This window comes from Peribacillus sp. Hz7, from assembly GCF_042136355.1.
GTDB lineage: Bacteria > Bacillota > Bacilli > Bacillales > DSM-1321 > Peribacillus > Peribacillus asahii_A.
In genome coordinates this window covers 57,672-115,342 of the sequence record NZ_JBHHJV010000006.1, presented here as the reverse complement: position 1 = coordinate 115,342, position 57,671 = coordinate 57,672, and the positions used below count along the sequence as shown (strand labels likewise).

General features: G+C 37.9%; 54 protein-coding genes and 1 riboswitch (2 of these 55 cut by a window edge). Of the genes, 12 read left to right on the top strand and 42 right to left on the bottom strand.

Annotated features, from left to right (window positions below):
• The 11 genes from ACE199_RS10825 to ACE199_RS10775 all read right to left on the bottom strand — a co-directional run.
• Positions 1 to 442: the 5' portion of a sulfite exporter TauE/SafE family protein gene (locus ACE199_RS10825; protein WP_375349753.1), read on the bottom strand. It extends 335 nt beyond the left edge of the window; only the first 442 of its 777 coding nucleotides appear in the window; the start codon lies at positions 440 to 442; its stop codon lies beyond the left edge, outside the window.
• 99 nt (positions 443 to 541) lie between these two features.
• Positions 542 to 1,669: an MBL fold metallo-hydrolase gene (locus tag ACE199_RS10820; RefSeq protein WP_375349752.1), complete on the bottom strand. Its 1,128-nt coding sequence runs from the start codon at positions 1,667 to 1,669 to the stop codon at positions 542 to 544.
• A gap of 124 nt (positions 1,670 to 1,793) precedes the next feature.
• Entirely contained in the window at positions 1,794 to 2,357 is a 564-nt protein-coding gene (locus ACE199_RS10815) for a sulfurtransferase TusA family protein (protein WP_375349751.1), read from the bottom strand.
• A gap of 98 nt (positions 2,358 to 2,455) precedes the next feature.
• Positions 2,456 to 2,752 (bottom strand): rhodanese-like domain-containing protein, encoded by a 297-nt coding sequence (locus ACE199_RS10810; RefSeq protein ID WP_375349750.1) that lies wholly within the window; start codon positions 2,750 to 2,752, stop codon positions 2,456 to 2,458.
• A gap of 15 nt (positions 2,753 to 2,767) precedes the next feature.
• Positions 2,768 to 3,247 (bottom strand): DsrE/DsrF/DrsH-like family protein, encoded by a 480-nt coding sequence (locus tag ACE199_RS10805; RefSeq protein WP_375349749.1) that lies wholly within the window; start codon positions 3,245 to 3,247, stop codon positions 2,768 to 2,770.
• A gap of 56 nt (positions 3,248 to 3,303) precedes the next feature.
• A complete protein-coding gene (locus tag ACE199_RS10800) occupies positions 3,304 to 3,531 on the bottom strand; it encodes a sulfurtransferase TusA family protein (RefSeq protein WP_119118670.1) in 228 nt (75 codons plus the stop codon).
• An 82-nt stretch (positions 3,532 to 3,613) separates the two neighbouring features.
• Entirely contained in the window at positions 3,614 to 3,877 is a 264-nt protein-coding gene (locus ACE199_RS10795) for a metal-sensitive transcriptional regulator (RefSeq protein ID WP_375349748.1), read from the bottom strand.
• Between the two features lie 270 nt (positions 3,878 to 4,147).
• On the bottom strand, positions 4,148 to 4,759 hold the full coding sequence (locus ACE199_RS10790; RefSeq protein WP_375349747.1) for a flavin reductase family protein: 612 nt from the start codon (positions 4,757 to 4,759) through the stop codon (positions 4,148 to 4,150).
• Positions 4,760 to 4,782: 23 nt separating this feature from the next.
• The gene (locus ACE199_RS10785) at positions 4,783 to 5,391 is read right to left on the bottom strand and encodes an alpha/beta hydrolase (RefSeq protein ID WP_375349862.1); all 609 of its coding nucleotides are present in this window, start codon (positions 5,389 to 5,391) and stop codon (positions 4,783 to 4,785) included.
• A gap of 2 nt (positions 5,392 to 5,393) precedes the next feature.
• Positions 5,394 to 6,344, bottom strand: a complete 951-nt coding sequence (locus tag ACE199_RS10780) for a ring-cleaving dioxygenase (RefSeq protein ID WP_375349746.1) — start codon at positions 6,342 to 6,344, stop codon at positions 5,394 to 5,396.
• A gap of 26 nt (positions 6,345 to 6,370) precedes the next feature.
• Positions 6,371 to 7,348, bottom strand: a complete 978-nt coding sequence (locus tag ACE199_RS10775) for a ring-cleaving dioxygenase (RefSeq protein ID WP_375349745.1) — start codon at positions 7,346 to 7,348, stop codon at positions 6,371 to 6,373.
• A gap of 161 nt (positions 7,349 to 7,509) precedes the next feature.
• Here ACE199_RS10775 and ACE199_RS10770 point away from each other — a divergent pair, with 161 nt between their 5' ends.
• Entirely contained in the window at positions 7,510 to 7,950 is a 441-nt protein-coding gene (locus tag ACE199_RS10770; protein WP_375349744.1) for an OsmC family protein, read from the top strand.
• 46 nt (positions 7,951 to 7,996) lie between these two features.
• On the opposite strand, the gene ACE199_RS10765 is transcribed toward ACE199_RS10770, so the two are convergent.
• The 4 genes from ACE199_RS10765 to ACE199_RS10750 form a co-directional block, all read right to left on the bottom strand.
• A complete protein-coding gene (locus tag ACE199_RS10765; RefSeq protein ID WP_252289886.1) occupies positions 7,997 to 8,242 on the bottom strand; it encodes a YkuS family protein in 246 nt (81 codons plus the stop codon).
• A gap of 101 nt (positions 8,243 to 8,343) precedes the next feature.
• Entirely contained in the window at positions 8,344 to 9,282 is a 939-nt protein-coding gene (locus ACE199_RS10760) for a magnesium transporter CorA family protein (protein WP_127760689.1), read from the bottom strand.
• A 263-nt stretch (positions 9,283 to 9,545) separates the two neighbouring features.
• A complete protein-coding gene (locus tag ACE199_RS10755; protein WP_375349743.1) occupies positions 9,546 to 11,648 on the bottom strand; it encodes a YhgE/Pip family protein in 2,103 nt (700 codons plus the stop codon).
• 123 nt (positions 11,649 to 11,771) lie between these two features.
• Positions 11,772 to 12,848: a nitric oxide synthase oxygenase gene (locus tag ACE199_RS10750; protein WP_375349742.1), complete on the bottom strand. Its 1,077-nt coding sequence runs from the start codon at positions 12,846 to 12,848 to the stop codon at positions 11,772 to 11,774.
• Positions 12,849 to 13,083: 235 nt separating this feature from the next.
• On the opposite strand from ACE199_RS10750, the gene ACE199_RS10745 reads away from it, so the two are divergent.
• The 3 genes from ACE199_RS10745 to ACE199_RS10735 all read left to right on the top strand — a co-directional run bounded on the left by ACE199_RS10745 (position 13,084) and on the right by ACE199_RS10735 (position 16,152).
• On the top strand, positions 13,084 to 13,410 hold the full coding sequence (locus tag ACE199_RS10745; protein ID WP_119118657.1) for a winged helix-turn-helix transcriptional regulator: 327 nt from the start codon (positions 13,084 to 13,086) through the stop codon (positions 13,408 to 13,410).
• A 296-nt stretch (positions 13,411 to 13,706) separates the two neighbouring features.
• Positions 13,707 to 14,033 (top strand): DUF2680 domain-containing protein, encoded by a 327-nt coding sequence (locus tag ACE199_RS10740; RefSeq protein WP_375349741.1) that lies wholly within the window; start codon positions 13,707 to 13,709, stop codon positions 14,031 to 14,033.
• Between the two features lie 139 nt (positions 14,034 to 14,172).
• The gene (locus tag ACE199_RS10735) at positions 14,173 to 16,152 is read left to right on the top strand and encodes a S9 family peptidase (protein ID WP_375349740.1); all 1,980 of its coding nucleotides are present in this window, start codon (positions 14,173 to 14,175) and stop codon (positions 16,150 to 16,152) included.
• Between the two features lie 25 nt (positions 16,153 to 16,177).
• On the opposite strand, the gene ACE199_RS10730 is transcribed toward ACE199_RS10735, so the two are convergent.
• From ACE199_RS10730 to ACE199_RS10705, 6 genes are all read right to left on the bottom strand, one after another.
• Positions 16,178 to 16,609, bottom strand: coding sequence for a CBS domain-containing protein (locus ACE199_RS10730; protein WP_375349739.1), 432 nt, complete (start codon positions 16,607 to 16,609; stop codon positions 16,178 to 16,180).
• Positions 16,610 to 16,854: 245 nt separating this feature from the next.
• The gene (gene tnpB / locus ACE199_RS10725) at positions 16,855 to 18,027 is read right to left on the bottom strand and encodes an IS200/IS605 family element RNA-guided endonuclease TnpB (protein WP_375349738.1); all 1,173 of its coding nucleotides are present in this window, start codon (positions 18,025 to 18,027) and stop codon (positions 16,855 to 16,857) included.
• A gap of 391 nt (positions 18,028 to 18,418) precedes the next feature.
• Positions 18,419 to 19,399, bottom strand: a complete 981-nt coding sequence (locus ACE199_RS10720; protein WP_375349737.1) for an ABC transporter permease — start codon at positions 19,397 to 19,399, stop codon at positions 18,419 to 18,421.
• On the bottom strand, positions 19,392 to 20,309 hold the full coding sequence (locus ACE199_RS10715) for an ABC transporter ATP-binding protein (RefSeq protein ID WP_375349736.1): 918 nt from the start codon (positions 20,307 to 20,309) through the stop codon (positions 19,392 to 19,394). The genes ACE199_RS10720 and ACE199_RS10715 overlap by 8 nt, the downstream gene beginning before the upstream one ends.
• On the bottom strand, positions 20,302 to 21,093 hold the full coding sequence (locus ACE199_RS10710) for an SGNH/GDSL hydrolase family protein (protein ID WP_375349735.1): 792 nt from the start codon (positions 21,091 to 21,093) through the stop codon (positions 20,302 to 20,304). The genes ACE199_RS10715 and ACE199_RS10710 overlap by 8 nt, the downstream gene beginning before the upstream one ends.
• 312 nt (positions 21,094 to 21,405) lie before the next feature.
• Complete coding sequence (locus ACE199_RS10705; RefSeq protein WP_375349734.1) at positions 21,406 to 23,565, bottom strand: PAS domain S-box protein; 2,160 nt, start codon at positions 23,563 to 23,565, stop codon at positions 21,406 to 21,408.
• Positions 23,566 to 23,805: 240 nt separating this feature from the next.
• Here ACE199_RS10705 and ACE199_RS10700 point away from each other — a divergent pair, with 240 nt between their 5' ends.
• Positions 23,806 to 24,714 (top strand): YitT family protein, encoded by a 909-nt coding sequence (locus tag ACE199_RS10700; protein WP_375349733.1) that lies wholly within the window; start codon positions 23,806 to 23,808, stop codon positions 24,712 to 24,714.
• A gap of 42 nt (positions 24,715 to 24,756) precedes the next feature.
• Here the strand turns inward: ACE199_RS10700 and ACE199_RS10695 are convergent, their stop codons facing one another.
• The 3 genes from ACE199_RS10695 to recQ form a co-directional block, all read right to left on the bottom strand.
• Positions 24,757 to 24,951, bottom strand: a complete 195-nt coding sequence (locus ACE199_RS10695) for a cold-shock protein (protein WP_375349732.1) — start codon at positions 24,949 to 24,951, stop codon at positions 24,757 to 24,759.
• A gap of 685 nt (positions 24,952 to 25,636) precedes the next feature.
• The gene (locus tag ACE199_RS10690; protein WP_252289911.1) at positions 25,637 to 25,843 is read right to left on the bottom strand and encodes a cold-inducible protein YdjO-related protein; all 207 of its coding nucleotides are present in this window, start codon (positions 25,841 to 25,843) and stop codon (positions 25,637 to 25,639) included.
• A 70-nt stretch (positions 25,844 to 25,913) separates the two neighbouring features.
• On the bottom strand, positions 25,914 to 28,034 hold the full coding sequence (recQ, locus tag ACE199_RS10685; RefSeq protein ID WP_375349731.1) for a DNA helicase RecQ: 2,121 nt from the start codon (positions 28,032 to 28,034) through the stop codon (positions 25,914 to 25,916).
• A gap of 153 nt (positions 28,035 to 28,187) precedes the next feature.
• On the opposite strand from recQ, the gene ACE199_RS10680 reads away from it, so the two are divergent.
• Genes ACE199_RS10680 through cotJC form a run of 3 tightly spaced genes read left to right on the top strand, consistent with a single transcriptional unit; the run spans position 28,188 to position 29,273 of the window.
• Complete coding sequence (locus ACE199_RS10680; RefSeq protein WP_375349730.1) at positions 28,188 to 28,427, top strand: spore coat associated protein CotJA; 240 nt, start codon at positions 28,188 to 28,190, stop codon at positions 28,425 to 28,427.
• Positions 28,428 to 28,691 (top strand): spore coat protein CotJB, encoded by a 264-nt coding sequence (cotJB, locus tag ACE199_RS10675; RefSeq protein WP_375349729.1) that lies wholly within the window; start codon positions 28,428 to 28,430, stop codon positions 28,689 to 28,691.
• Between the two features lie 12 nt (positions 28,692 to 28,703).
• Positions 28,704 to 29,273, top strand: a complete 570-nt coding sequence (gene cotJC, locus ACE199_RS10670; protein WP_252289918.1) for a spore coat protein CotJC — start codon at positions 28,704 to 28,706, stop codon at positions 29,271 to 29,273.
• Positions 29,274 to 29,660: 387 nt separating this feature from the next.
• Here the strand turns inward: cotJC and ACE199_RS10665 are convergent, their stop codons facing one another.
• The gene (locus ACE199_RS10665) at positions 29,661 to 30,533 is read right to left on the bottom strand and encodes a CvfB family protein (RefSeq protein WP_375349728.1); all 873 of its coding nucleotides are present in this window, start codon (positions 30,531 to 30,533) and stop codon (positions 29,661 to 29,663) included.
• 128 nt (positions 30,534 to 30,661) lie between these two features.
• Positions 30,662 to 31,090, bottom strand: coding sequence for a hypothetical protein (locus tag ACE199_RS10660; RefSeq protein WP_375349727.1), 429 nt, complete (start codon positions 31,088 to 31,090; stop codon positions 30,662 to 30,664).
• Positions 31,091 to 31,311: 221 nt separating this feature from the next.
• Between ACE199_RS10660 and ACE199_RS10655 the strand changes: the two genes are divergently transcribed.
• Positions 31,312 to 31,839 carry a GNAT family N-acetyltransferase gene (locus ACE199_RS10655; RefSeq protein ID WP_252289924.1) on the top strand — a complete coding sequence of 176 codons (528 nt, stop codon included), beginning with the start codon at positions 31,312 to 31,314 and terminating at the stop codon, positions 31,837 to 31,839.
• Between the two features lie 30 nt (positions 31,840 to 31,869).
• On the opposite strand, the gene ACE199_RS10650 is transcribed toward ACE199_RS10655, so the two are convergent.
• Positions 31,870 to 32,388 (bottom strand): hypothetical protein, encoded by a 519-nt coding sequence (locus tag ACE199_RS10650; protein WP_375349726.1) that lies wholly within the window; start codon positions 32,386 to 32,388, stop codon positions 31,870 to 31,872.
• A 768-nt stretch (positions 32,389 to 33,156) separates the two neighbouring features.
• Here ACE199_RS10650 and ACE199_RS10645 point away from each other — a divergent pair.
• Together ACE199_RS10645 and ACE199_RS10640 are read left to right on the top strand one after the other, a co-directional pair.
• Positions 33,157 to 34,776 (top strand): ABC-F family ATP-binding cassette domain-containing protein, encoded by a 1,620-nt coding sequence (locus tag ACE199_RS10645; protein ID WP_375349725.1) that lies wholly within the window; start codon positions 33,157 to 33,159, stop codon positions 34,774 to 34,776.
• A 109-nt stretch (positions 34,777 to 34,885) separates the two neighbouring features.
• On the top strand, positions 34,886 to 35,149 hold the full coding sequence (locus ACE199_RS10640; protein ID WP_375349724.1) for a hypothetical protein: 264 nt from the start codon (positions 34,886 to 34,888) through the stop codon (positions 35,147 to 35,149).
• 172 nt (positions 35,150 to 35,321) lie between these two features.
• On the opposite strand, the gene ACE199_RS10635 is transcribed toward ACE199_RS10640, so the two are convergent.
• Together ACE199_RS10635 and ACE199_RS10630 are read right to left on the bottom strand one after the other, a co-directional pair.
• Positions 35,322 to 36,839: a flotillin lipid rafts scaffold protein FloT gene (locus ACE199_RS10635; protein WP_375349723.1), complete on the bottom strand. Its 1,518-nt coding sequence runs from the start codon at positions 36,837 to 36,839 to the stop codon at positions 35,322 to 35,324.
• 20 nt (positions 36,840 to 36,859) lie between these two features.
• Positions 36,860 to 37,381 carry an NfeD family membrane protein gene (locus tag ACE199_RS10630; protein WP_375349722.1) on the bottom strand — a complete coding sequence of 174 codons (522 nt, stop codon included), beginning with the start codon at positions 37,379 to 37,381 and terminating at the stop codon, positions 36,860 to 36,862.
• A gap of 204 nt (positions 37,382 to 37,585) precedes the next feature.
• Here ACE199_RS10630 and ACE199_RS10625 point away from each other — a divergent pair, with 204 nt between their 5' ends.
• Positions 37,586 to 38,152, top strand: coding sequence for a biotin transporter BioY (locus ACE199_RS10625; RefSeq protein ID WP_375349721.1), 567 nt, complete (start codon positions 37,586 to 37,588; stop codon positions 38,150 to 38,152).
• A 200-nt stretch (positions 38,153 to 38,352) separates the two neighbouring features.
• Here the strand turns inward: ACE199_RS10625 and ACE199_RS10620 are convergent, their stop codons facing one another.
• The 13 genes from ACE199_RS10620 to ACE199_RS10560 form a co-directional block, all read right to left on the bottom strand.
• On the bottom strand, positions 38,353 to 38,814 hold the full coding sequence (locus ACE199_RS10620) for a YusW family protein (protein ID WP_375349720.1): 462 nt from the start codon (positions 38,812 to 38,814) through the stop codon (positions 38,353 to 38,355).
• A 118-nt stretch (positions 38,815 to 38,932) separates the two neighbouring features.
• Positions 38,933 to 39,577, bottom strand: coding sequence for a PAQR family membrane homeostasis protein TrhA (gene trhA, locus ACE199_RS10615; protein WP_127760903.1), 645 nt, complete (start codon positions 39,575 to 39,577; stop codon positions 38,933 to 38,935).
• Between the two features lie 111 nt (positions 39,578 to 39,688).
• Positions 39,689 to 40,204, bottom strand: coding sequence for a cell wall hydrolase (locus ACE199_RS10610; protein ID WP_375349719.1), 516 nt, complete (start codon positions 40,202 to 40,204; stop codon positions 39,689 to 39,691).
• Between the two features lie 182 nt (positions 40,205 to 40,386).
• Positions 40,387 to 42,207 (bottom strand): PTS fructose transporter subunit IIABC, encoded by a 1,821-nt coding sequence (locus tag ACE199_RS10605; protein WP_375349718.1) that lies wholly within the window; start codon positions 42,205 to 42,207, stop codon positions 40,387 to 40,389.
• 218 nt (positions 42,208 to 42,425) lie between these two features.
• Positions 42,426 to 43,697: a 2-oxoglutarate dehydrogenase complex dihydrolipoyllysine-residue succinyltransferase gene (gene odhB, locus ACE199_RS10600; protein WP_375349717.1), complete on the bottom strand. Its 1,272-nt coding sequence runs from the start codon at positions 43,695 to 43,697 to the stop codon at positions 42,426 to 42,428.
• A 1-nt stretch (position 43,698) separates the two neighbouring features.
• On the bottom strand, positions 43,699 to 46,551 hold the full coding sequence (locus tag ACE199_RS10595; protein ID WP_375349716.1) for a 2-oxoglutarate dehydrogenase E1 component: 2,853 nt from the start codon (positions 46,549 to 46,551) through the stop codon (positions 43,699 to 43,701).
• A gap of 349 nt (positions 46,552 to 46,900) precedes the next feature.
• The gene (locus ACE199_RS10590; protein WP_375349715.1) at positions 46,901 to 47,668 is read right to left on the bottom strand and encodes a dioxygenase family protein; all 768 of its coding nucleotides are present in this window, start codon (positions 47,666 to 47,668) and stop codon (positions 46,901 to 46,903) included.
• 63 nt (positions 47,669 to 47,731) lie between these two features.
• The gene (locus ACE199_RS10585) at positions 47,732 to 48,496 is read right to left on the bottom strand and encodes a polysaccharide deacetylase family protein (RefSeq protein WP_375349714.1); all 765 of its coding nucleotides are present in this window, start codon (positions 48,494 to 48,496) and stop codon (positions 47,732 to 47,734) included.
• 229 nt (positions 48,497 to 48,725) lie between these two features.
• Positions 48,726 to 52,175: a methionine synthase gene (gene metH / locus ACE199_RS10580; protein WP_375349713.1), complete on the bottom strand. Its 3,450-nt coding sequence runs from the start codon at positions 52,173 to 52,175 to the stop codon at positions 48,726 to 48,728.
• Positions 52,168 to 54,015, bottom strand: a complete 1,848-nt coding sequence (locus tag ACE199_RS10575) for a bifunctional homocysteine S-methyltransferase/methylenetetrahydrofolate reductase (RefSeq protein ID WP_375349712.1) — start codon at positions 54,013 to 54,015, stop codon at positions 52,168 to 52,170. The genes metH and ACE199_RS10575 overlap by 8 nt, the downstream gene beginning before the upstream one ends.
• 110 nt (positions 54,016 to 54,125) lie before the next feature.
• Positions 54,126 to 54,228, bottom strand: a riboswitch (SAM riboswitch).
• Between the two features lie 404 nt (positions 54,229 to 54,632).
• A complete protein-coding gene (locus ACE199_RS10570) occupies positions 54,633 to 55,544 on the bottom strand; it encodes a spermine/spermidine synthase domain-containing protein (protein ID WP_375349711.1) in 912 nt (303 codons plus the stop codon).
• Between the two features lie 421 nt (positions 55,545 to 55,965).
• A complete protein-coding gene (gene dapF, locus ACE199_RS10565; protein WP_375349710.1) occupies positions 55,966 to 56,949 on the bottom strand; it encodes a diaminopimelate epimerase in 984 nt (327 codons plus the stop codon).
• A gap of 300 nt (positions 56,950 to 57,249) precedes the next feature.
• A protein-coding gene (locus ACE199_RS10560) for a beta-class carbonic anhydrase (protein WP_375349709.1) crosses the window boundary here: on the bottom strand, positions 57,250 to 57,671 show its 3' portion. The gene runs 157 nt beyond the window's last position; only the last 422 of its 579 coding nucleotides appear in the window; the start codon falls outside the window, past its right edge — the gene reads right to left on this strand; its stop codon occupies positions 57,250 to 57,252.

Sequence of the window (57,671 nt, the reverse complement as noted above, 5' to 3'; positions counted from 1 at the left end):
ATCCTGTTGCTAGCCATTTATTAAATGTAACTTGATCAAATGATTGGTCGTCTATATTCTTCTTCGGTATAAACATCATGACAGCAGCAATCAAGGCAAGAATGCCATAAATGACGTTAATCCCCGATTCGGACATCCAGCGTGATCCATAACTGCCAATGAAGCTTCCTAATAAAATACTAATTCCCATATAGCCGATGAGTGTTTTATTTAAATAACCGCCTTTTCGATAAACCCAAACACCGCCAATCGTAGCAAACAATACTTGTACGGCACTGATACCGGATACTTCATGGGCGCTAAATGCTGCAATGCCAAATAGAGGTGGAATATAGAGCAGCATCGGATACTTAATGATGGACCCGCCGATTCCGACCATTCCTGAAAGATAGGAGCCGATAAATCCAATTAGAAAAATAACAATCATAAATCCTATATCCATTTTAAACTCTCCCTTTAAGAAAAGGGACCAAATAAGGGTCCCTTTTCAAATTGATTCTGTATAAACCGACAATAAGCTTTACAGAGTAAAGATTGTTTTTTATCTTACAGCACAGCGATTAGGGCCAATCTCCATTTCTCTTTGCTCTTCTTCATCCGGTGTGATTTTCCCCATATTGACTTCACGAATTTGTTGATACGCATTTGGTTGTGGTGGAAGATTCTCCGATACAACGTTTCGGAATATCGCTTCATCTTCAATATTTAATCCATGATTTTCAGCAAATAGTTTGCCTAATTTCTCAGAAACCGTACCATCTTCATTAAGCTCACTCACAATCATGAAATGAGCTGGCAGAACAAGTAACTCATCCGATAGTGCACGGTAACGTTTATATAATGTTTCACGTAAATCCCCCACCCAATCGTCTGCTAAGCCTGCTAAATCAGGACGACCAATCGAATCAATGAAAAGGATATCTCCTGATAATAAATATGTGTTATCGACTACAAAGGAAGTAGAACCAATTGTATGCCCTGGAGAGTATAGCGCTTCAATTGAAATGGCTGTACTTCCAATCATTACTTCATGGCCGCCTTCCAGCTTGTTATAGTCAAACGTTACCTCAGCTGCATCTTTTGGAGGTAACCAATAACTCGCACCTGTTTCTTTCGCAATGACTCGGCCGCCAGAAATATGGTCTGCATGTAAATGTGTGTCAAATACATGCTTAATAGTTGCTTGTTTTTCTTTAGCAAAATTAAGGAACACATCCGTCATTCTTGTCGCATCAATCACAGCAGCTTCACCATCTGAAATTACCATATAAGAAAGACAGCCTTTTCCAATACGAACGAATTGATAAATCTCGCCACCGTCTTTTAAATCCCCAACCCTCACTGGTTCTAAATGTTCACTCCACGCTTTCATACCACCTTGTAAATAGCTAACATCTCGCCCAGCTTCAGAAAGCATGTCAGCTATCATGACCGAAGATCCTTCTTTAGCACAAACGACCAGAATGTCTTGATCAGTCGGAAGCTTCGGCAGTAATTCTTCTACTCCGTCTAATAAGTCAAAGTAAGGAATATTTAAATGTGCAAAATTAGCTCCTTCCACTTTCCAATCTTCAAAATCACTTGCATTTCGTACATCTAAAATAAAAAGAGGCTCTTTATTAAAAATCTTTTTCGTTACTTCTTTAGCTGTCATTGGTTGATAAGTCATCTAATATACCCCCTATAGTATTTAAAAGTGTATTTTTTTACTACTCCTATTAACTAGGAGTAGTAATTTACTTCAGATTAACAGCAAGTCAATCTCCTCAATGAGTAAAGCTTTCCTTTATGCTTTATAACGATTCCGTTGCCCCCGTCCATTGACTCATTCCAGGCACGACATTTATAACATGTTGAAAGCCTTGTTTCGCTAATTGTTGAGCCGCCAAATCACTTCGGTTTCCGGTACGACATACCACATAAATTTCAGCCTCTTTATTTAACGAAGATGCTTCTTTTTCTAAATCTCCTAGCGGAATAGATACAGCACCAGGTATATGAGTAAATGCATACTCTGCTGCTTCACGAACATCTACAATAATGACGGAAGAATCATGTAACTTCTCAGCCAACTCTTCATTTGAAATTACATAAGGATGTTTTTTCTCTGTTTCTTCTTCTCCGTTAGACTTACGTAAATAATGCTTTAATACTGAACCTTCTTCAATGATTCCAATATATTGATGCCCGCTGCTAGCAGCCCAAGCCTGTAAATCTGCTTTAGACCCTTTATCTGTCGCTAGCACTTCTAAAACTTGCCCTGGCTCCATCGCATTCATCGCTTTTTTTGTTTTCACGATGGGCATTGGACAAGCTAATCCTGTTGCATCAAGTGTCACATTTGTTTGAATAGCCATTTCAAGCCTCCCTCTATACCTATACGGGTATATTTTAAATTAAAATTTTTTATTTCATACTTCATAAGCAATCACCCACGACTGATGAAAATTTCACTTTATTCTACATCGCCGTCCCAAGCAAGCATGCCGCCACCCATGTTTATCACCTTAAATCCTTGATATTCTAGAAATAATGCAGCTTGAGCACTGCGTCCACCCGAACGACAAACGATAATATATTCTTTCGTTTTATCTAAATCTTGAAGACGAAATTCTAATAAACCAAGAGAAATATGAAGAGCGGTAGGAATTTTCCCCTCTGCCACTTCCATTGCTTCACGTACATCTATTAAATGTAGTTGTTCCCCTTTTTCTAAAAGAGACTTCACTTCTTCCGCTGAAATAGTTTTCATTATACTCCTCCTCATCTAAATAAATAAATTGACATGTCCCTCTTCTGCATCTGCTAAATAGGCAGCTACTCCTGCATACTCAATGCCCTCTAACAATTCTTCTTGCTGTAAGCCGAGCAAATCCATCGTCATCGTACAAGCTACTAACTTCACGTCTTGCTCCTGAGCCATTTCAATTAATTGTGGTAAAGTCATCGCGTTATGCTTTGCCATTACATGTTTAATCATTTTTGGACCGAATCCTGCAAAATTCATTTTAGAAATGCCCATTTTATCTGCCCCACGCGGCATCATTTTTGCAAACATCTTTTCAATAAACCCTTTATTTACTTTCACTTCTTCCTCTTTACGAAGCGCGTTCAATCCCCAAAATGTATGAAAAATTGTCACTTCATGATCATAGGCCGCTGCTCCATTCGCAATAATATAAGCTGCCATCGCTTTGTCGTAATCTCCACTAAACAAGACAATCGTTGTTCTTTTCTTTTCAGTCACTTGTTTACCCCCTCGTTATACATATACCCCTATTGGTATTATGGAGCGTAAAAAAATTAATGCTTTTTAATTAAAAATTGAATTACATCATTTTCTTCTGTTACTTCTATTAATTCATGACCTGTTGATTTAGTCCATGCTGCAAAGTCATTTTTTGATCCTTTATCTGTTGTATGCACTTCAAGAATTTGTCCTTCTTCTAACTCTTGAATCGCTTTTTTTGCTCGAACAATTGGCATTGGACACGCTAAACTTTTTGCATCTAAAAATTTATCTACTTTCATGTTTCATTCCTCCAAACGTTATTTTATACCCTATAGGGTATATTATATATAAAATAAAAAAGGTTGCAAGCCTTTTTTTATTTTATCTGCTTTTCACAAGTAGATTTACTGCCTCTTTGACAAGCTCTTCAGGATTTTTATCACCTGTTTCATTTGCCATACGAACACATTCCACAAGATTAGAACTAACAATTACACCAATTGTACGATCGATCGCGGAACGTGTGGCTGAAAGCTGCGTTACAACATCTTTACAGTCTTTATCCTCTTCCATCATTTTCAGAATACCGCGAAGTTGACCTTCAATTCGCTTGACTCGATTTTTCACTTGAGCATCATATTCCATACGTAACGGCCTCCTTTACTGCTTGTATGTAGGTTACCCTATTGTACAAGCTAGCTATCAAAGAAAACTAACATCTTCAATATATACCCTACAAGGTATATTGTCAACATTTAAAATAAGAGTATGTTTTAGAATGCTATTGATTTTCGCTTATAAAATGAAGAATAAAGTTAAACATAAGAACATAAACAAATTCTTTCTCAATATAACTTAAAATCCCCTTATATTAGCAAACAAGCGAACACAAGGGGATTCGATAACAGTTCATAATCAGGTAGGACGTTTTATTTCAAATGTTGGACCTAATTTACTGTAAGTGTTTCCAGCCAATCGAGCTACAGGTTGCAGCGCTTCAGCGTTTATTCGCCCAGCTTGATAGAGTGATGGTTCGATATGATAACAGACGATTTTGCCAATTAATAAATCGCAACCAACTTCCCCACTTTGGCCTCCAAGCTGAATCGCTTCTTCCAGCTTACATTCAAACCGAATTTTTGCTTCTTTCACAGCAGGTACAGCAATTCGTTCGCTCTTCACTAACGTAAAATTAGTTCGTGATATCTCACTTTCGTCTGCTGGAAGTTCAGCCGCTGTTTCATTCACATCGGCAACAATGTCTTCATCAACAATATGAATGACAAACTCTTTTAATTTTAATGCATTTCTTGCGGTGTCTTTCATCGCTCCATTTTTTCGTTGAACCGATACCGAAATAAGCGGGGGATTGGCACTGACAATATTAAAATAACTAAACGGCGCGGCATTCACCACTCCTTCGTCCGATTGTGTCGTAACAAACGCAATTGGACGGGGAATAATACTTCCCGTTAAAAATTTATAATTCTCTCTTTCACTCATACTTTCTGGAGTAATAGAAATCATCTGTACCCCCCTCTTTATTATGCTTAACTAAAATTTTTTTGGAACCAACTAGCTGCTGCCTCTACTTCGGAACGAGTCAGCTGATGCCCAAAGTTTTCCCAAATTACATTTACCTCCGCATAGGCTGATTGAAGCAGTTCCGCTAATTCCTCTGTTTCACGAGCTGGACAAATTGGATCATTTTTACCTGCAGCAATAAAGACTTGTACTTGAGAAAGTGACGGTAGCTCTAGACCACGGCGAGGTACCATTGGATGATGAAGAATCGCTCCTTTTAAAGCGTTCTCATAATGGAATAATAAGCTAGCCGCAATATTGGCACCATTTGAATAGCCGATTGCTACAACATTACTACGATCAAATCCATATTCTTTCGCTGCAGCATCTAGAAACTCTTGTAATTCTTTCGTACGGAACACTAAATCTTCTTCATCAAAAACTCCTTCTGCTAAACGACGGAAAAAGCGCGGCATGCCGTTTTCTAACACATTTCCTCGTACACTTAAAACAGAAGAGCCGGGAGATACCATTTCTGCTAATGGTAATAAATCCGTTTCCGTACCACCTGTTCCATGTAAAAGCAGCAATACAGGTGCATTTGGATTGCTCCCTTGTTGATAAATATGTTTCATGGTCATATTATATCCTCCTCAAGAACTCGCGGAATAGCTGGTAAAAGCGTTTTCTCTAAAAATTCTCGTTTTTCCTCTAACCACGGCGGCAGCATTAATTTGCTTCCCAATGTTTCCTTTAACTCATCACGAGTAAATCCTGGCGGGTCTGTCGCAATTTCAAACAGAATACCACCTGGTTCACGGAAGTATATTGCGTCAAAATATTGACGGTCCTTAAAGGGTGTTACCCCAATACCAAAGCTGCTTACATGCTCCCGCCATTCCTTATGATCATCAAAATCATTAGCACGCCAAGCAATATGATGCACCGTTCCGACCCCCATTTGTCCCATTGGTAAAGTCGATTTCTTCACATCAATGATATTCCCGATATCTCCTGTTGTTTGAAAGCGAACAAATTCTCCTTCTTCCCCAACCTTTTGAAGCCCCATCACATTTTCTAACACCTGCATTGTTTTTTCAGGATTTGCAGTTAATAAAACAGCTCCCCCAAATCCTTTAATCGCTTGCTCCGCCTGTACACCACCAAATGTCCATTCACTGTTCCGTCCAGATTGACGAGCAACTAGCTCTAAATGTAAGCCATGTGGATCATTAAATTCAAGAAATTCTTCGCCGAAACGTGTCACTTTTTTAAAGGCAATCTCAAATTTCGCTAATCGTTTTTCCCAAAAATCTAAAGCCCCTTCTGGAACGACATACGTAGTAGTTTCAACCTGCCCTGAACCAATACGTCCCTTATAAGCATCTGGCCAAGGGAAGAAAGTAATAATCGTTCCGGGCGAGCCTGCTTCATTTCCAAAATACAGGTGATACGTACCTGGGTCATCAAAGTTTACCGTTTTTTTCACAAGGCGCATCCCTAATACACCTGCATAAAAGTCTACATTTTCCTGCGGATTACCGACTATAGCGGTAATATGATGGATGCCTGTTGTTTGCTTATTCATATACGTTCTCCTCTCCGTATTCTACCTTATTCTTCAACAGTTGTGTTTAATGGCTTTAAGTGCGCTTCAATTTCCGCTCGTTTCGATTCTAAAAATGGAGGTAAAGAAAGAGATTCACCTAAGTGCTCTAATTCTTCATCTGTTGCAAATCCAGGTCCATCCGTAGCTAGTTCAAATAAAATGCCATTTGGCTCTCTAAAATAAAGTGAACGGAAGAAGAAGCGATCAACAAATCCGGAATTTGCATATCTAGCATGATTCACTCGTTCAATCCATTGTTGCAATTCTTCTTCATTATCAACTCGGAATGCTACGTGATGCACGCCGCCTCGTCCTAAATATTCTGGCGGTAGATCATTTCTTTTCTCAATATGAATTTCAGCACCTGTTCCTCCTTCTCCTGTTGCATATACTTCAATGCTCCCTTGTCCTGCTACAAGCGCTGGATAGGAGCCAACTTTTCGAAAACCTAACACGTCTGTTAATACTTCTGCTGTCGGATTAATAATCGGTACCGTTAATTTAATCGGTCCTAAACCAAGAATCGCAAACTCTTTTGGAATTGGACTTTTATCCCATGGTACACCACCGGCAACCCCTTTGTTCGTTTCATCTGATACTAAAAGCAATCTTTGACCTTCTGGATCTTTAAACGAAAGAACTTTCCGATTAAAGCGCTCACCAATCTCTTCATGCTCTACTCCATACTCTTCAAAACGTTTTTTCCAAAATTGAAGTGCCGCATCGTTTGCTACACGTAAAGACGTTTCAGAAATACTATTATTTCCTTCGTGCACGCGTGCTGCCTGTGGAATTTCAAAAAACGTTAATTCCGTTCCAGGTGAACCTACTTCATCGCCGTAAAATAAATGGTAGACACGAACATCATCTTGATTGACAGTCTTTTTAATTAAGCGTAATCCTAATGTTTTTGTATAGAAATCATAGTTTGCAGCAGCATCTGACGTAATCGCTGATAAATGATGAATTCCTTTGAGTTGCATATATAATCCCTCCATATTCCATAATCACTTAAATAGTTCAAATTAAAATATCTTGATTTAAAGATAATTCTTTTTTATGAAAATGTCAACACTCTCTCTTTAATTAAGTAAAAGTTTCACTGTATAGTATATAATAAACAACAAACTAAAGGAGATTCATAATGACTGCACATCATTTTCATTTACAAGCACACTGGCCTGATGGCAGAAATGGTTCAGGGACTATTTCATCCGGCCAGTTACAAACAAAAGTAAGTATCCCACCTCAAATGGATGGACCCGGAATCGGCACAAATCCAGATGAAATGCTACTAGGGGCTGCGGCAACTTGCTATATTATTACATTGGCCGCAATGTTAGAGCGAAGTAACATTGAAAAAACAGATTTACATATGAATTCAGAGGGTATTGTTGATGTAACAAACGGAGTATTTACTTATAAAAAAATTATCCATCGGCCGACTCTCACTCTTTCTTCAACGGCAACCGAGCGGGATAGAGAAAAAGCAAAAAAGCTAGCCATAAAAGCAGAATCTTCTTGCATGATTTCAAAAGCACTAAAAGGAAATGTAGATATCGAATTAGAGCTCACACTGTTATAAGGAAACAAGCCAGGTCATCAGTTAAGACCTGGCTTGTTTTTACACATCAATGTCTTAGTTTTTGCTCTACTTGTTGACAAACTTCATCCGCAGTCAGACCATTTGCTTCAATGACTGACCCTTTACTAGATGTTGTTTGTTCGCCAAGCACATTGCTGTCTAACCCCGTAACAACACAACAATCTACATTTTGTGCATCTGATTCCTGTTTTAGTTCAACAATGTCGTAACCCTTTGCACGCAATGCGTCTTGCACATTCGTTAATGATTGCTCTACACCAATTTTTGACATAATAAGGTTACACCTCCTCTCTGTTAAATTGTCCATTTTTTCTTTTATCTATGTATTCAAATAAAAGGCCAACTCCAATTGAATGAAGTTGGCCTAAACGATTAAAAATATTTCTTTTTCCAAAAAATAAAAGCGACTGTCCCAGCTAAACCTAAAGCAATCATCAAGGTGAACATAAAAGCATGCTGATTATGAGAGAATGGCAAATCAACATTCATACCGAAAAAGCTAGCGACCATCGTTGGTAACGTTAAAATAATCGTAACCGAGGTCAAAAACTTCATCGCATTGTTTACATTATTAGAAATAATAGAAGCAAAAGCTTCCATCATTCCATTCAAAATCGATGTATATACTTCGGTCATCTCAATTGCCTGGTTCGTTTCAATAATTACATCTTCTAATAACTCTTTATCTTCCTCATACATTTTTAAATAATTGAAGCGAAGAATTTTATCTAACACTACTTTATTAGATTTTAAGGAAGTCGTAAAATAGACTAAACTTTTTTCTAATGCTAAAAATGTGTATAACTCCTTATTTTTCATCGATTGATGAAGCTCTCGTTCTGATTCGGTTGTCATCTTATTAATTTGCTTTAAATAGCGTAAATAATATAATGAAATCTCAAATAATAATTGCAGTGCAAACCTTGTTTTTTTATTTGTATAAAATTGTTTAATTTTATTATTTTTAAAGTTTGCTAAAATAGGAGTATCTTTAAGGGAAATCGTGACAAAGCAATCGGGAGTAAAAATCATCCCAATCGGAATCGTTTCGTAAATCCGCGAACCCGCTTCATCATGTGTCATATAAGGATAGTCAACGATAAGCAGTAAATGATCGTCTTCCCTTTCAATCCGTGGACGTTCCTCATCATCAAGAGGATCCTTCATAAAATCCATCGGCAATTGTAGTTTCACACAAACCTCATTAATTTCAGCCTCTGTTGGGGCAATCATATTCACCCAAGAACCTTTAACGATTTCATCAACAGTTATTAATTCCCGGTTTTCCATTGTTTTAAAAATTTCTATCATCTGCTCGACCTCCTCTTCTTTAAAGAGAAAGCCTATTTATCTGTCTGTTCGAGAGGATACTCTGAGAAGAATACGCAAACTCGATTCTTTAGAATAAGATAAGCTTTCTCATACCTACTGGGTTCAGGATCGTAAGAACTTACGCCCATCGTATCATCCCTTTCTTCTTGTTTCTTCTATCTTAATGCTAATACTTTTAAAGCACAACCGTGAATTCGTACATTCATTCCAAAACAACCAACTACTGGCTGATTGTTTGCCCGTTATTCATGTTCCATCATACGACTTTGCACTAATTTCCGCCGAAATATCGCCGTTTTTTGTAATAATGGATTTCTCAACACAACACCAACTAAAAACGTTATACTAAAACATAAAAATAAAATAAACAAATCTATTTTCACAATGCTCCAAATCATTCCCCCTACAGCCTCTCTCAATAAACTAATCGCGTACGTAAACGGCAAGTATGGATTTATAAATTGAAAAAATGGTGGAGTCACTTGAACAGGAAATGTGCCACCTGACGCTGAAATTTGTAACACAAGTAAAATCACACAAAAAGCTTTCCCAATATTATGGAAGATGGACACTAATGTATAAATCAGCATGCCAAAAACCGTAGCAATGAAAGCTGCAAACAAAAAGAACCATAGTTTTTCAACTACATATGTGTGAAGGAACATTATATTACCGATGGAAATAATCACCGACTGCAAAATACCTATGCAAAAAAAAGTCAAATAGCGTCCAATGTAAATTTGATAAGGTCTATATTTTTCAGAATCCCGAATGTCGACTGCAAAAATAGAAACGAGTACAAGACCTGCAAACCAAAGAGCTAATGTTGTAAAAAATGGTGACATCGCTGAACCATAATTAGGTATTGGAAATAGTTTATGTTCAGTTAATAATACAGGTTCCGCAAAAAAATCACTTTCTTTTTTTACATCGTTTCGTAGTAAAGCAATCATCTTATGTAAATCATGATTTTTTTCAAATGCCCGCATTTGATTCGCTATTTCCGAAATATTTCGTTTTAATTCTGGCAATCGGGTTTGAAAAGAAGAAAGGTCTTTACCACCAGTAGCAGCAAGCTGTTTTGCATGCTGAAGTACCGCTTGTACTTCATTCAATCTATTTTTCCCTTGCTTGCTTAACACCTCAAATTCATCCATAATCGTCCTTGCCTGCTCAACAACTTTGGCTAGCTTTGGATTCGTTTCTGAAGCAAATTTCTCTTGTAAACCTTTCCATTCACTCACGTTTGCTTCGGCTAATTGTTGAAGCTCTAGAACCGATAGATTACGTTGCTGTAACCCCTCAACCTGCTTGTTTTGATTAACTAGCACTCTTTCTAACGTATTTCGTTCTGTTTCAAATAAGTTTGTTCCAGCTACTGCATTTAGATGGTCAAGCATGTTTTGAATCGCAACAACTACATTCCTAGTACTAGATACTCTATTAAGCGTATGTTGTACGGCGTCTTCATTGGTCAAGTCTAGCGTTTCCATCACGGCAGATAGATTCATTTCCTGCTGCAGCAGATCTTCTATATTTTGTTTTAGATTAGGGCCGAGAGCTTGTAAGGCTTTGCTCGTTATCGAGATATAATTCTCTATCCCTACATATAGCGCTTCCCCATTGGCGGCGACTTGTTCGATTTTATTAATGCTCGCATTGGTCGAGTCAATGCGTTTCTCTACTTTCTCCACATCCATTACTGCCTGTTCTGTAAGACGTTCTATTTCAGGAAATGCATCCTCTAGCCAATACACCATCTGCTTCATCTTTTGAATGGTTGGCAGCTCTCGCTCAAGCTCAACTCCTGCTTCATTAAGCATCGTTAACATCATTGCGCTCGACGTTTTCACAATGTTTTTACTTACTTGTTCTACAATACTACTCGCACCTTTAGTCGTGATTTTTGGAACAATCGCATTGCTTTTCTCATTCACATAATAAATAATTTTGGGCCTAACAGGCTCATCCGTTAACACAGTCGTAATTTGTTCAGAAAAATTTTCTGGAATGATGACACAAGCATAATATTCGCCTAGTTTCACCTTTTGCTTCGCTTCCGCTTCGTTTGTAAACTTCCAACCAAGCGACCGATCCTTTCTGAGAGCATCAGTCATTCTTTTTCCCATATTTATCTCTTTATCTTGAAAGATGACTCCTCGATCCTTATTTACAAACGCAATTGGAATCATCTCCGTATGTCTATAAGGATCCCACGAAGCTTTAATGTTAAACCAAGCATACAAACCAGGTAAAAATAACAGCCCAAATACTACGATAAGGACTGCCCAATTTGTATATATACTTCGTAAATCATCTTGAAAGATACGTATAATGGCTTTCATCTTTCATCACCTATTTTCATTTCAATACAGGTATTATTAGAGCCCCAACCAGCTTCTATACATAAAAAAAATCACTAGGCCGAGTATTAACCTAATGATTTTTATGTTTAGCTGCTATATTGTTTAATAAGGCTTTTTTTGATAAAAGAAATTAGGCTTTACCTTTTGATTGCGATATGGCCTATGAAAGATATGAGTGGTTGCAGGCGAAACAGGTGGAATTAGCCATGTCCAATCTCCTGTTGTATTCCGTCCACATGCTGTTTCTTTTTCTTCAAAATGTTTAAATTGCTTGGCTGCATTATGATGATCCACTATACTTACGCCCGCTTCTTTAAAGGAATGCAGCACAGCCACATTTAATTCAACCAGCGCGCGATCTTTCCAAAGTGTTGCATCACGTTTAATATCGAGCCCCATCCTTTTTCCAATTCGCGGTAACATATTATAGCGACCCTCATCCGCAAAATTTCGCGCTCCAATTTCCGTTCCCATATACCAGCCGTTAAATGGTGCCGCCGAATACTTAATTCCCCCAATCTCTAAACACATATCTGATATAATAGGAACGGCATACCACTTTAGATTTAGTTCACTAAACCATTCAAAATCGGGGTGATGAACCGGTACTTCCTTTACAATGGAAGCAGGTGTTTCAAACCATGTTGGCTGTTGCCTATTCACTTGAATAACCTGTGGTAATATATCAAAAGACCCCAAACTCCCTTTCCAACCGAGCTCCTGACAGATCTTCGTAAATTCAACAGAAGCCGGGTCACCAACAATCCCGTGTTCTGTCTCATAGCCTGCATAGCGAAGCAATTGATGGTTCCATAAGCGAATCGAGAATTGTTCATCTGCCGGCTTAAAAATTGTAATCGTCGGAATAATGGCACCATCATTTGTAGCAAATTCGATATGATGACGCAACGCCTCATTAATTTGCTCTTCATCTCGAAGATGACGCTGATCAATCACACGAAGCGAATCCCAAAATAATCGGCCAATGCAGCGATTACTATTCCGCCATGCTTGTTTCGCTCCTATTTCAAGCTCCTCTAATGAATGCTGATACGTATGTGTTTCTTCTATTTCTTTTTGGATATCCATGATTCGGCTATTGATTTCATCCTCCGTCTTCCCCATTTCTAAATAACTGCTACGGATGAACGCTTCTGCCTCTTGAAATATAAGGTTCATTTATTCAATTCCTTCCAAAATTATATGCTCTTTCTAATAAGGTATCATATTTTGTACTATCTTTTCCCTCGATTCTCTTCGCTACTTTATACATTTTGTGAAATTTGACACAAAACTTACTTAATATAAGTAACAAACCTTTTATTAACACCGTATATGAAGTAACTTTATTTTAATATGTAAAGTTGTTACATAAACCGTAAATGATTTATAATAGTATGGAGGGGGTGATTTTATGAATAATACAACGATTTGTCCTCGATTTGAAAAAGGGATGCAAATTTTAAGCAAACGATGGACAGGATTAATCGTCCACCAATTACTGAATGGCCCTCAACGGTTTTGCAGAATTGAAGCCGCCTTCCCAATTAGTGGTCGAATTCTCTCGGAGCGTTTAAAAGACTTAGAACAAGAAGGCATTGTAAAAAGAGACGTCTATCCTGAAACACCAGTTCGAATTGAATATTCATTAACAGAAAAAGGGCTTGCATTAGCACCTGTCATTAATGAAATTCAACAATGGTCATCAGACTGGATTAAATCAGTAGAAGAAGAATCGTAAGAGCTGATACGGATTAGCTCCAAATTATAAGATGAAACGTAGGGCCCTTTTATAACAGAAGGGCCCTATCTATCTTCTTTTAAAATGATTTTAGGCTATGTAAATCAGTATTGTTGATTTAACAGAACCTTATTTTAAAAACCACCTTCACTTCTCCTCTGTTATATATGGATAGCATCTCCTGATTAGGAAAAAGCAAACTGCTCTACATGAAGTATAGTTTTGTATAAACAAACCAGTTATACAAATAATAAACATGTGTATCGTAATTCATTTATAAAAAGGAGACAGCCACTATGAAAAAACTACTTATATTGGGATTAACCTGCATACTACTTTCTCTATCTCCTATGGCCCAGGCATATTCACAAGAGAAACAAACCGAGAATAAAACACCAGAAGTCACCTTTACCAAAGAGCAAAAATCAGAACTAAGCAAACTGCATCAAAAGATTTTGACAGACAAAAAAGAACTGTTGAATAAATACGTAGAATATGGCGCTCTCAAGCAAGAACAAGCTGATAAAATAATCGAACATTTAGAGAAACGATATGAAATGATTGAAGAACGAGGCTTTCAATATCCACCTCACCATATGCACCATAAACCTCATCATCATTAAAAAAATCCGACCAGACAACGGTCGGATTTTTTCATCCTTCACTTAACAAGCTGTATAATACGTTTCACTTTATTCCAACAAGGAATTCGACAGTACATAACGAATAGTATATTCTAGTTCAATGGAAAGGATGATAAAAATGAACACACAAGGTATGACTGCTGAAGACTTATTTCACTTACAATCCGTAACAGACCCTCAACTTTCTCCTGATGGACATCTAGTCATGTATGTTCAAACGAGCATTGATCGAGAAACCGAGAAATACATATCTGATCTCTATTTATATAATGTCCTTACAAAAGAAACGAAACAATGGACAACTGGACAAAACAGACATTCTAGCCCTCGTTGGTCTCCAGACGGAAAATATATAAGCTTCATCTCTAACCAATCAGGAAGTAACCAATTATATGTAATGAGTTTCACGGGAGGAGAAGCAAAGCAAATAACCAACTTAAGATCTGAAGTATCTCAGCCCATTTGGTCTCCCTGCTCAACAAAGCTTTTATTTTCAACTAGTTGTCCAGCTAGTGACCAAGAGGAGTACAGAAATGAAGAAAAGAAAACGGCACTTCGATTTGAACGCATTCAATATAAATCAGAAGGGCAAGGGTATTTTAACGGGCTGTATAAACATCTAGCTGTTGTTAATGTGATGACAGAAGAAATCGAATTTTTGACAAAAGGACGACAACATTATTCTCCAAGTGCATGGTCTCCAGATGGAAAGCATATTACATACGTTAGTAAAACGATAGAACAAGGCGAATACGATTTTATTTCTGATATTTTCACTATGGATATTTCAACAAAGAAATCAGTCAACATTACAAATGGAGCTGGATTTTTTTATGACCCCAAATGGTCTCCTAACGGTGAATATCTCTCTTTTCTTGGTCATAAGCGAGAATTTCTCAATGCTACATTAGCTAAAATCTGGCTATATGACATAAACAAGCAAACTACTTCTTGCTTAACGGAAGGCTGGGATGTAGAATTGGGGAATTCTTGTATTACCGATTTTCAAATGGGCGCTGTCGACCCGGGTATTCTTTGGACGAATGACAGTGCAGGGTTTTATTTTTTAATGAGTGATCATGGAAACACAGGAGTATACTATGGCTCCATTGAAGGCGCTATGTATCCATCTATCTTAGAAAATCAACATATTTACGGGCTTTCTATTGATTCAAATCACCATCAAGCCGTTGTAGCAATCAGTACCCCTACAAATCCTGGAGAACTGTATTATTTTAATTTAATGACCGGGCAACAAGAGCAAATCTCCTTTGTAAATACAGGCTTTATAGAGAACAAATCATTAGCTGAAGCCGAAGCAATTAGCTGGAAAGCGAAAGATGGCTTAGATCTTCACGGTTGGCTTATAAAGCCTCTATGTTACGAAGAAGGAAAAAACTATCCCCTTATTTTAGAAATTCATGGTGGACCGCATTTAATGTACGGGAACAGCTACATGCATGAATTTCAAACATTAGCAAACGAAGGATATGCAGTCTTGTATACAAATCCACGCGGCAGTGTCGGTTACGGTCAACAATTTGTAAACGCTTGTCGTGGTGATTATGGCGGTATGGATTACGAAGATTTAATGTCTGCTGTTGATTATGTGACTAACACCTACGACTTTATAGACCACAATAGACTAGGAGTTAGTGGCGGCAGCTATGGCGGTTTCATGACAAACTGGATTGTTGGCCATACAAATCGTTTTAAAGCAGCTGTCAGCCAACGTTCCATTTCCAACTGGTTTAGCTTTTACGGGGTAAGTGATATTGGCTATTATTTTACGGAATGGCAACTCGAAGGCGATATTTTTCAAACACCAGAGAAGCTATGGAATCATTCACCATTAAAGTATGCCGCTAATATAAACACACCGTTACTTTTATTACATGGTGAAAAAGATTTACGTTGCCCGCTGGAACAAAGCGAACAACTATTTATTGCCTTAAAACGACAAAAGAAAGAAACTACTCTCGTTATTTTTCCAGATGAAACACATGAAATTACACGTAGCGGCTCACCAAATATGCGCTTGCAGCACCTTCAAGAGATTAAAAATTGGTTTAATAAACATATAAGAAACCTCTGTTAGCACTCGCTAACAGAGGTTTCTTTTGTTAATGCTGAACTTGATTATGCTGTTCCGAAATGGAACTTAAGGCTATGCCCGCTCTTTGATCCGATTCTTTACGAACAGCTAAATCCCCAAGTGCAACAATACCAACTAGTCGATTATTCTCAATAATTGGAACACGACGAATTTGTTCGGTTGCCATTAACTCTTCAATATCATCAATGGACATATCTGGTGTGCCTGTTACTAGACGTGTGGAAATCACATCAGTAATTTTTGTTGAATTGGGTTTCTTTTCAGCGACACAGCGAATAACAATATCACGGTCAGTAATAACGCCGACTAACTTATCATTCTCCAAAACAGGAATCATCCCCACATTATCCTGTTTCATTTTTAGCGCCGCTTCATAAATATTATCTAATGTCGTACAACAATCCACATTCGTTGTCATAATATCTCTTACTGTTTGCATGAGAATTCCTCCACTTCTGTAGTTGGTACAAATTTATTATTATCCATGCTACAGTCTCATACACGTGGAAAATGAAAGCAACCTCTTTGAACTACCCCCACCTACTCCACTACGTTTCGTTGAGGAGGGGGATTCCTACGTACAAGATTCTATCGAACCTTAATGGAGTAGGCGATCCCTGTCGCACCGACAGTTAGCAGTCCAAACGACTAACCTAGCAAGTCTCCTGCAAAAAAAGAATCTAGTTAGACAGCTAACGCTAATTCTTTTATATTTTTAGATGCGTTCACATCCGCGTTGTCTGTGTGACCGCATTTTTGACACACAAATTCAGCTTGCGATGGACGATTGGCTTTTTCTATATGGCCGCAAGCATGACAACGCTGTGAGGTACGTGCAGGATGGACAGCAATGACGGTTTTCCCATACCATTCCGCTTTATATTCGAGCATGGTACGGAATTGTGACCAAGATGCTTCACTGATCGCTTTTGCCAGATGGTGATTCTTCCTCATATTCGCTACCTTTAAATCTTCTATTCCGATCACATCGTGGCTTTTGATGATTTCGGTAGATATTTTTTGAAGGTAGTCTGTTCGTGCGTTCACGATTTTTTCGTGAATACGCGCCACTTTTTTTCGTTGTTTTTGATAATTTTTTGCTTCATCTAGTGGCTTCTTTTGTTGAAGCGCTCTTTCTTGTCTTCTCGATAAGATCCGTTGTGCTTTCACCAATTTTTCCTCCAAAGAACGGAAAAACTTTGGGTTTGAATAGATGGTTCCATCTGACAGAATCGCAAAATCTTTTAGGCCGACATCGATACCAACAGCCGAATTTGTTTTTGGTAATTCTGTTCCTTCTACTTTGGTCGTTAGAGAAACAAAATATTTCCCCGATGGATTCCGTCTAATCGTCGCACTCAAAATACGACCGTGTACTTCACGACTTTTGGCAAAACGAACAAGACCTAGCTTTGGCAACTTGATCTGGTCGTCTATAACAGCGATATTTCCATTCGTATGCTTCGTAACGTAAGATTGGACAGGATTCTTTTTGGATTTAAAACGCGGTAGCTTATTCTGTTTTTTGTAATATCGACTATAAGCATCCGCTAAGTGTTCAACTGATTTTTGCAAAGCGATACTATCCACTTCTTTCAAAAAAGAATACTGTTTCTTTAATTCTGGGAGTTCTTTGATGGTTTCATATTTATTCAAATAGTCCCCTTTCCAATTATTTGAGGAAAGTTGACCATTCTGCTTCATTTCTTCTGTAATAGACCAGTAAGCGTCTTTTTCTTTCTGTTTACCAAGAAAGAGATTAAAGACAAATCTTGAACAACCGATCGTCTTATGGATGAGTTCCCTTTGTTTCTGATTAGGGTATAAGCGAAACTTAAAGGCTTTATGGATGAACATGGTTAGGCACCTCCTCCGCTATTTACCTTATTATACCATATACAAACCTAAGGGTACAAACATACATTCCCTTTTTTTGTGAAATAGTCACTAATCAAAAGGACAAAAGGGATGGTCCTCCTATCATCGTCATTTTCCTATGATTCAACCAACAGTCGGACAATCGAGATTGCAAGTAAGCCATCCCAATCAGAAGGCGATTCATCCCCTCCCTACTCATCGGGCTATCACCCTTCACATTCCTTGAGGAAGGGGTATTCTCGCCTATTTTTTTGATAAAGAATAAAGCCAGGCTTCCAGAAGTTGTTTTCCCTTTATCCCCCATCTATCTTCTTTAATTCCTCATACTTGAGGTGGGGCTTACTGCCCGTTAAGTGTGGAATGAAATTGTCTAATATACATCTTTTCGAATAAATACGATAAATGAAACGATTAACGCCGCCAGCCACCACACAAAGAGAATAAGCACAGACGATAGAAGCGTCATTCCTTCAATCGGTGGAGCGACTCCACTTAAATAATTAGTGAGCTGTAAATTGACCATAAAAAAATATTTAGCAGACTCCCAAGACGATACCATATTGTTCAGAATGGCCCCCGAAATAAGAGCTGCCAGCATAATTCCCATCCCTGCAGGAGTACTGCGTATCAATACAGATAACATAAACGCAAGCGTACCAACGACAACAGCGATATACCAAACTAATCCAAAATCCATCAATAATAGCTGCCATTGGCTAATTAAACGAACACCGCTTGTATCTACATTTCCAGCTTCCACTGTAAATCCGGTAATAATCGGGGCATTCCAACCATGATAACCGAAAACGACACCCGATAACGCATATGCTAAAACTCCTGTCATCGCCACAATTATGGAAATCGATAGCAGTAACGTAATATATTTACTCATTAATATTTTCCAACGCGGCACAGGCCTTGTTAACAATAGCTTAATCGTTCCTTGACTACTTTCAGATGAGACTAAATCACTCGCTACAATCATGACCAACAAAGGAATGAATAAAGAACTCGCATTTTCGATAAACATTCTCGTAAATGTAGCCGCTCCAGGTTCAGATGGATTAATATTATGATCAAGATAATATTGCTGCTGTTTAACCGTTACCTGCAGCTGTTCTCTCCACTCATCTAACATCCGACTAGAACTTAAACGATTTTGAATATCGATAATTTGCTGCTGTACAGCTGTACGCCAATCATCTGTCCCAAGCTTCTCTCTTTGTTCTTCGGCTTGTTTATATTGGGCATATGTAAACAGAACGACTAATACAGCGACAATTACGCCAATAATAAGCAGCCTTTTCTTTGCCAACAGCTTCATCATTTCGTTTTGAATTAAGTTAATCAATACCTGCACCTCCTCCGTCTGTAAGCTCTAAAAATAAATCCTCCAACGTCGGAAGTCTTCTGTTCATTTCAAGTATTTTCACACCATGCTTTACGAGTGCTTTATTCCATTTCGGTGTTTCCTCTTCATCAAAACTTGTCAGTACATAACCATCCTCTGTTTCCATTACCTCTGTTAATGAACGTAATACTTCTTTTCCAAGTTCTAGCGGCTCAACACGCCAATTCATCCGCTCTTGTACACTTAATAAATCACTAACTGTACCTACCTTCACAATTTCGCCTTTCGTAATAATCGCTACGCGGTCACAGAGCAATTGAATTTCACTTAATAAATGAGAAGAAACGAGCACACTCATTCCTTCCTCTTCTGCCAGCATACGAATAAACTGTCTCATTTCGCGAATTCCTGCTGGGTCAAGACCATTTGTTGGCTCATCTAAAATTAATAACTTTGGACGATTTAACATCGCTTGGGCAATTCCAAGTCGTTGGCGCATACCAAGAGAATACGTTTTCACCGTATCATGAATTCTTTGCTCTAGCCCAACTAACTTGACCACTTCCATCATTCGCTCTTCCCCTACATTCGGCAGCATTCTCGCAAAATGAAGTAAGTTATTCCAGCCACTCAGAAAAGGATATAGTTCAGGATTTTCAACAATACAGCCTAAATGCTGCATGGCCTTCTTATAATCTTTTTTCACATCATAGCCACAAATACGAATGGAACCTGCTGTTGGTTTAATTAGTCCAACGAGCATTCGAATGGTCGTTGTTTTACCTGCACCATTTGGCCCTAAAAATCCAAAAACTTCTCCTTTTTTAACAGTGAAACTAATATCTTTAATAATTTCTCGTTTTCTAATTGTCTTTTTTACAGAGTTTACTTCTAATGTCACATTACTCATCGTCCTTTGCCTCCCATTCAATTAATGGGGCAATTCGTTCAGCCATTAAGCGGTATCCAGCACTATTTGGGTGAAACTTGTCCGAATATAAATACTCATTAACCGATAATTGGAACAAGTCAAAGGTTGGCACAAACACCATGTCTTCATATTTCGCTAACACCTCAGCTGTCTCATTATTCCATTGCCGTACAATGGCATTCATCTCCCCATTTTCATCCAATTCAATAAACGGATTATATAAACCAAGCATAAAAAGTTGAGCTGAACTGTTATTCTGACGAATTGTCGATAAAATCTCATCTAAATGTACTAAATAATTTTTCTGTAATTTAGAAATCGTTGTTGAATCTAGATTTAGCAACGTCTCTCCTTTTTGAAATAAATCATTGCCCCCTATGGTTACTAAAATCGCATCTGCTCGTTGAAGCTGCCGTTCCACTTCTCGTTCTTGTACTTGTTCTGCTAATTGAGCAGATACTAATCCTTTAATCCCAAGATTTTGCACCGTAATAGGATGATCGAATTTCTTTTCAAGCTCTTCAGTCACAGTGCCTACATATCCTTTTCCTGTTTCATCACCTGTTCCCCGTGTTAATGAATCTCCTAAAGCAACAACAGTAAACTCATCTGGACGCTTTTCAACCGGTTGTGCGGATAGATCTTCAACACCAGAAGCTTCTCCATGATAATAATCAACGATTGCCCAGCTAAGACAGCCCATCCACAACAGACCGAGCAGCGCCGAGAAAACCGTGACGATTCTTACCCTCCATCTGCTCACCTTCATCCCTCCAAAACATTCTAATGTTTCCATTAAAACACATCTCTATAAAAAGACAAAAAAAAAGACAGGAAGAAAATTTCTTCTGTCTTTATCTCTCTTGATTTCTTTTTTTCATCAATTTTTGAACGACCTCTGTCGGAGACCAACAATTAAATTGATATTTTGGATGCGTTTCATAACGAAGTCTTGAACAATAATAACGCATCTTATCATCAACTCTCTCGCTGCGAAAGTGTTCACATGTTGCGCAACAATGAAATGTATTCATCTATATCATCCCTACTCACACATCATAATTTGACCAAACCCCTATGCCGTTTCTAACGGTAATAAAATATTAAAAGCGGTTCCTTTATTTACTTCACTTTCAACGACTATACGCCCTTGATGACTTTCAATGATTTTAAAGCTCACCATTAACCCTAAGCCATTTCCGGCTTCCTTAGTCGTATAAAATGGTTCGCCTAGCTTTTTCAAACGATCGGGCGGAATGCCGACACCAGTATCTTCAAAAGAAATTTGTACTTCGCCTTCTTTAAGCTCTGTTGTCACTTTAATATGACCGCCATTAGGCATGGCCTCAATTCCATTTTTCACAAAGTTTAAAAACACTTGCTTCAAACGATTTTCATCACAACGAACGAAAATGCAATCATACATGTTTTCAAAATAAAAATTGACCTTTTTCTTCCTCGCATCAAATTCCATTAAGGATAAAACATTTTGAATGATTGGAACAATATTTTTTGTTTCTAACTTAACAGACTGCGGCTTCGCAAGCACAAGAAACTCCTCAACAATTTGATTTACACGATCAATTTCATCTAAGATAATATCCAAATATTCGAGCCTTGTTGGGTCTTTTTCATCCAATTGTAAAAACTCTGTATACCCCTTCATCGATGTGAGTGGATTACGAATTTCATGGGCCACGCCTGCCGCTAATTGGCCGACGGCGGCTAATTTATCTTGTTGATGTAATAGCTCTTCTGATTTCTTCCGTTCGGTAATATCATGAAGAATAGATAAGAAGTACGTCGGTTTTCCTGCTTCAGAACGATATGGAACAATGGTCGCATCTACCCAATACTCCCGGCCATCTTTCGCTAGATTGCGCAATTCTCCTTTCCATACTTTGCCTGCCCAAACCGTTTCGTCGATTTCTTTTAATAATGCTTTTGTATAATAATCCGATTGCAAGATTGAATGTGAACAGCCGATTAATTCCTCTGCTGTATATCCAGAAATAGCGATGAATTGGTCATTCACTTGAACGATTTTCCCTGCTTTATCCGTAATCATGACAATAGAAGAATGATTAAGTGCATTATAAATATCTTGTAATTCGCGAATCGATGTTTTCAAATCCTGTTCTGCTTGCTTGCGACGCGTAATATCCGAACGAATCGAAATAAATTGATATGGCTTTCCATGCTCCATAAAAGGCACAATCGTCGTATGGACCCAATAAAAGTTACCATATTTGTCTTTATTGCATATTTCCCCGCTCCATGTGCGTCCTTGCTTAATAGTGCCCCATAAATTCCCGAAAAACTCTTTTGGATGATATCCCGAGTTAATAATTGAATGACTCTGCCCAACCAACTCTTCTTCACTGTACTTTGAAATCTCAACAAACTTATCATTTACATACGTAATAATACCTTGTGGGTCGGTAATCGCGACAATGGAAGATTGATCGAGCGCAAAGCGAATATCCTTTACATAATTATCACTTTTTGCTAAACGACGATTAATAATCGTACTAGACGTAATCAAGCCGGATAATACAAGAAGCGAAACAAAAAAGAGTAAATACATAATAAAGGGCATCTCATTCAAGAGTTCATTAATACTGCCGATTGCGTGATTAACAGGGAACGCGCTTAGCAGCAGAAAATGCCCTTGGGTAATCGCCCCCGTCATGACCAACGTACTAACCAACTTCAAAAAGTACGTATTCCCTCGATTAAATCTGCTTGGATAAAATAAAATAAGAAGGGCCACAACAAATAAACAAAAAAGAATAGCAAATGGTATACCGAGTAAGACTACATTATACGCAAATGAATGTTGCAGGGCATACATTCCAATAATATAACTAGAAAATACAGCCATAGAGAGCAAAAAGCTGGCCATTAACAACTGGGAAAGAAGCAGCTTTTTTTTAGATAAACTTAAGAAACCCATTGCTGCTAAAGCCGTTCCAAGCACAAAAGCTAAAACACTAATAGCTACGTTCATTGAAACGATACGATTGTCACCGCCAATTAAACTATTAAAGAAATTAAGTGTCCAAATCGCGATTCCTAACGCAAAGCTGCTGCCTATATATAAGAAGCGCTTCATATGCCCTTTCGTTGTCCGCATCATCAGTAATAGCTCAATCGCTGTATATGTCGAAATAAAAGTCAACATTACCGCGGTAATAAAAATAACTGAATTAGGTGATACAATAAGTCCGTCCATTATTTCATATTACCTTTCTACATCTATTTTCTTATATTGTAATGGAAAAAGTGACGATATTAAAAACTTTTTTTGTTTTTATTTCATTTTATAATATTCCTTTTCTCCCATCTTCGACCCAAAATAAGGAATATCAACAAAAAAATTCACATTTATGATGTAAAGTCCTTTATTTACAAATCTCTCTACGTTTATAATTAACAATAAGTATATTTATAGAAAAAGGAGTGGGACAGGTATATGTCAGACATCATAAGCTATCACACAGCGGAAGCTGTCCAAAAAAAAACGCAGCATAAACGCTTAACAATGCGCCAAATTATCCAACGTGCTTTGCTTATTACACTAGGCGCCATCTTAATGAGTATCGGTCTTGAAATCTTTTTAGTACCGAATAATGTAATCGATGGAGGTATTACTGGAATTTCGATTATGTTATCTTACACGACAGGTTGGAAATTAGGGATATTTATCTTTCTTTTAAACCTGCCTTTCTTTTTCGTCGGCTATAAACAAATTGGTAAAACCTTCGCTATTTCCACCCTTTATGGAATTATCATTCTTTCTATCTCAACAAGCTTATTGCATCCTGTTTCTGCCTTTACGCAAGACATTCTGCTCGCTTCAATTTTCGGAGGTATGATTCTTGGTGTTGGAATCGGGATTGTTATTCGATATGGCGGCTCTCTCGACGGTACAGAAATTATGGCGATTTTAGCCAGTAAAAAATTGCCCTTTTCCGTTGGGGAAATCGTCATGTTTTTCAACATCTTCATTTTAGGCAGTGCTGGTTTTGTCTTTTCCTGGGATCGTGCTATGTACTCTATTCTTGCTTACTTCGTCGCTTATAAAACAATGGATGTCGTGATTGCAGGACTTGATGAATCGAAATTCGTTTGGATTATCAGTGACAACTTTCATGACATTGGCGATGCAATTCTCCATCGACTCGGCCGCGGCGTTACATATTTAACTGGTGAAGGAGCTTACTCTGGGGATGATAAGAAAGTCATCTTCTGTGTCATTAACCGTCTTGAAGAAGCTAAGTTAAAAGATATCGTAAAAGAATACGATTCCTCTGCCTTTCTAGCCGTTGGGGATATTGCTGAAGTACGCGGCGGCCGCTTTAAGAAAAAAAATATTCATTAAAAAAGAGCAAATGCTTAAAACAGCATTTGCTCTTTTTTCCACTTAATAGTTTCTTGGATTATTAATCGCTTGCAGCATGCGTGTTCCGGCCTTCATTTCACTACCACATAACGGACACTTTTGATTATCGCTGCTTGTAAAGTTATCACGAATCCACCCTTTACAATCATCAGCTACACATTCCCATACTTTCGTTTCTTCGGGGACAACTTCTTCTGCATTATTTCGTCTATACAATATATCTCACTCCTTAGATTCTTTGAAAAACTATTTTTCATTCAAGTGGAACGAGATACGAGAACCCGTTAGTATGAACAAGAAATCTAATTCTATTATATCATATTACAGCTCAACTATTTGGATAAAATCCCCAATCGGTATATAAACAAAGCATTTCCTATTAAGCTACTTTATACACGAGCGTAATTTTTGCCCAAACCTGAAACAATGAAAGCCCTGCCTCTCTCTCATCCATACGGCTCCAAAACCGCGCCTGTGAGAATCAAGTTCTAGGACACAAAGCACATCTTTATTCACAAAATCTCTCATAATAATGGAAAATGAAATTTACACATAAAAAGGTTGTAGAAAATCTTGAAGGCTAAATAAATGTGGAGAAATCAATTGATTAATCTTTCATGCTTATACTCAACTCACGAGCATAATTTAATAAAAATGCTGCTTTATAAAAGGCTATGTTATTATGAGGCGATTGATTGTTAGTTTCTTTCATGCAGTTATGTGTGAAACAGCAATTGTGTACACGCTAAGCTAAAAGTTACGTCAATCAATACATTAACAGTGCCTTATAAAAAATTACTCTCTAGCGATTTATCATTTAAATCACTGAATTTTAATAATAACACATTTTTTTCTATATGTAAAGAATTACAAAAAAATAAAGAGGTGAGCAACTCACCCCTTACTTAAATGAAGTAAAGTCTGTCTGGATTTTCGGCAGTTCTCGTACTTCTTCAATTAACTGACTGCCACACATTGGGCATACATAATTTTCAGAAGCAAAGTCCTTCCTCATCCACCCATTACAACTAGTTGATTCACATGCGTATACAACGGTGTTTTCAATAACTATTTCGGGCTCCTCTGAATTTCTTTTAGCAAAATACATGGGCAACCTCCTCTTTTCCATAGTATACGCATTACGTTTATAACTTATTTATGAACTGAAAAAAATTTAATTACTCTTCTATCCTCGCTTTTACAAGGGCTGCTTTAATCATAAAATAGGATGTTTCCTCAGGTAACGCTTCTTTTAACGGCTTAAGCTTGTCTGCCCCGAGCCGATTGGCTGTTTCAATAATTTGTTGATATGCCGCTTCTGAAAAAATTTGATTCCAGTCTATTTCCAAACCTTCTTCAGCACACTTGATAATATGACTTTCAATCGTCACAATTGATAAACTGCGAGCTGTCGCAATGTCCTTTATCGCTTTTCCTTCACGATACAATTGATAACTTTCAAGATGCGTTGGTATTCCTCCATTTTTTCGTGATTTCTCCTTCGGTTGAGGTATATGTGCTGCCTCGGGGTGCTCAGCGACATATGCTTGAATACTCTCCATAAAAGCTTGACCGTATCGTTCAAGCTTTTGTTGCCCGACTCCTTTCACATCAAGGAGTTGCTCCTTCGTTTGCGGTAATTTAGCCGCCATATCCTTTAACGTTACATCTGAAAAAATGATAAATGGTGCAACATTTTCAGCACTCGCCAATTCTTTACGCACATGACGTAGTTGTTCAAACAAGACATTATCCATTGTAAGGGCAGCAACTTGCTTTCTTTCCTTACGATACACTTGCTTCTGACCCATTAAAACTTCTTTCCCACTATGCGTTACTTTTAATACCGGATACTGCCCACCTGTCATTTCGATATATTGCTTAGCGGTAAGAAAGTCAATAAAGTCCGCTACTTCCTTCGCTGTTTGATGCTTCATAATACCATAGGTTGATAAACGCCCAAAACCAAACTCTTCAATTTTCTTATTACGAGAGCCTGTTAACACTTGACTAATTAATGTTTTTCCAAAACGTTCCCCCATACGAATCATACAAGATAGTACCATTTGAGCTTCCGTTGTTACATCCATCGAATGACGTTGATCTGTACAATTCTCACAATGACCGCAATCTTCAGGATTTGCATCGCCAAAATAGCGTAAAATAAAAGCTTGTAAACAGCCTTCGGTAAAACTATAATCTTTCATTTTATTTAATTTCTTTAACTCTTCTTCTTTTCGTTCGGAATCTGGGTGAGATTGTTCAATTAAAAAACGCTGCACTTGCATATCTTGCGGAGAATATAAGAGAATACACTCACTATCTAATCCATCTCGTCCAGCACGTCCCGCTTCTTGATAATAACTTTCCATGTTTTTAGGAGTTTGATAATGAATCACATATCGGACATTCGATTTATCAATCCCCATTCCGAATGCAGACGTTGCGACCATCACCGATAGGTCATCCTGAATAAATTGATCCTGCATGAAAGAGCGTTCTCCTTCATTCATTCCCGCATGATAACGTCCAACTTGGATGCCTGCTTTTTGTAACCGCTGATAAAGCAAATCAACATCTTTTCTTGTTGCCGCATAGATGATACCTGATTCTTGCTTATTTTTTTCTATATAACGCATGAGAAATTGATCACGATTCTCCTCTTTCACAACCGAAAAAAACAAATTATCCCGAGCAAACCCTGTAGAAATCGTCGTTTCATTATCAATTCCAAGCGACTGACAAATGTCTGCTGTTACTTCCGGTGTAGCTGTTGCTGTTAAAGCAAGCACAATTGGTTTCGATGGCAGCTCTTTTAAAAGGGTTTTAATTTTTAAATAGCTTGGCCGAAAATCATGTCCCCACTGCGAAATACAATGAGCCTCATCAATAGCTACTAAGGATAGATTCATATGCTGCCATTCTTGTTGAAAAGCGGAATGATCTAGACGCTCAGGAGCAATATAAACCAGCTTATATTTTCCTTGCTTAATATCGTTCATTCGCGTATATGCTTCACTAGCAGAAATCGAGCTGTTTAAATACGTCGCTTCAATTCCATTATGTACAAGTGCATCCACCTGATCTTTCATTAAAGAAATGAGAGGCGAAATAACAAGTGTTATGCCTGGAAACAAAAGAGCTGGAATTTGATAACAAATCGACTTTCCTCCACCAGTCGGCATAATTCCTGCTGTATTTTTTCCTGCAAGCACCCGTTCAATAATCGCTTCCTGCCCACTTCGAAACGACTCATATCCAAAATAATGTTGTAAATACTCACGTGCTTTCATAATCAATAAAAAGCCCTCCTCATTGCTGATTCATAGCTATATTGTACATGTCTTCTTTCATAACGTGAACTATTAACTGTTTTACCGATTTAAGCATAAACAGATCGAATGTGCATACTTTTGTATAGGCAGAATCTTTCTGTGAAGGAGGGACTTTATATGAGTCAACATCATGAACAACCATTTACACAGGTCAAAGCGTGGCAACCTTTTCACAGTCCATTTGACCCATGTCCACCTATCGGCAATAAATTTTATCGAACTCCTATTAACATATATATGACCTTTCAACCACCAAACCTTGAACAATTTTCTCCACAAGAAGCATTAAGGAGCGGCACACTTTGGAAAGTTTTTTATGATTATTATGAAAACCCATATCGAGAGAGGGATTCTTAAATGAATAAGAAACTAGATGCAGAATACTATCAACTGTTGGAGCAAATCCAAGCCGCCGACTTTGTTCTCGTTGAATTAACCCTGTACTTAGATACACACCCAGATGATCAAAATGCATTAACGCAATTCAATCAATACTCGGAGTATTCTAGACAATTAAAAGCCATCTTTGAGCCAAGATATGGTCCGTTATTACAATATGGAAATAGCCCAGTTGGTCAACAATGGGACTGGGGATTCGGCCCATGGCCATGGCAGGTGTAAGGAGGGACAAATATGTGGATTTACGAAAAAAAATTACAATATCCTGTGAAAGTCAGCACTTGTAACCCAAAGCTCGCGAAATATCTCATTGAACAATATGGAGGTGCAGACGGTGAACTTGCTGCTGCTCTCCGTTATTTAAATCAACGATACACGATTCCAGATAAAGTAATCGGATTACTTACAGACATTGGAACAGAGGAATTTGCGCATCTCGAAATGATTGCAACGATGGTTTATAAATTAACAAAAGACGCCACGCCGCAGCAAATGCGGGCAGCTGGCCTCGCTGAGCGGTATGTGAATCATGATGGTGCTCTTTTTTATGAAAATGCTGCCGGAAATCCGTGGACAGCGACATACATTCAAGCAAAGGGAGATCCAATTGCCGATTTATATGAAGACATCGCAGCCGAAGAAAAAGCAAGGGCCACCTATCAATGGCTAATTGACATTTCCGATGACCCAGATGTTAACGATTCATTACGTTTTTTACGCGAACGAGAAATTATCCACTCCATGCGTTTCCGAGAAGCTGTTGAAATTTTAAAAGAAGAACAAAGCAAGAAAAAGATTTTTTAATAAGGTATATATAATATGCATTTATGTTTACTCGAAATGTATAGTGAAGAAGTTATATAGGTTGGGGCGATTCGCCTCCTCCTATTTACTTTTTTGACTGTGTTAATGAATAGTGTTGATTAATCAAGGCTACATCAGTTTACATAATAATGTTAAGATAAACTAAAGAATAGACAAAACGGCAAAGAAAAATGTAAATGACTTACCAAATATAATAAAAAAACATAGCTTTTCACGATTAACAGTGCGCGATGGTATTCTGAAGATACCAATCGGAGCAAGTATCCGATTTTAAACGTACCTTTACAAGATTTCAAATAAGTCATAAGAAAAACGAGCAAAGCCATGAATTCTAAAAAATTCATGGCCTGTTTCAATGTATATGTTTTATTTTCGATCAGACGAATAAGTCCAACCGTCCTCTTGATAAACTTTTCCTTCTTTCATCAACTTTCCTAATGCGCGTTTAAACGCTCCTTTGCTCAACCCAAAATGAAATTGAACGTCTTCTGGCTGCGTTTTATCCCCATATGGCATCGCGCCGCCACGATTCATTAAGTAACGGAAAATGACCTCTGCATCCTCCACCATTTTATCTTGTTTAAATGGCATTAACGACACATTTAATGTGCCATCTTCTTTGCTATCAATGACGCGGCCTTCTACAAATTCTCCTAATCGAGGCTCTTGCTTCCGCTCACTTTCATGCACAAAGCAACGATAGCCTTCTTCTGAAACGAAGAACGAACCGACCATTAATAAGCGATACACATTTCCCTTAACCGTCGTATTACGTACACCTTTTAACGGCGCCTTTACCGCCATTTCCTGAATGACATCTTCCGTTGCTAACTTAGCAAATAAACGCTCTTGACGATCTGTTTTTAAAGAAACATATAAACGGTCGCCCACTGCTGGCCATAGATGCTGTAAATTTGGTAAATCATCTAATGATACTAAAATGTCCTTAGATAGACCAATATTGACAAATACGCCTAACTCTCTTCTAACATTCACTACTTCCGCCCAGCCATATGTACCAACCTGAATACTTGGAATCTTCATTGTTGAAGTTAAACGACCTTGCTTATCCAAGTAAATAAAAACGGTTACTTCCTGCCCAATTTCTAGTTCTGTCCCTTCTGTTATTTCACTATTATGAAGCAATACATCATCTGTGCCATCTGTTAAAAAATAGCCAAATTCCGTTTCGCGATCAACTTCTAATTCAACGGCCTTACCGACCTCAATCATTTGCATGTATGATTTCCTCCTGTGCGTTCCTTTACTTATCATTGTACCCTGATATGTATTTTTCAACATAGTTGAATCTATCACTTTTTACACTCCATGTACAGGGCTAGTATACAGAGCCTTTTTTACTCATCTCATTTAGTTTTATCGATTTGCAGGTGATTAACTCCATGCTTCTCTAAATGAAGGTGATAGTCTTCTTCTAGTTCAACAATGCGCTCAAACGCTCGTTCCTCATCGTATACATGCTCTGTCATTTCCCGAGCCAAGTCCCGGCGTGCAAGATAATACGCTAATTTATCTTTAAACACCATCTCTTCATACTGATCAATTACCTGTTGTATGCCATTTTTACACGTTGCTGCCACATCATATAAGTTATACTCTTCATCCCATTCAACACCGTCAAAACTAAAGTCTTTTGCCAGTGACAATATATACTGTTCCATTTCACCAAACGCTTGAGCCTCATTCGTCCCCTGGTCAGAAGAAGCTACCCAATATCCATATTGAACAAGCTTAAGTAATGTTTCATATTGTTCTCTTTTCAAGTGAATATTCATAAAAAACTCCTCTATATTTTTTACTTTATAATCTTAAACAGTATACTAGTGTACCACTTATGTACAGTTTAAAAAACATAGAAGGTGACATGTTTGTATACGGTTTAATATAATTAAGGTTATGTTAAATAATATGGTGGATAAAAGCTCCATAAACAGGAGGGAAGCCTAAAAATCAGCACCATCATATTTGTAACTAAACAAAAAACGGAAGTGATTTTTTGAACATTAGAAAAGCTACGGAAGAAGATGTAACCGGCATTGCCCATGTTCATGTTGAAACTTGGCGCTCTACATATGCAGGCATTATTCCCGATGATTATTTAAACTCATTAACGATTGAGAGCCGGACAAAGCATTGGAGAAGAAATTTAAAGACCATCCATTCTGCAATCTTTGTAGCGGAAAATACCAATGGAGAAATTATCGGCTTTGCTGCTGGTGGAACTGAGCAAACGAGAGACCCTGTTTATCAAGGGGAAATTTACGCGATTTATATTTTGAAGGAGTATCAACGACAAGGTATTGGTAAACAGCTTATCAAGCCCATTCTTGATATTTTAATTACAAAGGAGTATAAAAATGTCGTCATCTGGGCATTAGAAGAGAATGTAAATCGCGCTTTTTATACCTCAATGGGCGGAAAACTTATTGCGTCAAAACCGATTTCTATCTATGGAAAAGAACTAATTCAAGTAGCTTATGCATGGGAAAATATTCATGATTTAATGAGAGAAGTAACATTGTAAAGGGAGGCTATCCAACTCCCTTTACACCTATTAAACCTCCTTTGTCACATGCCTAATTCTCCAGCTTTTCTCTTCCTTCACCACATCAATAGATACTAAAACCATTTGACTTTCTTTATTCCCCTGGTAGAATTCGTAAAGAAAACTGCCTGTATTCTCATGAAGGTTATATTTGCGCAATCGTAAATACTGAATTCGATTTTCTTCATTAAAATTCCGGTAAAAAAGAGAGGCACCATTTTCAAAAGTAATATGTGTAGACTGTACTTCCACTTCTTCAGTAACCCGCTTTTCTACTTCATTAATATTTTGATCTTGTACAGCCAATAAGAAACGATAGATCTCTCCATCTACTAAATAAGCGATATCTTCCTCTTCTTGCATACAACGAATTTGCTCTTCTAATTCAAATATTTTCGCCTTCAAAGACAATTTTTCTTCAATCATCGCTAATTCTTTATCTTCTTGAGTGGATGGTGAAATAGGAGTTGAACAGGAAACTAAAAAAAAACAAGCATATATGAGAACAATTATATATTTTATCGGCACTTCCTACACTTCCCTCCTTTCAAACTGCTTTTATAGTATTTAGCTATAGAACACTGTTAAATGGTGATGAACCATTTTAGTTAACGGTACCTACTAGTTAAACGAATAAACCTATCAAAAAGTTTCATAAAAATTGAAAAATAACCTACTTTTCTCTTTTTTTAGTCCTTTTATCCTATGAATTTCAAAAGAAGTTTTTTATCATTCCTCACTCCCTATAGAGTCTATAAACTTCTCCTAAGATGATTTATCAAAAAATCAACAGAGATGCCTCTACCTCAAGGAGTGTAAGAACAATAGCCCTTGAATAATTAGTAAAAAATCTATTTTCGGTGGTCATTGCATACACAAACTGTATATAGCCCCTAATATATATTCTAACGAGCTTTATTTTATGATTCATTATTCATCTTAAACCCTTGCGCTTCCTTAGTGGTTGGTCGATGCGTCCCCCCACAGTGGGCTTTCACCACCTAGATAGTTGCCATGCCTGGCACACAAAAAAAAGCACCCTGTAGGATGCCCGCTGCTCTTGTTTTTTAAAATATCCACGAGTTCTCTCATACTCAGTTACTTATAAGTTAGGATATCTTTCCGACCTCACCGAACAATCCTTTAACTTTTCACTGAAATAAGGTACAATTTAGCGAGGCACAGTTTAAAATATACACGGTTGTAAACTGCGGCTCGTGCAATTCAACGTCAAAAATAGTTAAAGAAAGTGCTAGAAACGTTGATACCATTGACTTTTTGGAGGAATGTAAATAAATGATTACTGTAAATAATGTTGGTTTACGCTATGGTGACCGTAAACTATTTGAAGATGTTAATATAAAGTTCACACCTGGTAACTGTTATGGATTAATCGGCGCAAATGGGGCTGGTAAATCTACATTTTTAAAAATCCTTTCTGGTGAAATTGAAGCACAATCTGGCGACGTTCACATGGGGCCAGGCGAACGCCTTGCTGTCTTAAAACAAAACCATTTCGAATATGAAGAAGAAGAAGTATTGAAAGTAGTTATTATGGGGCATGAGAGATTGTATCAAGTGATGCAAGAGAAAGATGCAATCTACATGAAAGAGGATTTTACAGATGAAGACGGTATGAGAGCAGCTGAGCTGGAAGGCGAATTTGCTGATATGAATGGTTGGGAAGCTGATTCAGAAGCAGCAATTCTTCTTAAAGGATTAGGAATTGGCGAAGATCTTCATTATAAGAAAATGGCGGAATTAACAGGTGGAGACAAAGTGAAAGTATTACTTGCTCAAGCCCTATTTGGAAAACCTGACGTTCTTCTTCTTGATGAGCCGACCAACCATCTTGACTTAAAAGCCATTCAATGGCTAGAAGAATTTTTAATTAACTTTGAAAACACCGTAATTGTTGTCTCACATGACCGTTACTTCTTAAATAAAGTATGTACGCATATCGCTGACCTTGATTTTGGTAAAATTAAAATCTATGTTGGTAACTATGATTTCTGGTATGAATCAAGTCAACTTGCTCTTAAAATGGCACAAGATGCAAATAAGAAAAAAGAAGAGAAAATTAAAGAATTACAAGCATTCGTTGCTCGCTTTAGTGCGAATGCATCCAAATCAAGTCAAGCAACTTCTCGTAAAAAATTACTAGATAAAATTACGCTAGATGATATTCAACCATCGTCTCGTCGCTATCCATATGTAGCCTTTACACCGGACCGTGAAATCGGAAATGACCTTCTTCGCGTCGAAGGCATTTCTAAAACAATTGATGGGGTTAAAGTATTAGACAATGTAAGCTTTATTATGAATAAAGATGATAAAATTGCACTTGTTGGTAAAGATGAAATTGCTAAAACGACATTATTTAAAATTCTTGCTGGTGAAATGGAGCCTGATAGCGGCACATTCAAATGGGGTGTAACGACTTCTCAAGCCTACTTCCCGAAAGATAACGCAGAATTCTTCGAAGGATGCGAGTTATCATTAGTAGACTGGTTACGTCAATTCTCACCGAATGATCAAACAGAAAATTTCCTACGTGGTTTCCTAGGTCGCATGCTTTTCTCTGGTGAAGAAGTAATGAAAAAAGCAAGTGTTCTATCCGGTGGGGAAAAAGTACGTTGTATGCTTTCTAAAATGATGTTAAGCGGCTCAAACGTATTAATGCTAGATGAACCAACGAGTCACCTTGACCTAGAATCTATCACAGCCTTGAATAATGGACTGATTGCTTTTAAAGGTTCTTTAATCTTTGCTTCTCACGATCATCAGTTTACAGAAACAATTGCAAACCGTATTATTGAAATTACACCTAAAGGCATTATTGATAAACAAATGACATACGATGAGTACTTAAATAATAAAGACTTACAAAAGCAAATTGCTGAAATGTATCAATAAATCTCCTCAAAGAACGCACAGCTAAACATCTTGGCTGTGCGTTTTTCGCGTCTTCTCCTGAATAAAAGATATAAAAAACAGGTATATTGATACGGGAGGCGTAAAGTTCATGGATACACACTTAATTAAACAAGCTTTTGACAATACAGGCTACTATAATCTTTATGAACAATTTCATTATCAAATTGATGTAACAGGACTATTTGATACAGTGGAACAACCACTTATCATTGAGCATTTTTTAGAATGTTACAGTTTTGACCCCGAACATCATTTATTCTTTGATGAATTTGCTTTTCACTTTAGAACCTTTCACTATACTTCGTTAAAGAGAGAATTACAATCTTTTCATAATGCTAAATACCTTTACTAATTAAAACTCTCATGATGCTGCCCAAATTCACATCATTATTTTAACATCACGAATAAAAAACCAGGTCTAGCCTGGTCTTTGAACGTTATCAATAATATGGATATGAGTAATATGGTTAACTAGCCACCAGCGGGAGATGAAGGCTCCCCACTGATGGAAGTTCTACTTCATTTTAATTATCCACTGTACTTTCTCCACTGACAGTCATTGTTTCGTTAACACTTTTTTCCGGAAGCATCATTTGTTTACCAGAGAAATTCTCTAACAAATCTTTTACATCAATACCTGAAGAAGCTTTTAAAGATTCCTGTAAGGTAGACATTAAGTTCGTTGCATAAGCTGTCACTTTATTGGCACCGCCATTTTCACCGCTGCCCCCCGTATCCACAACTGTAATTTTATCAATATTCCCTAGTGGACTAGCTACTTGCTTCGCATATTCAGGAAGCATTTTTAAAATCATATCCATCACAGCCGCTTGGCCGAACTGCTCGAATGCTTCAGCTATTTTTTGCTTCGCCTCCGCTTCGGCAACCCCTTTTAAGCGAATAATTTCCGCTTCCGTTTCCCCTTGCGCTCTTTGTGCTTCAGCTCTAGCAAGCCCATCCGCACGAACCCGCTCTGCTTCCGCTTTAGCCATCGCTTCAATTTTATATTTATTAGCATCCGCCTCTGTAATTTGTTTCATTTTATTCGCAGATGCAGCTTGCTCTACAGCATAGCGATCAGCGTCCGCTTTTTTCTTCACTTCAGAATCATATTGCTTCTCACGGCGCAAAATTTCCTTTTCTTCTAGCTCAATTTGCTTTTGACGTTCAATAATTTGAATTTGCATTTCTTGTTCGGTTACTTCCTGCTTTGCTCGTGCTGTTTCTAAATCATATGCTTGGTCGGCACGAGCTTTGGCGATATCTTGTTCCCGACGATACTCCGCAATTTTCAGTTTATTTTGTTTCTCAGCTTCCGCAATTTCTGTAGCACGTTCAAGCTCCGCTTTTTGGGCATCCTTGGAAGCTTCCGCTCGTTTAATTCTCGTTTCTTTTTCTGCTTCAGCCATCGCAATATCTGCATCACGCTTCACTTGAGCAATTCTTGGTTTTCCTAATGATTCTAAATAACCGTTTTTATCTCGGACATCTTTAATCGTGAAAGAAACAATAACAAGCCCCATTTTCGCTAAATCTTGAGAAGCTACACGCTGCACTTCTTGCGAAAATTTCTCACGATTTTTATAAATTTCTTCAACGGTCATCGACCCTAAAATCGAACGAAGATGACCTTCTAATACTTCACGAGCTTCCTGCTCTAAATCTTCTTTCGATTTCCCAAGGAATTGTTCGGCTGCCGTTGCAATTTCTGTGATTGAACCACCAATTTTAATGATGGATACACCATCCGCCATCACAGGTACACCTTGTTCTGTATATACTTCCGGTGTCGAGACTTCGAGTTTACTAGATAATAAGCTTAAAGGTTCCGCTTGTTGAAAAACAGGAAGTACAAAAGCACCTCCGCCACGAACAATCTTAATTTTATTGCCGGATTCATCAATATGCACATTTTTATTGCCTAAATAACTCCCGGTTACAATTAAAGCTTCATCTGGACCCGCTGTACGATATTTGGTCACAAAAACGGCTAGTAGAGCAATCAATAAAAAAGCAACTACCGCAATAACAATCCAAATCATAGCAAACCTCCTCATTCCCCTTAAATTTGCTTATAAGCGATAACATATAAAACGCCTTCTTTCACTTCAATAACGAGCACCTTCGTGTCAAAAGGAATCGCCTCATTGTTATAACTTGCAGCAGGTTTAGCAATATTCCCACTATTACTCTCAATTAACACTTCACCAAATCCATCAACCGGTACAGCCGTTAAAACACGACCTACCCTTCCTTGAAGATCATCCTCTGTAAAGGCAAGCGATTCCTCAGCAGTTGAAATCGGTATAAGAATAAATAGATTCAATAAAGTTACCATGATTAGGGAAATAACAAACGATAAGCTAGCTACGAGCCATTCATGAAGTCCTGCACCCCATGTAAAAAGAAAAGCAGTAGCAAAAAAGAGTGTGAAAAAACTAAAAACAAGCGTTGGGTTAAAAATGTCGGGGAGTTCAAAACCGCTAAACACATCATGAAATAAAATAAAGAGAAATGTAACTGCTCCCGAAATAATAAGTCCATAAAGATAAACTGTTTGCAACGACACACCAAATATCTCCATAAGCTTCACCCTTATATATATAATCCTCTACCCCTTCCACTATCCCCCTTTTTTGGTTCGATCTACTATTCTATACGCATCACTTCCGCCCAAAGTTTCAGAATTATGGTAAAATTCATAAATAGATTGACAGTTTTCCTAAATCCTATTAAAATTTTATTTGTTAACTAAAAACATGATTAGAGTTTACAATAGGAGGCTATTATGAATAACAGCCATGAAAAGCTGCGAATGATGATGATCATCGCCTTATTTGCTGCATTAATAGGTATCTTTTCTCAACTCATTATCCCCTTACCGCTTGTCCCAATCACAGGTCAAACACTTGCCATTGGGCTTGCTGCCACCATTTTAGGTGCACGTTATGGTACATATTCTGTAGTATTATATTTATTTATCGGTGCAACAGGTGTACCTATATATGCTCAAATGACTGGAGGACTAGGCAAACTTTTCGGGCCAACCGGTGGATTCTTATTTTCCTTTGTCATTTCTGCTTTCATTATCGGATTCATTCTTGAAAAAACACGCTTTAGTATTTCGACGGCCTTTGCTGCAAACATCGTTGGAATGATTATTAACCTAACAATCGGTACTATTTGGTTAAAGTTTTTTGCTTCTTTAACGTGGGAAGCAGCTTTTCTAGGAGGGTTTGCTCCTTTTATTATCGGAGGTATCATTAAGGCCTTTTTAGCTGCATGGATTGGCATTTTAATTCGATCGAGACTGGAAACTGCCAAAATGCTTCCGAAAAAAGCAACTATTTCTTAGGAAATATTTAGTGAAAAAAAAGCTACCACTAAATAATTTAGTGGTAGCTTTTTTACTAACGATAGTTCACTATCGATTACGGCCCTATCCCCATAAGTCCGAGTAGAATATCTTTATATAACCCCTTTGTTATATAAAGACTATTTTACTATATTAACACTTGTTTGACAACGTATGTATGCCGCGCCATTCTTTCTTCATTATTGGTGTTGCTCATATTGTTTTTTCGTGCCGTCCTCAAATGTTACTTCAAGGTCAAATTCTTGATAATCATCTTTTAGCTGAAACACTTTCAATACTTCTTGGATAACTTCCGCTTGCGGTGTATCTTGATTAAATGTTAATTGCTCAAACAGTGGCGTTAGCTCTTTCATCGCTTCATCTCCATGGAGATTTTTTTCATTTATAGAATCTTCAATAGACGCCTCTGTTTTTCCCTCTAAAGTATCATATTCAACTTCATAATCTTGATTCGTCCCTTTGTAATCTACATCTAATTCAAACTCTTTAAACGAAAAGGCTGATGTCTCATTATTTGTTTGTGTATTATTCTCTGTTGTGTCATTATTCTCAGCTGGTGGATTATTTACTTCATCCTGATCTCCACAACCAGCTAACATGATAACGGCTAAGAATGGTACAAGTTTCAGTTTACTTTTCATATTGTTACCCCTCCTTAAGTTGTATATATTAGCTATTTCCTAATTGTTCACTTCTCAAACAGAGGTCCGATTAAAAATGTAGACAAAATAAAAAACAGATTTATCACAAACCTGTTTCTTACTGAGGAATTACATAAAATAATACAGCAAAAAAATGAGCGACAGAGCCCGCTAATACAAAAATATGCCATACCGCATGATGAAAAGGAAAAGCTCGCCATACATAAAATATTGCCCCAAATGAGTACAATAGGCCTCCTGCAACAAGAAGTTGAATACCTGCTGATGGTAACGTAGCTGTTAAAGGCTCCCAAGCAATGACAATAAGCCATCCCATAGCAATATACAAAATCGTTGAGATAAAAAGAAACTTCTTCACAAAAAAGGCTTTAAACACTACACCAACAACAGCTACTCCCCACACGATACCTAGCAATGTCCAGCCAAGTGCCCCTTTAATAACAAGCAACATAATCGGCGTATACGTTCCTGCAATAAAGATATAGATAGCAGAGTGGTCAAAGATTTCAAACAAATCTTTTACTTTCCCCTCAGGAAAACTATGGACAAGCGTAGAGGAAGCATATAACAGGAGCATTGACACCCCATAAATGGTTGCAGAGGTAACATGCCAAGCCGTCCCTTGCTGTGCAGCGTAAATAATTAAAAATACTAAAGCTGCGATGCTAAGCAACACACCAATTCCATGTGTGATGGCATTCACAAGCTCTTCTTTTCGGGTAAACACATGAGTATTTGCCATAATATAAACCCTCCTTCTTTTCCCTATTATACCCTATGCATCCAAAAACTCTACATAAAAAAGACCGTAAACACAACGTCTTAAACTGTGCAAACGGTTCTTCTCTTCTATTTAAATTGCAAAATGATGATCCCCAATCACTTTTACAACATCCAGTGTATTCATCCATTCAACATCTGAAATACTTGGATTCCAAAAGTAAAGAGCGTCCGTTAATTCATCATGATTCTCCAAAGCGTCATCTACGGCTTGAACAGCTTCCTTACTTGGCTTTTGGTTGATATGGCCATTCGCCACTGGTTGAAACTGATTCTTTTGATAAATTACCTCACGAACCGTATCTGGAAAATCCTCATGCTCTACACGATTTAACACAACCGTGGCAACAGCAACTTTTCCTTGATATGGTTCACCCTTTGCTTCTGCGTGAACAAGTCTTGCTAATAATTCTTTCTCTTCTTTCTTTATTGGTTTGGAGAACTGATTGCTTTCATTTTTATTGGATTGTATATGAGGTTTTTTTTCTATAGCGGATATTGTATTCGACAGCATTTCGCGTGGAGTGAAAAGACTTAAAACAACAATAATAGCTGTCACAATAAATGACATTATATACGTGTATTTCATTGTATCCCCCCTCGTTTAGCTCCTTAATTAGAATAACAAACTTAAAGAGAGAATTCAGGGCTAAAATATTACCAAGGAAAACAAGGAATTATTATACAAAAAGCTATTTGAAACCGTGTTTTTCTTCAAATTTTTATAGAAGATAAAAAAAGGAGCTATCATAAAGTAGCTCCTTGCATTGTCTATAATTGTTTTTTCCATATACCTAATAGCAATGCTGTAATAAACGAACCAATCAATATACTGATTAAATACAGTAATGGATGATTCACAAGAGGAATAACAAATACTCCGCCATGCGGAGCAGGCAATGTAATTTCAAATAGCATGGTTAGTGCACCTGCTATAGCCGCTCCAATGGTACAGCTCCCAATAACACGTATTGGATCTGCTGCTCCGTAAGGAATCGCTCCTTCTGTTATAAAGGAAGCACCTAAAAGATAATTGGTCATACCCGATTTTCTTTCTGTTTCCGTGAATTTATTTTTAAAGAGAGTTGTCGCCATAGCAATTCCAAGTGGAGGAACCATCCCTCCCGCCATAATCGCCGCCTGCGGTCCAAAGCTGTGCGCTTCGATTGCAGCCAGCCCAAAGGTAAATGCCGCCTTATTGAGCGGACCCCCTAAATCAATCGCCATCATCGCTCCAAGAATCATACCGAGCATGATTGCATTGGTCCCAGAAAGCCCTTTCAACCAACCAGTTAACGCCTCATTGATTGCGGTTACTGGCTCATTTACAAGAAAAATCATAAATAGACCAGTAATTAAGACCCCAAATACCGGATAGAGCAAAGTAGGTTTAATTCCTTGTAGTGAAAAAGGTAAAAAAACAAAGCATTTCTTCAACAAGAGAACAATGTAGCCTGCTAAAAAACCAGCTACAAGTCCACCGAGAAAACCAGCTCCTTCATTAGCTGCAAGTAGGCCTCCAACCATTCCAGGAGCAAATCCGGGTCGATCGGCAATACTGCTAGCAATAAATCCCGCAAGTACGGGAACAAGTAAGAAAAAGGCTCCTGTACTTCCACCAATATCATTTAAAGCTTTTGCAAATGGATGATAATTTGGATCATCAGGATTCACGCCAAACATAAACGACAAAGCAAGTAACACTCCACCGCCGACAACAAATGGCAGCATATTACTAACACCATTCATTAAATGCTTATAAATAAAAAATCCTTTCGTCGCAAATTTAATCTCTTCATGCCCTTGATAAATCGGTACTTCTTCTAATACCGCACGATTCAGCAGCTCTTCTGGATGTCGGATTCCTTCTGCAACAGGTACAACAATTACTCTTTTTCCACGAAAACGATTCATATCTATGTGTTTATCAGCAGCGATAATAATCGTCGTTGCATCTGCTATTTCTGCAGCTGTTAAGGCATTTTTAACACCTGTTGAGCCGTTCGTTTCAACTTTAAAATCAATTCCCAGCTCTTCTGCTTTCTTCTTTAAAGCATCAGCGGCCATATATGTATGAGCAATGCCCGTTGGACAAGAGGTTACCGCAAGAATTTTTTTCGCAGATGCCTTCTTTGCTTCGTATTCTTTTGCCCGAAACAAAGTTAAGACCTCTTCCTTCGTTTTTGCATTCATTAATTGTGTTCGAAATTGTTCATCTAATAAAAAAGTCGTTAAGGTAGAAAGTGTGTCGAGATAATCCATCTCTCCCTGTTCATTAACCGCAATTAGAAAAAACAAATGAACAGGCTTTCCATCAAGCGACTGAAAATCAACACCACGTTCGGATTTACCAAAGCAAATCGCCGGCTGTTTCACAGCTTCTGATTTAGCATGTGGAAAAGCCATTCCATCTCCAATTCCTGTCGTCACTTGTTCTTCACGCTCTAAAAGTGCTGCAATAAACTGTTCAACATCTATTACTCGATCTACAGCTCCTAATTGGTTCGCTAACTCATCTATAACAGCTCGTTTCGATGTAGCCTGTAGATCCATAATAATTGTATCTGCTTTAATTAAATCTGTTATATTCATTCCGTTTTACTACATCCTTCCTCGCATCCTCCCTTTTTATCATATCAGAATACGCATAACCAATCTAATATGATAGCAATTAAATTTTTACAGTTTTGTGTATAAAGTGAAACTTCCATCAGTGAAAATCTTACTGCCCTATTAAGTGTGGAGTAAAAAAATTTATTAAGACGAAAAACCCTCTGTCATTTGACAGAGGGTTTTTCCAAATCATTTAATCACCCTTGAAGAAGAAGTTGTTCTGGATCTTCAAGCATATTTTTAACGGCTACAAGGAAGCCAACAGCTTCTTTACCGTCAACAATGCGGTGATCATAAGATAATGCAAGATACATCATTGGTCTGTTTTCGATTTTATCTCCAACAGCGATTGGGCGTGTTTTGATTGTATGCATACCAAGGATACCAACTTGAGGTGCATTCAAGATTGGTGTTGATAATAGAGAACCAAATGTTCCGCCATTTGTGATTGTAAATGTACCGCCAGATAGATCAGAAAGACCTAATTTGTTGTTGCGTGCTTTAACAGCTAAGTCAGAAATATCTTTTTCGATTTCAGCAAAGCTTTTACGGTCTGCATCGCGAACAACTGGTACAACAAGACCTTCTTCTGTAGATACGGCTACACCGATATCATAGAAGTTCTTTTTCAAGATGTGGTCGCCTTGAATTTCAGCATTCAATAATGGGTACTGTTTCAATGCACCGATTACTGCTTTTGTGAAGAATGACATGAAACCAAGTTTAACATCATGATTTTTTACAAACGCATCTTTATGGCGGTTACGTAATTCCATAACTGCACTTAAGTCTACTTCATTAAAAGTAGTTAACATCGCTGCTTCAGCTTGTACTTGTACTAAGCGTTTCGCAATTGTTTGACGACGACGAGTCATTTTAATAACTTCTACGCGATCGTCATTTACCTCTGGTGCTGCAGCTTTTTTAGCTGGTGCTTGTGCTGGTGCTGCCGCAGGGGCTGCTTGAACTGGTGCATTATTAGCTGCTTCTACGTCTTGAACACGTACGCGTCCTAATGGATCAACAGCTTGTACAGCGTTTAAGTCAATTCCTTTTTCACGAGCTAATTTTCTAGCTGCTGGAGAAGCGATTACACCTTGTCCTGGTACTGCTTCTTCTTTTGGTGCACCTTGAGCTTGTGCTGGTGCTGCTGGTGTTGCTTCTTGAGCTGGCGCTTCAGCAACTGGTGCTGGTGCTGCTTCTTGAGCTGGCGCTGCTGGTGCTGCCGCTGCACCACTTTCATCAACTGTTGCAACTGCTTGACCAACTAGAACTGTATCGCCTTCTTCAGCTAACTGCTCTGTAAGTGTACCAGCGTAATCTGAAATAATTTCAACGTTTACTTTATCCGTTTCAAGTTCAAGGATATAATCTCCTTTTTCTACACGATCACCAGGTTGTTTTAACCATTGTGCAATCGAACCTTCCGTAATGGATTCTGCTAATTCAGGTACTTTTACTTCAGCCATCTTATTTTTCCCCCTCTAGATTGCGTGTAAGTGCTTGAGCGATAATACGATTTTGTTCTTGTTTATGAACAAGTGCATCTCCCTCGGATGGACTAGATCTGCGTTTTCTTCCGATATAAGATACAGTAAGACCGTTCGGTGCTGCTGCGTTAAGTCTAGGCTCAACAAACGTCCATGCGCCCATATTTTTAGGCTCTTCTTGAACCCATACGATTTCTTTAAGTTTAGAATATTTTTTCAGTGCTTCTTGAATGCCCTCGAATGGGAATGGATAAATTTCCTCTAGGCTAATAATTTGTAACCAGTCTGTATCTTCTTGAGTAGCCGCTTTATCACGTAGCTCAACAGCTAATTTACCAGAAGCAAATACGATACGCTCTACTGATTTTGGATTTTGACCTAATGTTTTTGTTTCAACGAATGTTTGGAATTCGTCATAGCTAAATTCCGCTGGTGCAGAAGCCATCACTTGATTACGTAACATACTCTTAGGAGCCATAATAACAAGTGGACGTACTTCTTCTTTTTCCAAAATCTTAGCTTGTCTTCTAAGAATATGGAAATATTGCGCTGCAGAGCTTAAGTTTGCTACTGTCCAGTTATTTTCAGCAGCTAATTGTAAGAAACGCTCTAGACGAGCACTTGAATGCTCTGGACCTTGTCCTTCATACCCGTGTGGTAATAGCATAACAAGACCTGATTTTTGACCCCATTTCGCACGACCTGCTGCGATGAATTGATCAAAAATAACTTGAGCAGTATTCGCGAAATCACCGAATTGACCTTCCCATAATACTAGTGTTTCCGGTGCAAATACATTGTAACCATATTCAAAAGCAAGAACTGCTGTTTCCGTAAGCGGACTGTTATGAACCGCAAATGATGCATTAACAGACTCGATTGTATGAAGTGGTGAATATGTTTGACCAGTAACGCTATCATGAAGAACAATATTACGTTGTGCGAACGTACCACGCTCTGAATCTTGTCCAGTTAGACGAATTGGCGTACCGTCTTTTAAGATAGATGCAAAAGCTAATGTTTCGGCATGTGCCCAGTCGATTTTTCCATTTTCACCAAATGAGTCTAGACGACGTTGTAGAATTTTTCCTAATTTTTTATTAGGTGTAAATCCTTCTGGCCATGCAACAAGCTGCTCATTAATTTCTACAAGCTCTTCTGTTGAAACAGCAGTTGAAATTTTAGGCAGACCATTAGCAATTGTTGCTGGTGGATCTAATTCAAATTTTTCTTCTGGTTTGTTTCCAGATACTTTGTTGTATGCTTCTAAAAGCTTAGCATCTGCTTGTTCTGCTAATGCTTTTGCTTCTTGTTCTGTGATTTCTCCCGCTTCAATCAGTTGTTTTGCATAAAGTTCTTTTTGTGTTGGATGTTTATGAACTAATGCATATGTTTGCGGTTGAGTTACTAACGGCTCATCCATTTCGTTATGACCGAAACGACGGTAACCAATTAGGTCGATTAAGAAATCTTTTTTGTATTTTTCACGATATAGGACAGCAAGATGCACAGCAGCTAAGCAAGCTTCTGGATCGTCTGCATTTACATGTACAACCGGCACTTCAAATCCTTTAGCCATGTCGCTTGCATATCTTGTAGAGCGTGAATCTCCACTTTCCGTTGTAAAACCGATTCGGTTATTGGCGATAATATGAATCGTCCCACCAACTTGATATCCTTTTAGTCCGCTTAAGTTTAATGTTTCCGGTACAATACCTTCCCCTGGGAATGCTGCATCCCCATGAATTAACACAGCAAGAGACTTCGAAACATCTTGTTGTGGGTACCCTTTTTGCGTACGGTCTTCTTGAGCTGCACGAGAGTATCCTTCTACAACTGGTCCAACAACTTCCAAGTGACTTGGGTTGTTTGCAAGTGTAAGTCTTACTTTTTTCGTACTTTCTTTTGTAACTTGACGATCTAAACCTAAATGGTATTTCACGTCTCCTGTCCAACCAAATGTTACACCGATTGATCCTTCTGAAGGAACTAAATCTTTATTAGGTGAATGTTGGAACTCAGAGAAAATCATTTCATAAGGTTTACCTAGTACATGAGCAAGTACATTTAAACGACCACGGTGAGCCATCGCAATATTTACATTCGATGTACCATGTTGTACTGTTTCAGAAATCATTTCATCTAACATTGGAACTAATGGGTCTACCCCTTCGATAGAGAAACGTTTTTGACCAACAAATGTACGGTGAAGGAATTTCTCAAAGCCTTCTACTTCACTCAAACGTTTAAGCAATGCTGCTTTTTTCTCTTTTGTCAAAGTTGGGAACATTTGACGTGATTCAACCATTTCGTTCAACCATTCATGTTCTTCTACATCGCTGACATGATGGAATTCAAAAGCGATTGTTTGCGTATACAATTGTTTCAAATATTCAACGGCTTCATATCCATCTTTCACGCTTGCAGGCGCTTGTGGACAGATTAAATCAGCCGGAATTTTTCTTAAGTCGGCTTCTGTTAAACCAAATTTTTCAAATTCAATTTGCTCTGTATTCAGAGGCGTATCTTTTAACGGGTAAATATTCGCTGCAAGGTGTCCATATGTACGAATATTCTCCGCTAATTTGACAGCTGACATAATTTTCTTCATTGGAAGAACTTCTCCAGCTGATTGTACTGTTGAATTTGCAAGTGCAGCTCCTACTGTAGCGTCAAGTGAAGGAGGACCTGCGATTTCGAAAAAGTTTTTCAGTTCAGGATCAACTTCTTCCGGGTTTGTTTGGAATAAGTCATATTGTCCTATCACATACCCAAGGTTTGGACCTGAAAAAGCTTTCCATGAGTCGTATGCCTTAGCATCCTTGATGGTCATCTCGTAAACCCCCAAATTTCTCTCATAATTTTTTACTATCGTTTTATCCATCCCCAAATTTCTATTTCGTATGACAGTATAAATAAGTTAAGATTTAAAAGTAATTGTCATAAAACTGTAAAAATTATTAAGGATAAAACGTTTTCAGATGTTATATTAACATGTTTTTGTGGAAATATCCAAAGGTTAAAACGAACAAAAATAACTCTCAAAACCTATAAATCTGCTTAATTCGTCATATTTCGCCTTTAACAAACTTTTTTTCTTATTTACGTTATTTTTTCACTTAAAAAGATTTTTCTTTTTTTATATTTAACTCTTAAAATAGCTGTTTTTTCTAGTCATTTTACTAGAATTCGAAAGCCGATAAACTAACATTCCCAAATTGAAAACTTCGATGTAACAGCGTAGGATTTCTTTGTTTATCTCCGGTTCCCATTGCAATGATTAGCGGAATCAATTCACTAATGTTCGGCACTGCATCAAAAGCAAAAGGAGCCTCTTCTTGAAACTGAAACAGCGCTTTTAAATTCCAATTCATAACGTGCTCCTCTATCCATTCAACAAATCGAATAGCCCAGCCTTCGACAACATTCATCTCGTACTGAATATGATCCAAATTATATACAATTCCACCACTTGCAATAATTAATACATTTTCCTCTTTTAATGCAGCAAGAGCCTTACCAATTTCGTATTGTTTTGCTAAAGATAAGGTTGGATTAATCGATAGCGAAACAACCGGTATATCAGCCTCTGGATACATAATATGTAGCGGCACCCAACTTCCATAATCTAGCGGTCTATTCTCATCAAATTCTCCAAATATATCTACACGAGATAATAGAGTAAGAACTTGATCAGAGAGCTCGATATTACCAGCTGCCGGATAGGTGATTTGTGTCACCTTATCCGGATGGCCAATAAAATCACAACTAATATCATGTTTTTTGACAGCAGAAACAGCCTGATCGCATCTATTCCAATGACTAGAAATGATAACAATCGCATCTGGCCTTTCATGTTGAGCGACATATTCTTTTAAAAATTCCGTATATCGATTGTCCTCGATTGTTAGCCATGGTGTCCCATGGGATAAAAATAGTGAAGGTCTCATACTAACAAACTGTTCCTTTCTAAAAGGTCATTCAATTATTGCTGTTAATTAAAGCGTTTCCATTTAATTAAACTGTATTTGGGGCGTCGTTTCATCAATTATATCAAATATATACCCCTCTTCCTTTAATCCTTCAATAATTGTTGGAAGAGCTTTTACAGTATTTTTCATACTATTGATGTCATGTAGTAAAATAATAGCCTGCTTATGATGCTTCGCATTACTCAGTACATTTTGGGTAATGGTTTGCTGACTCGTTAACGGACTTATTCCATCTTTTGAATCCACATTCCAATCTACATACACATACCCAGTATCTGTTAACTCCTGCAATATCCCTTTTATAATAGGTCTCGTAGCTGCTCGATACATAAGTTGATTACCGGATCCCCCTGGAAGGCGGACAAAATGGGTTTTAACTCCATAATTGGCGCTTAGTAATAATTCTAATCTTTTTAAGTCTTGAAAGAAATCTTTTTTTGAACGATAAATGACATTATAATCATGAGAATAAGAATGCAGCGCAATCGAATGACCTCTTGCAACGATTTCTCGATAACATTTCTCCGCATAGGCTTCTTTATTTCCCATCACAAAAAAAGTAGCTTTTATTTGATATCGATCTAAAATATCCAGTATCTTCATTGTATTTATCGAAGGTCCATCATCGAACGTCAAATAAGCCTTCTTCAATGACCGATCGGACTTTATAAGTGGATCTAACTCCTCCGGAATTGTCTGCCCTGATCCAGACCCTATAGTAAAAACCATACATACAACTAGACAACTAATCAAAATTAACAACGTACGAATAGATGTTTTTATCATAAGAAACAGTCCTTTCTTTTGCACAAGGCTCTCTTATAAGGATGTTGTTAATTTTCGAATTATTTCACCTGGCAGCTTTGCTGAAAGGTAAAATAAAAATCATGTTATTAACAACATTGTTTAACAAAGCCTTAAACTAAACGACGCAACCTTCTTACATAAAATACACCATTCATTATTTTTCATACATAATAAGACAGCGGTTTTTTATGCCGCTGCCTTATAGAAATTATTTCTCTACATTGAAATAGCGTGCTTCTGGATGGGCAAAAACAATAGCTGATACAGAAGCCTCTGGCTCCATCATACAACCTTCCGTTAACTGAACACCAATATCTTCTGGTTTTAATAATCGGAATAATTTTTCTTGATCTTCTAAATTAGGACATGCAGGATAACCGAACGAGAAACGCTGTCCAATATACTTAGCAGCAAACCTCTCTCTCATTGTCATATCGATTGAATCACTAATGCCCCATGCATCCCTCATCACCTGATGCACTCGTTCAGCAAAGCCTTCTGCTGTTTCAAGAGCAAGTGCTTGAATCGCATGACTTTTTAAGAAATCGCCTTCTTCCTTCCATTTTTCCGCCCATTTTCTAATGCCACGACCTGCTGTCGCGACAAAGAAACCAACATAATCCATTTCTCCTGAAGATACAGGCTTCAAAAAGTCAGCTAAACATAAATTAGGGCTGCTTGCTTGTCTTGGAAAGTCGAACTCTTCCAATACCTCTTCATGATTATCTGGATTATAAACTAATACTTTATCTCCATCACTTTGAGCAGGGAAGAATTGAAAAACACTATTTAATCCATAGTCTTCATCTTTTTTAATAAATTCAATTAACTCGTCAACTAAATCATTCAGCCCAATCGCCTTTTCATTTCCTTGTTTAATCATTTCGGCTACTTTACCTTTTAACCCGAGATGATGTCCAATTAACATTTGGCGGTTAATATATGGTTGAACGACATCGTACGCATAATCTTTAAGAACGTGTCGTTTAAGATCTTGCGGCACTTTAACCGGTGCAGCAGAAATCGCTGGAGCAACAGCTTTTTTCCGTTCCGGCTTTTCCATCGTCGCTACAATCGCTGCATTAGCAATCGCTTTATTTCGTCTCTCATTGTTTTCTTCTAGAAATACTTCTTTTTGCGCTGGGTCATGTAACACATTGGCAACAGCTAGTCCGTCCATTGCATCCTTTGAATATAGAACTGGTCCATCATACTCTGGAGAGATTTTAAAATCAGTAAACTTACGTGATAAAGCTGCTCCACCTACTAAAATCGGTGTATCAATACCCGCCTGTTTTAAATCTTGCGCCGTTAATACCATTTGTTGGGCTGATTTTACTAACAAGCCCGATAAACCAATAATCGTTGGCTCATGCTTACGGACTTCTTCAATAATTTGCTGGGAAGTTACTTTAATTCCTAAATCGATCACTTCAAATCCGTTATTCGATAGGATAATGTCTACTAAGTTTTTCCCAATGTCATGTACGTCCCCTTTAACAGTGGCTATTAACATTTTCCCTTTTTTCGCGCTGTCTTCTGAATTCTCCATTAATGGCTCAAGATGAGAAACTGCTGCCTTCATCGCTTCAGCACTTTGAAGCACTTCAGCTACAATTAACTGATTATCGTTAAATAGACGACCTACCTCAGCCATTCCTTTCATCAGTTGACCATTAATAATATCCAATGGCGCATCGCCACGAGCAAGCGCCTTGTCTAAATCCTCGATTAGTCCTTCTTTTGTTCCTTCAATAATATAATTCGCCAAACGCTCATCTAACGGAAGCTTGGCCATATTGTCCTTTTTCACAACTTTTTTATCTCGATAAAACTCAGTAAAGGTCGCTAATGTTTCTTGCGAAGTCTCGAATAGAAGCGCTTCTGCTAACTTCACTTCCTCTTCTGGAATCAAAGCAAAACGCTCTAATTTCTCTGTATTGACAATCGCATAATCAAGACCTGCTTTTGTACAATGGTACATAAATACTGCATTTAAAATTTCACGGCCACGTGGTGGTAAACCGAACGAAACATTCGATACTCCTAAAATCGTTAAGCAATCTGGAAACGTTTCTTTAATCGCTTGAATACCTTTTACCGTTTCTAGCGCTGATCCAATATACTGTTCATCCCCTGTCCCAACTGGAAAAACAAGTGGATCAAAAATTAAATCACGTGGATTTAATCCATATTTATTCACGAGCAAGTCTACAGACCGCTTAGCAATTTCCAGCTTACGTTCTGCATCAACAGCCATACCTTCTTCATCAATTGTTCCGACAACGACAGCCGCTCCATATTTATGAATAAGAGGAACAATTTTCTCGAATCGCTCTTCTCCATCTTCTAAGTTAATCGAATTGATAATGGCTTTACCTTGAGAGTGCTTTAACGCTTGCTCTAAAACAAGTTCATCTGTTGTATCAATTACGAGTGGTACTTTTACTTTTTTAACCACTTCTTCAACAAATGCTTGCATATTACCTAATTCATCATCATCCGGGTCTGCTAAACAAACATCAATAACGTGAGCTCCAGTTTTCACTTGAGCACGGGCGATTTCAGCCGCTTGTTCAAACTTCTTATCGCGTATTAATTCTTTAAATTTGCGTGAGCCAATGACATTCGTACGTTCTCCGACAAATAACGGACGCATTGAATCATCGTAAATCAACGGTTCAATCCCAGAAACAGCATGATTATGCGGCTGCTCTGGAAGTTGTCTCGGCTGAACGTCTTGAAGAACTTTCGATAACTCTTCAATATGCGCTGGTGTCGTCCCACAACAACCACCGATAATATTGACCCAGCCTTTTTCTGCGAATTGCTTCATTTTCTCAGCAAGAGAAGTTGGAGATTCATGATAATGTCCTTCTTCATCCGGAAGCCCTGCATTCGGATAACAGCTAACCGCACTATTTGATAAATCCGCTAATGTCCGAATATGATCGATCATAAATTCCGGACCTGTCGCACAATTTAAACCGACCGAAATTGGTTTCATATGCTCGCAAGAAAGATAGAACGCTTCAATGGATTGACCAGCTAATGTCGTTCCCATTGGCTCAATCGTTCCCGAAATCATAATCGGGAGTTCCTTACCACTCTTCTCAAAGGCTCCTTTAATGCCTAAAAAAGCAGCTTTTACATTTAGCATATCTTGACATGTTTCAACGAGAAGTAAATCGACGCCTCCATCAATTAATCCAAGGGCCTGCTCTTCATAACACTCTCTTAATGTATCAAAAGTCGTTCCACCTGTAACTGATAGTGTTTTCGTTGTTGGCCCCATTGAACCGGCCACATATCTTGGCCAAGCTTCTGTTGAATATACTTCACACGCTTTTACAGCGATTTCTGCTGATTCTTTATTTAACTGGTAAGCAAGTGTACCTAGATTGTATTCATCTAAAACAATACTCGTACCCCCGAATGTATTCGTTTCAACAATATCGGCACCTGCAGCAAAATATGCTTCATGGATTTTTTGAATAACATCTGGACGAGTCAGCGTTAAATATTCATTACAGCCTTCATATTGTTCTCCACCAAAATCTTCAGCTGTTAAATTTTCGGCTTGTAGCATCGTACCCATTGCGCCATCCAGTAATAGAATTTTTGATTGTAGTTGTTCGTTAATTGACTTTTTACTCATATGCTGCCACCTCAGATGTTTTTGTTTGATCAAGCGTTCTAATATAGCGCGTTAACTCCGCCGTCATTTCATAACGAAGGAATGGAGTAATTAAATAAATACCTTTAAATTTATCCATTGCCGCATCCACAAGTTCTCGTGCGATTGCCACACCTTCTTTTTGCGCCTGAATTGGGTCATTACCTGCTGCTGCCATTGCCCGGCGAACATGATCTGGCAAATTAATTCCAGGTACTTCATTATGAATAAATTCGGCATTACGAGTACTAGTTAACGGCATGATGCCGACAAAAATAGGTGTCTCTAAATGCTTCGTTGCTTCGTATACTTCTTCAATCTGTGAAGTGGAATAAATCGGCTGTGTTAAAAATGAATGAGCGCCGCACTCAATTTTCTTTTCCATTCGTTGAACCGCTCTATCTAAATATTTCACATTTGGATTAAAAGCCGCAGCAATTTTAAAATTCGTCTTTTGGCCAAGACTTTGTCCAGAATACGAAAGTCCTTCATTAAATTGCTTAACCAAACTAATTAAATCAAAAGAAGATAAATCATACACAGATGTTGCACCTGGGAAATCACCAATTTTCGAAGGATCTCCTGTAATAACTAATACTTCATTTAATCCTAGAGTTTGTAGGCCCATTAAATGCGATTGTAATCCAATTAAGTTTCGATCACGACATGTAATATGCACAAGCGGATTTAAATCAAGCTGTGATTTAATTAACATACCCAGCGCTGCATTAGAAATCCTAGGAGAAGCGAGCGAATTATCCGCTAACGTAATCGTATCAACTCCAGCTTCTTTCAAAGCTTTAGACCCTTTCATAAACTCTTCGATCCCCAGTTTCTTAGGTGGATCTAGCTCTACTAAAATCGTTCTTTCTGTTTTCGCTTTTTCATATAAAGCAGGGGTGCGATCCTGTTCCCGAACTTCAATTGTTTCCACTTTCGCTGCGTGCATTTTTTTCTCAACGATTGGAGCTAAATCAGAAACAGCTGCTTTCATTGCTGTAATATGCTGTGGTGTCGTACCACAGCATCCGCCAATAATGGATGCTCCTTGATCACGTAATTGAAGCGCGCTTGAGCCAAAGTATTCCGGTGCTGCATCATACACTAATCGGCCATCCACATAATCTGGTAAACTCGCATTAGGGTACGCAGCAAGCGCGGCATGACTTGGAAGTTGAACAGATTCTAACGCACGAATCATATGATGCGGACCTAAACGGCAATTAAGTCCGACTACGTCTGAACCTAATTGTTCTAACCGCTTAAATGCTTCATTTAACTGAACACCGTTTTGTAAATTCCCAAGTTCATGCAACGTAACATTCGTAATAATTGGAATGTTCGTTTCCTGTCTTGCAATTTGCAACACTGTTTCCAATTCTTCCAAATCATAATATGTTTCGAATAATAATCCATCAGGACTTTCAAGCAGTAAACTATATAGCTGTTCACGGAAACTACGTTTAATTTCTTCTAAACTTAAATCAGATTTTCGAATACTTCTAGAAGCACCAATCGTTCCAAACACAAACGCATTCCCTTGCGCAACCTTTTTAGCAATGGCAATTCCTTGGCGATTAATCTGACTCACTTGATCTTCTAATCCATAGCGCTTTAATTTATGAAAATTTGCTCCATACGTATTCGATTGTAAAATATCAGCACCTGCATCCAAATAAGTACGATGAATCGCTTCAATTTGATCAGGCTCTGTACAGTTTAATTCTTCATAACAATGGTCGATGCCACGGGAATACAATAGTGTCCCCATTGCTCCTTCCCCAATTAAAATTCTTTGCTTTAGCTCTTTACGAAACTCCATATGTGCACCCTTTCCCAAAAACAATTCAGTTTCCGCTTTATTTCAATGGTGTAAGAAAAAGAAAAAACCTTCCATCTATAAAAAGAAGAAGGTCTTCATAAGAAACATTCTCCTCATCTATCAAGCGCCCGCTTGCTGGATTTAGCACCTTAGCTCAAACAGCTGGTTGCTGAGGATTCATCGGGCCAGTCCCTCCACCTCTCTCGATAAGATTGATTTATATAAACTTTTCTAAACATTTCAAATTAAATTACAATATAATTATTCTTAATTTACATGAAACAATGATGAAATTCAATACCTTCTAGCCAATTTTTGAATTTTTCAAACAAAATAACTAAGAATTAGAGACAAATCACGAACAATATTCGTTTTTTACCTTATTTTGTCATTCCCCTAACTATTTATTTAACATTCTAGGAATTGTGTATGAAATGGCAAGGCAGCCTAGACAAAATGTCTAGCGAAAACATTGCGTTTTAATAGGCTTCTTTGGCCTGTCTACTTTTTCAGCACTCGCTAGTTTTGAAACAAAGATTATCTCGCATCTAGTCATTTACATGGTTAGCTTGAGGGGGTACACTCTGGGGGTCAAATAGAAAATGATAAATCTCAACTCAATCAGCTTCATTTACAATATCAAGCAACACCGTATTGCTGTCTGTTTGGACTTTACCTCTATTCTTAAAGTTCACAAAATGAAACGGCATATAAAACATGTCTGTTAGTCGTTCAGGTGACAGGTACTGCGTTGGAACTAACATACGTAAATCATTTGCTTTAACAGGAGACGTTGTAGCGAGACAAAACGCCCAATCCTCTCCCTCTTCCGGGAAGAAATTGTGATATGGCAGTACATAGAAACCAGCTTTTTTGAGGGTTTTCTGTATACTCCAAAAGTACTCAGGCATCCAGGGAAAAGCGGAACAAGCTACAGTGATTGCACCCCCTGGTTCTAAACGGTCTTTCAAGATGCTATAAAACTCCCTGCTGAAGAGACGGGAAAGCTCAGGACATTTGTCAGTTGGCTCAGGAAGGTCGATAATAATAACATCCCACTTTTCCCCGTTTTTCTCGACAAACTTTCTGCCATCTTCAATTACGACTTGAACTTTAGGATGATTCAATGAACCTTGATTAAATTGGACCAAAGCCTCCAAATTTTTACCGAAATCTATCATCACTTCGTCGATGTCAAGGGTAGTAATTTTCTCCACTTCGGAATAACGAAGGGCCTCGTGGGTCGTTACTCCACCACCACCACCGATGATTAGAACATTCTTCCGCTTGCGTGCAGCAGCCATTGGAATGTGTACCATCACTTCTGCATAAATACTCTCATCATCTGTTGTGCCAAACATGACGTCACCATTGCTATAAATCAACATTTCACCATTATAATCGACAAGGGCAATCCGCTGGGTAGGAGTTCTAAGCGTTCGTAAAATTCGATATTCACCTTCAGGTTCTTCATCCTTGCAGATATAATCCCTAATAGAATCGCCATGCAATTCAAATGGTTGATTCATACACATCACTCCTTGTCTTTATTGTAAATATTATTCTGTGAATAAGATAAAAGTTCCTAAAACCCTCAACTGCCTTATCCTTTAGAGAAAATAAGGCTACTTAAACAAATCAAAATTGATGAAATCCTTATAAATAAATTTCAATTATATTATGTGACTTTATCCCACACTTAACGGGCAGTAAGACCCCCACCTCAAGATTCTGAATGAGCAAGGAAGCTAGGTGGGGGACAACTGCCCGTAAAGGTCCGATTGGTTCAACTAACCATCAGTGGGGGATGAAGGAACCCCCCCACTGATGGAAGTTTCACTTTATCTAGCAACTGTATTGTTCTTGATATTCAAGTCAAAAATCGATTTACCCACTATCTATCCACACAAAAAGGGCGTTCCAATGTTACTCGGAAACGCCCTTTTTTATTTATAACACTTCTTTTAAATAGCTTTGTACGTCTGCTTTAAGCTTCGCATATAGCGTAATTTCTTGATCAAAACTTTCTTTTGTCAGCACATTAAATTGCTCTGGACAATTTAAATCCACTTCAATCGTTGCTTTGTATTCATTTGTAGCATTCCCAATCAAGTCAATGGAATATTGATTATCACGTTTATGAACAACACATTTTACTTTACCGCCATTATTGAATACGGAAATATCACTTTCAAGCTGATTTAAACCATTTAAGCATGTCACTAAACTCGACGCAGACATCGCTGTTCCGCATGCGTTTGTAAAGCCAACGCCGCGTTCGAATGTACGGACATAAATATGTCCCGCTTCTAACTGTTTTACGAAGCTTACATTTACTCCATCTGGGAAGAGCTCATTCGGTCCATTTACTTTTGTTGCTAATACTTCCTGAACATCAGAATGAATCATTTCGCTATCTACAATCGTAACTAAATGTGGGTTTGGTACAGCTAACGCCGAAAAAAGAAGCGTATCATGTAATTCTGGCAATCGTTCGTTTTGTAATTCGCTTTGTTCAATCACAAGCGGCAAATCCTTAACATCAAAGCTTACCGGTGAGATTTCTACTTTAAACGTCGGGATTCCTTCATATACATCGGCTACCTTTTCAACCTCTAAATCCACTTTCATCGTTTCAATAACCAAGTTCTCTTTACCGAGCGTATCAATTGCATAGCGAGCTACACAGCGCAGCCCATTCCCACACATAGATGCTTCCGATCCGTCTGCATTAAACACGCGCATTCTTGCATCAGCACGCTCGCTTTTTAATACGAATAAAATACCGTCTGCCCCTAATTCACTATCACGATTACATAATGCTAGTGCTAATTGGCGGCGTTCTTCTTCTGTAAAAGAAAGATCAGTCGTTAATTCATCAATAATGAAAAAATCATTACCTGAGCCGTGGCTTTTTAATAAGTCAATAATCATCTTGTCTCATCCTATTCTGTTGAATACTTAAAAACACTACATTTAATCTTATCATAGCATTTCCGGTTGAATTGTGTCAGTAGGAATCTTCTTTACAAATGGCTTTGTTACATAATATTGTTAATAACACAAATGAGCCAACAATCAACAGTATCTTATAATAAAGCTTTACAACTAACTATGGTGCGATATGGCAGCTTTCTCAAAAACTAAAAAGCGTGCGAAACTAAAGCTTCGCACGCAATAAGCTACAAATGGATTCTATTATTTAACTAAACCTTACAATAGCCTTCAAGCACCTTACTTAACGTTTTCTAATTCTTTATATCCGTCAACAACCACTTCTAATTTTCCAGTATCTGGCGCAATAATTAAACCATGAATAGGAATGTTTTGTGGAATTAGTGGATGGTTTTTAATACAATTTACACTATGTTTTACACTTTCATACACATCGTCAAAGCCGCGAAGCCAATTTTTAATATCAATTCCTGAATTTTCAATTGTTGAAATCGTACCTTCTGGAACACCGCGATTAACCATCTTCTTAATCATTTCATCTGTATTGACCGCTGCCATTCCACAATCATGATGTGGAATCACATAAATTTCATCTGCTTTCAATTCATAAACAGCGACAAGAATACTACGCATTACACTTCCAAATGGATGGGAAACGATAGCTCCTGCTGTTTTTAAAATTTTTACGTCACCATTACGGA

What these genes read in the sequence shown, in the direction of transcription:
- ACE199_RS10750 (WP_375349742.1), bottom strand. Translation starts at nt 12,848, where the DNA reads ATGAACCTTATATTTCAAGAGGCAGAAGCGTTCATCCGTAGCAGTTAT.
- ACE199_RS10575 (WP_375349712.1), bottom strand. Translation starts at nt 54,015, where the DNA reads ATGGAGTTTCGTAAAGAGCTAAAGCAAAGAATTTTAATTGGGGAAGGA.
- tnpB (WP_375349738.1), bottom strand. Translation starts at nt 18,027, where the DNA reads ATGTTCATCCATAAAGCCTTTAAGTTTCGCTTATACCCTAATCAGAAA.
- ACE199_RS10745 (WP_119118657.1), top strand. Translation starts at nt 13,084, where the DNA reads ATGAATAATACAACGATTTGTCCTCGATTTGAAAAAGGGATGCAAATT.
- ACE199_RS10810 (WP_375349750.1), bottom strand. Translation starts at nt 2,752, where the DNA reads ATGAAAACTATTTCAGCGGAAGAAGTGAAGTCTCTTTTAGAAAAAGGG.
- cotJC (WP_252289918.1), top strand. Translation starts at nt 28,704, where the DNA reads ATGTGGATTTACGAAAAAAAATTACAATATCCTGTGAAAGTCAGCACT.
- ACE199_RS10625 (WP_375349721.1), top strand. Translation starts at nt 37,586, where the DNA reads ATGAATAACAGCCATGAAAAGCTGCGAATGATGATGATCATCGCCTTA.
- ACE199_RS10755 (WP_375349743.1), bottom strand. Translation starts at nt 11,648, where the DNA reads ATGAAAGCCATTATACGTATCTTTCAAGATGATTTACGAAGTATATAT.
- ACE199_RS10585 (WP_375349714.1), bottom strand. Translation starts at nt 48,496, where the DNA reads ATGATAAAAACATCTATTCGTACGTTGTTAATTTTGATTAGTTGTCTA.
- ACE199_RS10620 (WP_375349720.1), bottom strand. Translation starts at nt 38,814, where the DNA reads ATGAAAAGTAAACTGAAACTTGTACCATTCTTAGCCGTTATCATGTTA.
- ACE199_RS10820 (WP_375349752.1), bottom strand. Translation starts at nt 1,669, where the DNA reads ATGACTTATCAACCAATGACAGCTAAAGAAGTAACGAAAAAGATTTTT.
- ACE199_RS10630 (WP_375349722.1), bottom strand. Translation starts at nt 37,381, where the DNA reads ATGGAGATATTTGGTGTGTCGTTGCAAACAGTTTATCTTTATGGACTT.
- ACE199_RS10730 (WP_375349739.1), bottom strand. Translation starts at nt 16,609, where the DNA reads ATGCAAACAGTAAGAGATATTATGACAACGAATGTGGATTGTTGTACG.
- ACE199_RS10760 (WP_127760689.1), bottom strand. Translation starts at nt 9,282, where the DNA reads ATGATAGAAATTTTTAAAACAATGGAAAACCGGGAATTAATAACTGTT.
- ACE199_RS10775 (WP_375349745.1), bottom strand. Translation starts at nt 7,348, where the DNA reads ATGCAACTCAAAGGAATTCATCATTTATCAGCGATTACGTCAGATGCT.
- ACE199_RS10640 (WP_375349724.1), top strand. Translation starts at nt 34,886, where the DNA reads ATGGATACACACTTAATTAAACAAGCTTTTGACAATACAGGCTACTAT.
- ACE199_RS10590 (WP_375349715.1), bottom strand. Translation starts at nt 47,668, where the DNA reads ATGAGACCTTCACTATTTTTATCCCATGGGACACCATGGCTAACAATC.
- ACE199_RS10595 (WP_375349716.1), bottom strand. Translation starts at nt 46,551, where the DNA reads ATGACCATCAAGGATGCTAAGGCATACGACTCATGGAAAGCTTTTTCA.
- ACE199_RS10735 (WP_375349740.1), top strand. Translation starts at nt 14,173, where the DNA reads ATGAACACACAAGGTATGACTGCTGAAGACTTATTTCACTTACAATCC.
- ACE199_RS10705 (WP_375349734.1), bottom strand. Translation starts at nt 23,565, where the DNA reads ATGGACGGACTTATTGTATCACCTAATTCAGTTATTTTTATTACCGCG.
- ACE199_RS10690 (WP_252289911.1), bottom strand. Translation starts at nt 25,843, where the DNA reads ATGTATTTTGCTAAAAGAAATTCAGAGGAGCCCGAAATAGTTATTGAA.
- ACE199_RS10815 (WP_375349751.1), bottom strand. Translation starts at nt 2,357, where the DNA reads ATGGCTATTCAAACAAATGTGACACTTGATGCAACAGGATTAGCTTGT.
- metH (WP_375349713.1), bottom strand. Translation starts at nt 52,175, where the DNA reads ATGAGTAAAAAGTCAATTAACGAACAACTACAATCAAAAATTCTATTA.
- ACE199_RS10715 (WP_375349736.1), bottom strand. Translation starts at nt 20,309, where the DNA reads ATGAGTAATGTGACATTAGAAGTAAACTCTGTAAAAAAGACAATTAGA.
- odhB (WP_375349717.1), bottom strand. Translation starts at nt 43,697, where the DNA reads ATGGCTGAAGTAAAAGTACCTGAATTAGCAGAATCCATTACGGAAGGT.
- ACE199_RS10570 (WP_375349711.1), bottom strand. Translation starts at nt 55,544, where the DNA reads ATGAATCAACCATTTGAATTGCATGGCGATTCTATTAGGGATTATATC.
- ACE199_RS10770 (WP_375349744.1), top strand. Translation starts at nt 7,510, where the DNA reads ATGACTGCACATCATTTTCATTTACAAGCACACTGGCCTGATGGCAGA.
- ACE199_RS10785 (WP_375349862.1), bottom strand. Translation starts at nt 5,391, where the DNA reads ATGAAACATATTTATCAACAAGGGAGCAATCCAAATGCACCTGTATTG.
- ACE199_RS10645 (WP_375349725.1), top strand. Translation starts at nt 33,157, where the DNA reads ATGATTACTGTAAATAATGTTGGTTTACGCTATGGTGACCGTAAACTA.
- ACE199_RS10605 (WP_375349718.1), bottom strand. Translation starts at nt 42,207, where the DNA reads ATGAATATAACAGATTTAATTAAAGCAGATACAATTATTATGGATCTA.
- ACE199_RS10610 (WP_375349719.1), bottom strand. Translation starts at nt 40,204, where the DNA reads ATGAAATACACGTATATAATGTCATTTATTGTGACAGCTATTATTGTT.
- ACE199_RS10700 (WP_375349733.1), top strand. Translation starts at nt 23,806, where the DNA reads ATGTCAGACATCATAAGCTATCACACAGCGGAAGCTGTCCAAAAAAAA.
- ACE199_RS10680 (WP_375349730.1), top strand. Translation starts at nt 28,188, where the DNA reads ATGAGTCAACATCATGAACAACCATTTACACAGGTCAAAGCGTGGCAA.
- ACE199_RS10780 (WP_375349746.1), bottom strand. Translation starts at nt 6,344, where the DNA reads ATGAATAAGCAAACAACAGGCATCCATCATATTACCGCTATAGTCGGT.
- ACE199_RS10800 (WP_119118670.1), bottom strand. Translation starts at nt 3,531, where the DNA reads ATGAAAGTAGATAAATTTTTAGATGCAAAAAGTTTAGCGTGTCCAATG.
- ACE199_RS10795 (WP_375349748.1), bottom strand. Translation starts at nt 3,877, where the DNA reads ATGGAATATGATGCTCAAGTGAAAAATCGAGTCAAGCGAATTGAAGGT.
- ACE199_RS10765 (WP_252289886.1), bottom strand. Translation starts at nt 8,242, where the DNA reads ATGTCAAAAATTGGTGTAGAGCAATCATTAACGAATGTGCAAGACGCA.
- cotJB (WP_375349729.1), top strand. Translation starts at nt 28,428, where the DNA reads ATGAATAAGAAACTAGATGCAGAATACTATCAACTGTTGGAGCAAATC.
- ACE199_RS10790 (WP_375349747.1), bottom strand. Translation starts at nt 4,759, where the DNA reads ATGATTTCTATTACTCCAGAAAGTATGAGTGAAAGAGAGAATTATAAA.
- ACE199_RS10660 (WP_375349727.1), bottom strand. Translation starts at nt 31,090, where the DNA reads ATGAATATTCACTTGAAAAGAGAACAATATGAAACATTACTTAAGCTT.
- ACE199_RS10635 (WP_375349723.1), bottom strand. Translation starts at nt 36,839, where the DNA reads ATGATTTGGATTGTTATTGCGGTAGTTGCTTTTTTATTGATTGCTCTA.
- ACE199_RS10740 (WP_375349741.1), top strand. Translation starts at nt 13,707, where the DNA reads ATGAAAAAACTACTTATATTGGGATTAACCTGCATACTACTTTCTCTA.
- trhA (WP_127760903.1), bottom strand. Translation starts at nt 39,577, where the DNA reads ATGGCAAATACTCATGTGTTTACCCGAAAAGAAGAGCTTGTGAATGCC.
- dapF (WP_375349710.1), bottom strand. Translation starts at nt 56,949, where the DNA reads ATGATTATTGACTTATTAAAAAGCCACGGCTCAGGTAATGATTTTTTC.
- ACE199_RS10665 (WP_375349728.1), bottom strand. Translation starts at nt 30,533, where the DNA reads ATGCAAATGATTGAGGTCGGTAAGGCCGTTGAATTAGAAGTTGATCGC.